Below are 54,076 nucleotides of genomic sequence, written 5' to 3' on the forward strand. Positions count from 1 at the left end.
CGGCGGCCCGGCGCTGGCCGGCCAGCTGCTGATCTATCCGGCGACCGATTTCGCCATGACCCACGGCTCCCACAGCGAGCCCGAGACCAGCGTGCTGTTGACGCATTCGGTGATCCGCTGGTTCCGCGATCACTATCTCAACGGCACCGCCGACATCCACGACTGGCGCGCTTCGCCGGCACGCGCGCAAAGCCTCGCCGGCCTGCCGCCGGCCTATTTGCTGACCGCCGGCGCCGATCCGCTGCGTGACGAAGGCGACGAATATGCCGCGCGCCTGAAGCAGGCCGGCGTGCCCGTGACATACAAGCACTATCCCGGCCAGTTCCACGGCTTCTTCACCATGGGCAAGCTGTTGCAACAGGCCAATATCGCCGTCGGCGAGATCGGTGCGTGGCTGAAGGCCTTGTAGCCCGCATGAGCGATAGCGACATGCGGGACCACTCTCGCCGCACGCCAACATTTGTCCCGGATATCGCTGCGCTCATCCGGGCTGCGCACCGCCCCTCGGTGAAATGACGTCCATCCTCACAACCGCCCTCGCCCCGCCGCTGCGCGTCCTGACCTGGCTCGGCAGCCAGGGTACGCGCGCGGTGGCCGCTGTCGTGTTCATCGCGGCCGCGGTACCGCCGCTCGGTGCATTGCTTCGGCCCTATCTGACCGAAGCCATTCTCTGCCTCCTCTGCATCTCCTTCATGCGGGTCGATCTGGCCGCCCTCTATGCTCACCTGCGCCGGCCGGCGCTGGTTGCAACGGCGACGGCCTGGACCACGATCGGCGTGCCGTTGATCGTCGGACTGATCGCGCACGCAAGCGGGCTCACCGCGCGCGCCCCCGGGCTTTCGCTTGCGCTGATGCTGCAGAGCATGGCCTCGCCGATGATGGCATCCCCGGCGCTGGCCGCACTGATGGGTCTCGATGCCACGCTCGTGCTGATCACGCTGGTGACCTCGACCGCGCTGGTGCCCTTCACGGCCTCGCTGTTCGCGGGCCTCTTCCTCGGCGACATGCTGAGCGTCACGCCAATGACGCTCGGCCTGAAACTGCTCGGCATCCTCGCGACATCGCTGCTGGCCGCCACGATCATCCGCTGGGTGTTTGGCGCGGAGGCGATCCAGCGTCACAAGGCGCCGATCGACGGGCTCAACATCGTCATCCTCTTCATCTTCGCCGCCGCGATCATAGGCGATGTCGTCAGCGACCTCCTCGCCCAGCCGCTTTTCACCCTCAGCCTCGCCGCCCTGTCCTTCGCGATCTATTTCACCCTGCTCGCCGTCACCACGCTGCTGTTCCGCCGCATCGGCACGGAGCGCGCGCTGGCGCTCGGCTTGATGGTGTCACAGCGCAATCTCGGCCTGATGCTGGCCGCGACCGCCGGCGCATTGCCGCCCACGACTTGGCTCTACTTCGCGATGACGCAGTTTCCGATTCACCTCGCGCCCTACATGATGATGCCGATCGCGCGGCGGCTGACGGGGCGGGCGAACGCGACAAGGGAAATTGCAGAAGGCCGCACAAGGGATGCCCCTTTCTGACTTCGCTGAGGATGATCGCCATAGGGTCGGATGGACACCGGGTCCAGGGTTGTGCCATACTTGTTGCACAACTAGCGAAATGGGACCTCAATGTCTCGCTTGCCCTACGTTCTGTCCATTGTCCTATGGAGTGTACCTGGGGCCATTCTGGTCATGTTCTTGATGAGCAAATCCGCTCAAGAAATTCTCTCTACAGGACTGTTCGGAATCGTCTTCAGCACAGCTGTTGGTGTCGGCATCTTGCGATGGAAAGGGCTGCCACTCGATATATCCACGGGCGAGTACAAACAGCTTCCACAAGAGGTGTACCGAGTTCCCACCAACGACGATACCTGCTCTGGCTGACGTGCGCCAACTCCACCGCACCACTTGAATACTAAACGGTATCTACAATGTCCGGCTTTGGCGCAAAGCGGACACTCCCGACTATCGTTGCCATTCCTCTCATCGTGGCGCCGCAGACCAAACCGCCCTATCCCGCCCGCGCCGCGCGACGCAGCGCCTGCGGAGGCTGGCCGAAGGCGCGGATGAAGGCGCGCCGCATGCGCTCGGGGTCGCGGAAGCCGGTCGCCTCCGCGACGAGCTCGATGCCCTCGCGCGAGGACTGTACGCGCTCGCGTGCGACTTCGAGCCGGAGCCGCTCGATCGCTTTCGACGGCGTCGTGCCGGTCTCGGCGGCGAAGGCACGGGCGAAATGCCGCGCGCTCATGCCGGCACGATCGGCGAGATCTTCCACCGTCAGCCTGGTGTCGAGATTCTCGCGCGCCCAGGACAGCAGCGCGCCGAAGCGGCCGTTCGGCGTCTTCAACTCCAGCAGCGAGGAGAACTGCGACTGGCCGCCGCTGCGGCGATGATACAGCACGAGGTGGCGCGCGGCCTCCTGCGCGATCTCCTCGCCGTGATCTTCGGTCACCATGGCGAGCGCAAGGTCGATGCCCGCGGTGATGCCGGCCGACGTCCAGACGTTGTCGTCGCGCGTGAAGATCTGGTCCGGCTCGAACTTCACCTTGGGATAGCGCGCGACGAAATCGCGCGTGCGTCCCCAATGCGTGGTGGCACGGCGGCCGTCGAGCAGGCCGGCCTCGGCCAGCACATAGGCGCCGGAGCAGACGCTGGCGATCCGCACGCCGCGCTTGGCCAGCCGCTGCACGAAGGCGCGCGTGGCCTCGCAGCGCGCTGCGTCGGTGACGCCTGCGCCGCCAGCGATGACCAATGTCGTGATCGCATTCGCCGACTTGAAATCGCGCGCCATCATCTCCACGCCGGATGAGCTGCGCACCGGCCCCGCGTTCAGAGCCAGCACGCGCAGCGCGAGCGGCTTGCGGGCACAGCGTGCGGCGACCTCGAACACGGAGATGGGACCTGCCGCATCGAGCAACTGGAAATCCGGGAAGATGAGGATGCCGATCATGGGCCATGTCCGAAATAGTGGGAATTATGCCATTTGAGACACGAAGGCAGCATGCCAGTCTTCGTCCGTCAAGCTCATCTTTGGAGGATCTGCCCATGAACGATTTGCCCGCGCCGTCCCCCCTCCAGATCGGTCTTTTGGTATTTCCGCGCGTCACCCAGCTCGACTTCACCGGCCCGCTGCAGGTGTTCGCGATGGTGCCGGGCGTGAAGCTGCATCTGATCTGGAAGCGGATCGAACCGGTGCCGAGCGACTCCGTCCTCACGCTGACGCCGACCACGACGTTTGCCGATTGCCCGCAGCTCGACGTCATCTGTGTGCCCGGCGGCGGCGGCACCAACGATCTGCTCGATGACGAGGAGGTGCTCGGCTTCCTGCGCAAGCAGGCCGTGGGTGCGAAATACGTGACCTCGGTCTGCACGGGATCGCTGGCGCTCGGCGCCGCCGGCCTGCTGAAAGGCTACCGAGCCGCCACCCATTGGAGCGCGATGGAGATGCTCAGCCAGTTCGGCGCGACGCCGACGAAAACGCGCGTCTGCGTTGACCGCAACCGCATCACCGGCGGCGGCGTCACCGCGGGCATCGATTTCGCGCTGACCCTGGTGTCGATCCTCGTCAACCGCACCACGGCCGAAGCGATCCAGCTTCAGATGGAATACAACCCCGCCCCGCCATTCAATTCAGGCTCACCCGACACCGCGTCCGCCGAGGTGCTGGCTCTTCTCAGGGAGCGCGGTGCGCAAAACCAGACGCGACGTTTGGAAGCAGTGAAGCGCGCGGCCGAGCGGATGACGTAGCGCGGACCTCGTGTCCCGGATGCGGTGCGGCACGCCGTGACGCTCAGCAGATCCGGGACCCAGGAGGCGCGGATTGCTGCGCCGTGGGCCCCGGCCGTGCAGCGCACCGTCGAAGAGACGCTGCGCTGCGTCCGGGGCGCTCGCTCCCCCCACGTCATTGCGAGCGCAGCGAAGCAATCCAGATTTGTTTCCGCGGAGACAGTCTGGATTGCTTCGCTGCGCTCGCAATGACGGAGGTTAGAGCAGCATCCGCTCCCCCGTACCGGACGCGGTGCGGCGTGCTACGCTGATCCACAGAGCAGCTGCGCGCGACATCCTCAACAGAAAAAGGCCGCCCGGTTTCCCGAGCGGCCTTTCCTGTCTTACGATGGCTGCACATTCCATCGGGCGATTTCGGAGCTTCCAGACCGGGGGCCTATCTCCCGATCGAGTCCTTACTCGGCAGCCGCTGCATTTCGGGGCAGTCGCGAACTGTTGCCCGAACCGAACGCGATGGTCTCCCATCTCCGCAAGATGGGATCATTGAGCCGCATCGCTGGCGTGGCGGCAATGTCCGCGCAGACGGAATCCCCGCTGTTCCCGTTGTCCACAGCAGAGTGAGTCGGATGCGAGTGCATCCAACCGACCGATCCGGATTCGATGGAGGACGGAGAGCCTAGCCAGGCGTCCAGGGCTGGTAGTCGCCGGTCGCCTTCGGCCGCTTACCGCTGGCGAGGGTCGACCCCGACGGACGATAGGCCATGGCTGTGCCGGTGAGATTCGGCTGGTGCGGCTTTTCCCACTCGCGCGGCTGATAATTGGCCTCGGTCGGCGGCACATCGACCATATGATGCATCCAGCCGTGCCAGGACGGCGGGATCCGGCTCGCTTCGGCGTAGCCGTTATAGACCACCCAGCGCCGCTCGAAGCCCAGGGTCGGATCAACCACCCCGCCGCGGGTGCGATAGTAGAGATTGCCCTGCTCGTCCTGACCGACCAGCTCCCCGTACCGGCTGGTCCAGAGTTGGGTGCCAAACGTCTGGCCATTCCACCAGGTGAAGAGCTTGAGGAAGAACTGTTTCATGCGGCAAGGGCCCTGCTTCGTCCGGCCCTGATGCCATCCGGGCGGCGAAATGTCCAGTTCTGCGGCGGCGGTAGAGCCCCCCACAAATGCGCATCTCGGGAATTTACCGCCGCCGCAAATCGGACGCGATCCGTTCATGCCCGGTACAGCGGCCGCGAGCGAGCCTTCCGTTTACGCGCAAACCGGCGTGATCCCAGGAACCCCGGCCCATTCCCAAGGTTGGTTTCGGGAAAGGAGTCTACTCATGAAAAGTCTGAAAGTTTTGAGTGCCGCTGCGGCGGTGGCATTGGTTCTCCCGCTGGCAACGCCGAGCTTCGCACAGGGCCACGGTGGTCGTGGTGGCGGCGGCGCGCATTTCGGCGGCGGCGGCGGCGGTGCGCATATCGGAGGTGGCGGTGGCGGCGCCCGCTTTAGTGGCGGCGGCTTCGGCGGCGGCGCACGGATGGGCGGCGGCGGTGCGGCCTTCCGCGCAGGCGGCGGCAATTTCGCGGCCGGAGCGGCGGTCCGTCCGAGCGGCGGCACGACCTTCACCGGCGGCGTAGCCCGCAACTTCGCAGCCGCCAACGGTGGCACCTGGCAAGGCCGCAGCGGCGGAAACTGGAGCGGCGGTGGTTGGCATCATCATCGGCGCGGCGGCTTCTGGCCGGGCTTCGCGGCCGGCGCAGCCGTCGGCGGCCTGGGCTCGTACGCCTATTACGGCGGCGGCTATTATGACGACCCCTCCTACTACAGCGACAGCTACTATGATGAGCCGTCAGTGGCGGTGGTCCCCGATAGCGGCGGCGATTCCTCAGCCTATTGCGCGCAGCGCTATCGATCGTACGACCCGGCCTCGGGCACTTATCTCGGCTATGATGGCGAGCGGCATCCCTGCCCGTAAGCTCGCCTGATACGTTTGAAGGAAGGCGTCGCAACGTTGCGACGCCTTTTTTCGCGCCTCACGTGCAGCTCGCAGATGGCGCCAGGACTCGGTCGAAACCTGCGATCATCCGCACAAGTCGAAGGAAACGGACCTGTATTCACCGCACCGTGCATATCTACCCTGATCCAATCCAAAATTGACCGGAGCTACGATTCGCGGATATCACCAAACGCTGTGGGGACTTCGATCTACTGGGAAGTGTCATGCCGCGTATTCTCGTGGTTGATGACGATCCGATGGTCGGCGCGACCATCGAGGTCCTCCTCCAACGTCAGGGCTTCGAGGTCACGCTTGCCGACGGTGGTGAAACAGGACTGGCTGCGCTTGAAACGCAGACCTTCGAGGTGATGCTGGTAGACATCTTCATGCCGCATATGCGCGGCTTCGAGTCCATCCGCATCTTTCATGAGCGCGCACCGGCTACTCCGCTGATCGCGATGTCCGGTTATGCCTTCGCGTCATCCGCCTCGCCCTCCCCCGACTTCCTCCGCATGGCGCTCGAGCTCGGCGCCACGCGCTGCCTGCGCAAGCCGTTCACGCCGGAAACACTGCTGACCACGATCCGGGAATGCCTCGCGGGCGAGAGCGCACAGCCGAAGGACAAGAAAGAAGCCCCTTGATTCCCACGCAGCGCATCATTCTCGGTGCTGGACTTGCCATCCTCCTGATCATCACCGCAGCCTCGATCGCCCTCGACGTGAAGTCGCGGACCGATGCGGCATGGGTCAATCAGACCGTCCAGGTGCAGAAGAAGATCTCCGACCTGCGCGTGCTGCTGCGCCGCGCCGAGAGCGCCGCGCGCGGCTACGAGCTCTACCGCAACCCGGCCTTCAGCGCCGAATTCGAGACCGTACACGGCCAGATCGCGCCTGCCCTCGCCGAGCTGAAGCGCGGCCTGCGCGACAATCCCGATCAGGTCACGCGGCTGGAGGGCGTCGAACCGCTGGCGCTGCGCCGGGTCGAGATCGCCGCGGAAGCGATGCGCCTACGCGCGGCGAACGACGCCGCCGGTATTGCCGCGCTCAACGGCAAGGCCGAGGGCCGCGGCCTCATGGACACGGTGATGAGCAACCTCGACCAGCTCGGCGCGGAGGAGGAGCGCATGCTCGCCGCGCGCTCCCAGGATTCCCGCCGCACCGGCATCGTGCTGCTGGGCATCGATGTCGCGGGCGCCGTTCTGATCCTGTTGCTGGTCGCCCTGGTGATGCGCGAGAGCCGGCGCGCCACGGGGCAGTTGCAGAGCACGCTGAGCGAGACCACGGCCCAAAAACAGGCGCTCGAAGCGGCGGTGGCCGAGCGCACCGAGCATCTGGTCACCGCGCATGACGAGCTGCGCCTCTCTGTCAACGTGCTCCAGAGCACCTTTCACAGCATGGCGGAGGCGGTGCTGGTCATCGATGCCGACGGCAACGTCCTGCTGTCCAATCCGGCCGCCGAGCGCATGCTGCTGCACCGGACCGGCATGAACCTGCGCAATCTGCGCGCGATGTCGGACGTGTTTCACGGCGACGGCGTGACGCCGCTCAAGCCCGCCGAACTGCCCTCGACGCGCGTGCTGCGCGGCGAGAAGTTCGAGGACATGGAGATGATCGTCCGCCCGCACAGCGGCAACGCTCCGCGTCATCTCATGATCAGCGGCCGGCCGATGCTGGACGGGCAAGGCGAGATTTCCGGCGCGGTGCTGGTCTATCACGATGCCACCATGTCGCGCGAAACCGAGCGGCAGCTGTACCAGTCGCAGAAGCTGGACGCGATCGGCAAGCTGACCGGCGGCGTCGCGCACGACTTCAACAACATGCTGACGGTGATCTCCGGCAACACCGAGACGCTGGTGGCGAGCCTGAAGCAGCAGCCCGAGCTGCAGCGCGTCGCGCGGCTGATCGACGATGCCGCCGAGCGCTGCGCCGAGCTGATCCAGCATTTGCTGGCGTTCGCGCGCCGGCAGCCGCTGCAGCCGCGCAATGTCGAGATCAACGCCGCGATCGCGGACATCGCGAAGCTGTTGCGCCCCACCCTCGGCGAGCAGATCCAGATCGAGACCGTGCTGGAGCCGGGGCCGATGACCGCGCATATCGATCCCTCGCGCCTCACCAATGCCGTGCTCAACATGGCGATCAACGCGCGCGATGCCATGCCGAACGGCGGCAAGCTGCTGCTGGAGACCCACCGCGTCGTGCTGGACGAGGCCTATGCGCAGGCCCATGCGGACGTGACGGCCGGCCCCTATGTCATGCTCGCGGTCAGCGACACCGGCACCGGCATGTCGATCGAGACACAGCACAAGGCGTTCGAGCCGTTCTTCACCACCAAGGAGGTCGGCAAGGGCTCTGGCCTCGGCCTCTCCATGGTCTACGGCTTCGTCAAGCAGTCCGGCGGCCACATCAAGATCTACAGCGAGGAAAGCCACGGCACCACGATCAAGCTCTATCTGCCGCCGGGCGAAGGCATGACGGAGATCGCGGCCGCGGCCACGCCGCCGGTCGAGGGCGGCGCCGAGACCATCTTCGTCGTCGAGGACGACAATCTCGTGCGCAACTTCGTCACCGCCCAGCTGCAGAGCCTCGGCTACAAGACGATCGCCGCGCCCGACGGCAAGGTCGCGCTGGAATTGATCACGGCCGGCCAGAAATTCGACCTGCTCTTCACCGACGTCGTGATCCCCGGCGGCATGAGCGGGCGCGAGCTCGCCGACGAGGTGGCGAAGCTGCGGCCGGGCGTGAAGGTGCTCTACACCTCCGGCTACACCGACAACGCCATCGTCCACCACGGCAAGCTCGACGACGGCGTGATGCTGCTGACCAAGCCCTACCGGCGCAACCAGCTCGCCGAGATGATCAGGAAGGCGCTGGGCGGCTGAGCCTCACCGCGTCGCCAGCACTACCGCCGCCAGCGTGAACACCAGCGCGGCGATCTGGCCCGGCCCGAGCGGCTCGTGAAGCGCGATCGCAGAGGCCACCACGCCGATCACGGGCACCGCCATCGTCCCGATCGCGGCGACCGAGGCCGGCAGCCGGGCGAGTGCGGCGAACCAGCTGACATAGGCGATGCAGAATTGCACCACGGTCGAATAGACCAGCAGCCACCAGCCGACCGGCGTCACCTTGGAAAGATGCGAGGTCTCGACGAGGAGGCCAATGATCGAGATCGGCAGGCAGCCGATGCCGATCTGCCAGGCCGCGGCCGTGATCGGCGGCAGATGGATCGGGTACTTCTTCGAGAAGACCGTGCCGACGGCGAAGCCGAGCGCGCCACAGAGCGCCATGATGATTCCCGGCAGCTTCTCCACGCTCGCGGCGATGCCGTTGCCGCCCATGATCGAGGCGAGGCCGACAAAGGCCATCACCAGCCCCAGGGTGCGGATCAGCGTCGGCCGCTCGCCCAGCACCGGCCAGGCGATGATCGAGGCCCAGACCGGCATCGTATAGGCGATCAGCGCCGCCTCGCTCGCCGGCAGCCAGAGCAGCGCCAGGCCCATCAGCACCATCCAGCCGGTGACGTTGAGCACGGCGGCGGTGACCAGGCGCGGCCAGGTCGCGGCGTCCACCCGCAGGCTCTGCCGGCGAACCAGCGCCAGCAGCGCAAGAAGAATGGCCCCAAGCACGCCGGTCACCCCGCGCAGGGTCAGCGGGGGCAGCTCCGAGATCAGGAATTTCGTGACCGGCCAGTTGAAACCCCAGCCGATCGAGGTGATGGCGAGGAACATCAGGCCGGCCGGGGCGATGCGCGTCCGCACCGGGCGAGTCGAATCAAGCATGAGGGAGGTCCGGCAAAATCGCGCTCAGCTTGACGCGGATTCGCGCGCCCGACCACCACCTCGGCGGGCATGCCTGCTCTCTCATTCCGTACCACTACGTGAGTCCTGCTGACGCAATCCCTCCGCCCAAAAATATACCTGCCCTGTGAACAGTGGGATGAAGCTCCCGCATCATCACGGGATGCAAATTTTTTCAGTTGGGAATCCCTGAGGACTCACTGATACTTGCCTCCACAACAGGCGCGGCCAAGACCCCTGTTATCCCCCGCAATCCACCATATTTAGTATTTGATTCAGGAACCCGCACTAGTTCTTGACGGGCGCAATGGAGAGTCCTAGTTTTCGATCCGTTCGGCGCGAGTGAGTTTGCGTCCCGCCGGCACTCCCCCAAAGGGTCTCGCAAATCTCAACTCCGCCAAGCCAGCCAAAGGCAGCGGATGAGGGCTTGTCTGCCTGCGAAGGGCTGACTCTTCGGGCGCCAGAACGGGCCGGCAACAGGCTCGGAAGGCAGATTTCACGCTGGTGCAAACCGGCACCTGCGTGAAGTGAGACACGTTGTGACAGTGGGGCGTTGAACGCATGTCGCGCACATCCCCTTGGGGGCGGATGGGTGTGGATATGCCGGCGGGACGGATCGATGCAGGCATCGAACCATCGCGTCGGGAAAAACAGGGCCGGGTCCACCGGCTGAACTGCGGAGCCTGTCCGGCCAACGGCCGAAGGGCGCCGCGAAACGAAATGTCGACCCGGCACGCCTGAACGGAGGCGGGACCGGTCAAACTTAGGACGGGGCAAGACGATGCGGATTGAGCGGCGCCACACCACTGCGGGACAGTCACCTTACGCCGGGATCGATTTCCGGCAGACCACGTCGGAGATTCGCAATCCCGACGGCTCGGTCGTGTTCAAACTGGACGGCGTCGAGGTCCCGACCGAATGGTCGCAGGTCGCCTCCGACGTGCTCGCCCAGAAGTATTTCCGGAAAGCGGGCGTCGCCGCGCGCCTGAAGAAGGTCGAGGAAGAGTCCGTCCCCTCCTTCCTGTGGCGCTCCGTGCCCGACACCGAAGCTCTTAGCCAGCTCCCCGAGAAAGAGCGCTTCGTCAGCGAGCTCAGCGCAAAACAGGTGTTCGACCGCCTCGCCGGCTGCTGGACCTATTGGGGCTGGAAGGGCAAATACTTCTCGTCCGACGAGGACGCCCAGACGTTCTACGACGAACTCCGCTACATGCTCGCCATGCAGATGGTCGCGCCGAACTCGCCGCAATGGTTCAACACCGGCCTGCACTGGGCCTATGGCATCGACGGCCCCGGCCAGGGCCACTATTACGTCGATCCCTTCACCGGCAAGCTGACCCGCTCGAAGTCGTCCTACGAGCATCCGCAGCCGCACGCCTGCTTCATCCAGGGCGTCGGTGACGACCTCGTCAACGAGGGCGGCATCATGGACCTCTGGGTCCGCGAAGCCCGCCTGTTCAAATACGGCTCCGGCACCGGCTCCAACTTCTCCCGCCTGCGCGGCGAAGGTGAGCGCCTTTCCGGCGGCGGCCGCTCGTCCGGCCTGATGAGCTTCCTGAAGATCGGCGACCGCGCCGCGGGCGCCATCAAGAGCGGCGGCACCACGCGCCGCGCCGCCAAGATGGTCGTCGTCGACGTCGATCACCCCGACATCGAGACCTATATCGACTGGAAGGTGAAGGAGGAGCAGAAGGTCGCAGCCCTCGTCACCGGCTCGAAGATCAACCAGAAGCACCTCAAGCTGGTGCTGAAGGCCTGCGTGAACTGCGAAGGCTCGGGCGACGATTGCTTCGACCCCGAGAAGAACCCTGCCCTGCGCCGCGAGATCAAGCTCGCCCGCCGCAGCCTCGTGCCTGACAATTACATCAAGCGCGTGATCCAGTTTGCGAAGCAAGGCTACAAGGACATCCAGTTCGACACCTACGACACCGATTGGGATAGCGAAGCCTATCTCACGGTCTCCGGCCAGAACTCCAACAACTCGGTCTCGCTGAAGGACGACTTTCTGCGCGCCGTCGAAACCGATGGCGACTGGAATCTCGTCGGGCGCACCACCAAGAAGATCACCAAGACGCTGAAGGCGCGCGACCTCTGGGAGAAAATCGGTTACGCCGCCTGGGCGTCGGCCGATCCCGGCCTGCACTTCAACACCACCATGAACGACTGGCACACCTGCAAGGCGTCCGGCGACATCCGCGCCTCCAATCCGTGCTCGGAATACATGTTCCTGGACGACACCGCGTGCAATTTGGCCTCGGCGAACCTGCTAACTTTCTACAACACCGAGACCAAGCACTTCGATGTCGAGAGCTATGAGCATCTCTGCCGGCTCTGGACCATCGTGCTCGAAATCTCCGTGATGATGGCGCAATTCCCGTCGCGCGCGATCGCCGAGCTCTCCTATGAGTTCCGCACGCTCGGCCTCGGCTACGCCAATATCGGCGGCCTCTTGATGACCATGGGTCTGTCCTACGACTCGAAGGAAGGCCGTGCGCTCTGCGGCGCGCTGACCGCGGTCATGACCGGCATCACCTACAAGACGTCGGCGGAAATGGCGGCCGAGCTCGGCACCTTCCCCGGCTACAAGAAGAACGCCGCGCACATGCTGCGCGTCATCCGCAACCATCGCCGCGCCGCCCACGGCGAGTCCTCAGGCTACGAGGCGCTCAGCGTCAACCCGGTGCCGATGGATCTCGTCTCCTGCCCGCAAGGAGATCTCGTCAGCCACGCCCAGGCGGCCTGGGATGCGGCGCTCGAGCTCGGCGAGAAGCACGGCTATCGCAACGCCCAGACCACGGTGATCGCGCCGACCGGCACGATCGGCCTGGTCATGGATTGCGACACCACGGGCATCGAGCCCGACTTCGCGCTGGTGAAGTTCAAGAAGCTCGCCGGCGGCGGCTACTTCAAGATCATCAACCGCGCGGTGCCCGCGGCGCTGCGCGCGCTCGGCTATCGCGAGAGCGAGATCGCCGAGATCGAGGCCTACGCCGTCGGCCACGGCTCGCTGTCCAACGCGCCGGGCATCAACGCCTCGACGCTGAAGTCCAAGGGCTTCACCGATGAAGCCATCGCCAAGGTCGAGAAGGCCCTGCCGACCGCCTTCGACATCAAGTTCGCCTTCAACAAGTGGACCTTTGGCGAAGACTTCATTCGCGACCAGCTCGGCATCGGCGCCGAAGCCATTGCGGCTCCGGGCTTCGACCTGCTCCAGGCCGTCGGCTTCACCAAGCGCGAGATCGAGGCCGCCAACGTCCACATCTGCGGCGCGATGACCGTCGAAGGGGCGCCCCATCTGAAGGCCGAGCACTACTCCGTGTTCGATTGCGCCAACCCCTGCGGCAAGATCGGCAAGCGCTATCTGTCGGTCGAGAGCCACATCCGCATGATGGCGGCTGCCCAGCCCTTCATCTCGGGTGCGATCTCCAAGACCATCAACATGCCGAACGACGCCACGGTGGAGGACTGCAAGTCCGCCTACATGCTGTCGTGGAAGCTCGCGCTGAAGGCCAACGCGCTCTATCGCGACGGCTCCAAGCTCTCCCAGCCGCTCAACTCGCAGCTCATCTCTGACGATGAGGACGAGGACGATGCGGTCGAGAGCCTCTACGAGAAGCCGATGGCGGCGCGTGCCGCCCAGGTCTCGGAGAAGATCGTCGAGAAGCTGGTCGAGCGCATCATCGTGATGCGCGAGCGCGAGAAGATGCCGGATCGCCGCAAGGGCTACACCCAGAAGGCGGTCGTCGGCGGCCACAAGGTCTATCTCCGTACCGGCGAATATGACGACGGCCGTCTCGGCGAGATCTTCATCGACATGCACAAGGAAGGCGCAGCGCTCCGCTCCTTCATCAACAACTTCGCCATCGCCGTGTCGCTCGGTCTGCAATACGGCGTGCCGCTCGACGAATATGTCGACGCCTTCACCTTCACCCGCTTCGAGCCGGCCGGCCCCGTGCAGGGCAACGACAGCATCAAGTACGCCACCTCGATCCTCGACTATGTCTTCCGCGAGCTCGCGGTGAGCTACATGTCGCGCTTCGATCTCGCCCATGTCGATCCGACCGAGTCGAACTTCGACGCGCTCGGCAAGGGCGTCGAGGAAGGCAAGGAGCCGGACGAGCCGCACCACGCCAACAAGCTGGTGTCGCGCGGCCTCACCCGCTCCCGCACTGACAACCTCGTGGTGATGCGCGGCGGCTCGGCTGCGATCGCCCAAGGCAACGACAGCGCGCCGACCGGCGGCAGCAAGGTCACGGCGATGGCGGGCCACGCCCCCAGCGCCCGCCTCAGTGACGCCCTCGAAGGCGCCGTCGCCCTGAAGCAGGAAGTCCAGCACGACCTGTCGCCGACGGAGAAGCTGGAAGCCCTGCAATGGAGCAAGGCCGGCAGCGCCGCGACCGTCGCGGCCCCCAGCAAGGCCGAGCGCCGCGCGGAAGCCAAGGCCAAGGGCTATGAGGGCGAGATGTGCTCGGAGTGCGGCAACTTCACGCTGGTGCGGAATGGGACCTGCATGAAGTGCGATACCTGCGGCAGCACGACGGGGTGTTCGTGAGGGGGGAATAGCAAGGTATCGATCCCAGAGAGGTTTCTGAGGAAGCGAACAGCTACCGCGGCTAAGAGCCGGGTTAAATTTGAGGCACAAACAGTTTCCGGCGGTCGTGATCGATCGCCGGAAACTGGTGAAAGGAACGAAACGAGAATTGAAGCAAGAGTTGTAGAGGAGCGTCGATATGAATTATTCCGATCGTCATCTTCGCCAGATCGCGAGCTACTCGACTGTTGACGTCATGCTGGCGGATGTCGCGGTTCGAATTCAACTCAGTCCAACCGACTACCAACTCGCGGTCGACCACTACCATGCCATCAACGAATGGCTTGAGCGAGACGACAGCCTCCTCAGGGGATGCGTTCGCGATTTCTACCCGCAAGGCGGTTTCGCGATCGGCGCGACCGTGGCGCGCCACTCGAGCGACGACGAATTCGACATCGATGTAATGGCAGATATTGCCTATCGTTTCGAAGTCGATCCCGAGTATGCGCTGGGCACGCTTTATGATGCGATCCGTGGCGAGCGTGGCTCGCGTTACCACACCAAGACGGACCGGAAGACCCGCTGCACCACCGTCAACTACGACGGCATGCACCTCGACGTGACACCTACCGTTCGCATCGGCGGCACCGTCGAGAAGACCGGTTTGATCTTCCATTCGAAACCAGAAGAGCCTTGGGCGAAGAAATCCCTGTTCGCCAACCCGCACGGTTTCGCGCAGTGGTTCATCGCGCAGACGCCGCCGGACCAGGACTTCGGCGCCTTTTTCGAGCGGCGGTCTCTGGACTACGACCGTGCGCGAGCAATAGTAACAAAGCGCGCGGACGCCGTACCCGTACCCGAACAATGCCCGGCCTACCGGAAATCGCGTGCGGTCATCGCGCTGCAGTTGATCAAGCGGTGGCGCAACCTAGCCTATGACAAACGGCACGCCGGCCGCCGTCTGCCGCCGTCGGTGCTGCTGGCCTACTACGTAGCCACCCATGCTAACCGCACCAAGACGCTTGCGGAGGAACTGAGCTTCCAGGTGGAGAGCATACTAGCGATCGTCAGGGAAGCGCACGACCGCGGCGAGAAGATCTCCGCCCGCAATCCGATGTGTCACGAAGATATCCTGACGGATCGCTGGCCCGAAGACTTGAGCGACCAGACAGTCTTCATCCGTGAACTTACAAACTTTGCCATGAAGCTTCGGCGTCTGCAGGGTGAGATTTCCCTCTCGGAGATGCAGCAAATCCTCGAAGACTTGTTCGGCGAAAAGCCAGCGCGGTCGGCGATCAAGGACTACGTCCAGGGCGTAGGCAAGGACGTTGGCTCGACCGGCAGCCGCTTCTTGCCGGGCAAGGCCGCTATCCCGGCAGCCGTGGCCGGCGCCGCGGCAACGTCGAGCGCGGTCCGGTCGGCACCATCTCATAAATTCTTCGGCGACCGCCCCGATGAAGTACAGAAGCGTCGGTGAGCAGGATGCGGAGATTCGTCGGCTGTTCCCCGACTTCCACCTGACAGCACACGCCGACTGGATCGCTGTCTGGGAAGGGCCGCTGAAGCCTGCGTCTAAGACCTATCGCGTTCGGATCGTCCACTTCCGGCGCACGCTCTTCGACGGTTGGACGCTTGCGAACGACTACGTCACCGTTCACGTCGTCGATCCGCTCGTCGGCGAGGAGATGCTGACGAGCGAGACGTTGCTGCCGCATATCTACTGGAACAAGCGCAACCCGGCTTGGCCGGCCCTGTGCCTTTGGGATCCGGCCGAGATGTTCTGGACGCCGGAGATGTCGATCGCGACCACGATCATTCCGTGGGCGTCGGAGTGGCTGCTGTTTTTCGAATACTGGCAGATGTCCGGTGAGTTTCTCGGGCCAGGCCGTCATCCGCCCAGGAGGCGCAACGAATGTCCGAATCTACCCGAGATTTCAAACCCAGCGATCTGCGCTCGAAGGGATCGATTTCGCAGCGACGAGTTCCACAGGCTTGGCCGAAGGACCGGCGTTTTCGGATCCTATCTCTGGATGGGGGCGGCATTAAGGGTCTTTTCCCAGCGACCGTTCTTGCCGAGCTCGAACGCCGATTTTTGGATGGCGGTCCCGTCACCAAATATTTCGATCTAGTCACGGGGACCTCAACTGGAGGGATCATCGCGCTCGGACTTGGAGCCGGCCTTAAAGCGCTAGACCTTGCCGAGCTCTATTCCCGACGCGGTGGAGACATCTTTCCTGAGCGAGGGCGCCTCCGCAAAGGCTGGCAAACTGCGCGGAACCTCCTGCACTACAATTATGAGAGAACCGTCTTGGAGGGCATCTTGTTAGATGCTTTGGGCGCGAAGCTTCTTGGAGATTCGATTGTCCGCCTGTGCATCCCAGCCTTCGAAGGCAAATACAGCGAAGTCTTCCTATTCAAGACACCGCATCATGACGACTACAAGCTGGATCGCTTGGAGCCAATGGTGAAGGTCGCTTTGGCGACCTCCGCAGCTCCAACCTATTTTCGTCCCCTAGAACACAACGGCTACACGCTTGTTGATGGCGGCGTTTGGGCCAACAACCCAATTATGCTTGCGGTCGTAGAAGCCATGATTTGCTTTGACCTTCAACGTGATCAGATCGACGTTCTAAGCATAGGTTGCGGCGAAGATCCGTACGTTATTTCAGAAGACCAAATTAGCTTGGGCGGCAAAATACCTTGGAAGGATGTAATTTTTGCGGCCATGCGTCTGCAGTCATTATCTGCTACCAATCAGGCACGTCTCCTCCTTGGCCCGACCGCCATTTGGCGGATTGATCCGCCACCAACCTCCAAGCCAATCGCTCTTGACGACTTTCGTCGATCCCTTACAGAGCTCGCTCCCGCAGCGAGAGCGGCCGTTGATCAGAACGGAGACCAACTCGCGGAGATCTTTCTCTCAACACCTGCGTCTCGTTACAGACCACAGCCAACAATCTGAATTCGCCAAGCCCCCGAAATTCCCTTTGCGGTCGAGCCCTTCCCTCCTAAACTCCAGACTCCACCGTCGTGCGTTCCGACGGGCCCGGTAGAAGCGGAGTAAACTTATGCCCAAACCGGAAACCCTCCCGATCGAGACCATCTTCGTTCCCACGAAGCTGAAGAAGACCCTCAATCCCGAGACCGTGGCGGAGATCGCAGAAAGCATGCTGGACATCGGGCAACAGGAGCCCATTTCCGTCAGGCTCGACGGAGACCGCCTCGTTCTGGTCGAGGGACTGCATCGGTTAGAGGCCTGCAAGGCGCTCGGCGAGACGACCATTCTTGGTGTCCTGGTCCCGGCCGAGCTTGCTCAGCCCAAGCCGCTGCTCGCCGAGCGGCCTGAAGTCGAGGCGGAGCGCATCAAGATGGCGCGATTGAAGCAGTTGCGCCTGGAGAAGGAAGCCGCGGAGGCGGCGACGGCGGCCTCGAGGGGCGTCAGGCAGGCGGAAGCGCCGCGCATCCGTTCGGCGAAAGGCGACCGCGACAATGCGAAGGCATCACCGGACCGGGCTGCGAAATCGAGATCATTGTCGGACTGGATTACGCAGCAAAAGGGAAGTGGCAACCGCTATTGATCGGGATCACTTCGTAGGATGGGGTGAGCCCTTGCGAGACCCATCTTTCCGCGACGGCTATGATGGGTTTCGCTTCGCTCTACCCATCCTACGGGCTGCCGTTCCGGCGAAGACACCCTCCGCGCCGTCATTCCGGGGCGCGCGAAGCGCGAGCCCGGAATGACAGTGTGGTTGCCAGCGCATGACGGCCGCGACCTCTTCGATCGCGGCCATCTCCCTCACCGATCAACCGGCCCGTCTCACGCCGCCTTCGCCTGCTCGGGCGAGGCCGTCTCCATCGCGCGCATGTAGAGGTCGAGCAGGCTTTCGCGCTCGTCGCGCTCGTTTTTGTCTTCCTTGCGCAGCTTGATGATCTCCTTGAGGATTTTCACATCGAAGCCGTCGCCCTTGGCTTCCGCGAAGACTTCCTTCTTCTGCTCGCTCAACTCCTGCATCTCCGTGTCGAGGTTCTCGATGCGCTCGACGAAGGAACGGATCTTGCCGCCGGGAATGGTGATGTCGGACATGGTGTCTCCTCGCTGACTGAGGTCGCGAAAATGACCGCAAAGACATCACCAATGTGTTAACCTCACGGTCCCGCGCATTGCCCCTGTGGAAACATTGAGGGAGCCGTTCCATGGCCGAGCTTCGCTTCGATGACGGTGCCGCTTACGAGCAGATGATGGGCGTCTGGAGCCGATCGGTCGGCGAGGTCTTTCTCGACTGGTTGAAGCCGGGACAAGGCCTGCGCTGGATCGATGTCGGCTGCGGCAGCGGCGCCTTCACCGAGCTCATCGTGGCGCGCTGCGCGCCGCTCGAGGTGCAGGGCATCGATCCCTCCGAGGGGCAGCTCGCCTTTGCCCGCGCGCGCCCCGGTGCGCGCGGCGCCATGTTTCAGACCGGCGATGCCATGGCACTGCCATTTCCCGCGGCAAGTTTCGATGTCGCGGTGATGGCGCTGGTGCTCGTGTTCGTGCCGGATGCATCGAAGAGCGTCGCGGAATTGGCGCGGGTCGTTCGTCCCGGCGGCCTCGTTGCCACCTACATGTGGGACATGCTGGGCGGCGGGTTTCCGCTCGATCCGATCCTCATCGAGATGCGCGCGATGGGGCTGTCGCTGACGCGCCCGCCGCATATGGAAGTGTCCAGCCTTAGCGCGCTTCAGGGCTTCTGGAGCGCAGCCGGCTTGCTGGAGATCGAGACCCGCGAGATCACGGTGCAGCGGACCTTTGCCGATTTCGACGAATTCTGGAACGTGGAGACGCAGGCCCCCTCCACCGCGCCCGTGATCGCGGCCATGCCGGCGGCCGATGTCGCCGCACTCATCCAGCGCGTGAGAGAGCGGCTGCCCGCCGATGCGGACGGCCGCATCACCTACAGCGCCCGCGCGCACGCGATCAGCGGACGCAAGCCGGGGTGACGAGGTGATGACCGGTCGTAGCCCGGATGAGCGAAGCGACATCCGGGGAATGTGTCTGCAGCAAAAGTCCCGGATATCGCTTCGCTCATCCGGGCTACGAATTAGCACGTAGGAGCCCTTGCGAAACCCATCATTCCGCGAGGGCTACTGATGGGTTTCGCTTCGCTCTACCCATCCTACGAATGAACGGCCGCTACCACCAATACGGCCAGCGCCAGCCTTCGTAGCGGACATAGGACGGCACGATCGGCGGGCCATAGGGATCGACCTTGTCGTCCTCGGGCCGATAGCGATAGCGCGGCACGATGTTGTAATCCCACGGCGTCGGCCTCAGCACGGGCGCGGTGACGATGAGGCGCTCCTGCGGTGCGCGAACCACGACGGCCTTGCGCGTCCGGGCCTCGGCGCCGGAGGTGGCAAGGCTGCACAGCACAAGGGCGGTTCCGAGCGCGAAGGCGGCGGGTGTTCTTGTCATGCGGCGGTCTCCTTCGCACCAAGAGTGCAAAAGGATGTCGGGCAAGGCAAGCAAATTTCGCGCGAGCTTGCGGGGATGGTACGGACGACTTTGGCCCGCCACCGTTCTCTCCACGTCATTGCGAGCGCAGCGAAGCAATCCAGAACTATGTCCGCGGAGGCAGTCCTGGATTGCTTCGCTGCGCTCGCAATGACGGCGGTTGTAGCCCGGATGAGCGCAGCGACATCCGGGGAATCACTCGGCAACGGAAGTCCCGGATATCGCTGCGCTCATCCGGGCTACGAAACCCTACGCCGCATCCACCTCGTCGGGCACCGGTCCCGCCACCAGCCCGTCGAGGCCGACCATCAAGAGATCGGCGATGCGCATCAGCTGGTACAGCGGAATGTCCACCCCGCCCTGCTCGGCCTCGGCCACGAATGCGGCCGTGACGCTGAGGCGCTCGGCGAGCTGGGCTTGCGTGTAGCCGCGGCTCTCGCGTGCGGACCTGACGCGCGCGCCGATGCCGAGGCGGTGCCGGGCCTGCTCGTCCGCGGTCATCATCGCGGCCTGCTCGGTCAGGCTGGCATAACCGTCCGCGAACGCAGCTCCGAACAGCCTCTCCTTGCGCCAGGCGACGCGGCAGGACTTGCGCAGGCCGTTCGAGAACACCAGCGTGAATTCATCGGCGACCCATGCCGAGCTGTTGAGCTCGAGCCGCGCGCCGGTGCCGGAGACGTCGCGGATCGTGCAGGGCACGCTGACGGTGGAGCCGGCGCCGTTGTCGAATTCGACGATGCCGGTGCGCAAGGTCTGATGCCTGGCGGCGGCGCGATGATCGCTCATGACAGCTCCGTAAAAAGCTTGCAGCGACGTCGAATGACAGGGATCGACGCCCGCAGTGTTGGGAGCACGCTAGCGCAGAATTTTTCCGCGACTTCTAAACATGTCGCGGTGGGCTCAGGACCTCGCTGCTATGGTAAAGGAAATGTCACCTGCTCCGGGCGGCGTACACCTCGCCCCGTACCCCCGGATGGAGCGTCAGCGAAATCCGGGTCCGCCCCTGCGGGCATCATCCCCGACGGAAACTCAGCTGCCTTCTTCGCCGCTCAACAACGCCAGCGCCCGCGGCACCTGCTCGCCATCCGCAACCAGCACATATTCCTGCCGCGCCAGGCTGGCGCCGCTGGCGACCACGATCGATCGCTTCGGGCAAAGGCCGAAGCATCCGATCATAACCAGCTTGGCCGGCTTGGTGTCGTCGCCCTTCCGCGCCTTCAATTCGGACTTCAGCGCACGCCTGACCTCGCGCCCCTCGTCGCTGCGCTTGAGGCACTTCCGGCACACCAGCACCGGCGCCGAGCGGCGCGGTCGCACGATCATCGCGCTTGCAGACTTCGAAGGCTTGTCGGACATGGAAAACCCTATGGGAGCATCACGCTCACATAGGGATGGAACCACGCTTCTGCCTTTGCGCGAGACGAATGGCTCCGGCGCATTCGCGGCCCTACTCCCGCGCGCGGCGCAGCGCGTCCTGCAGCTTCTTGCGCTGCTTGTCCCAACGGTCCTGTTCCGTCTCGATGCGCACATCCAGCGCGGCACGGGCGGCCTCGATCTCCTCGCTGCGCGCCTCGTGTTCCCGCCTCGCTCTGTCCAGCGCCGCCTCGGCGCTAGCGACCGCCTTGTCGCGGCGCGCGCGCTCTTTGGCGCGGGCAGCCTCCTCCTTGCGCCGCGCGGCCTCCCGCCGCCGCTCCTCCTTCTCGAACGCCGCGGCAGCCTTGCGCGCGGCTTCAGCGTCGACCTTGGCGTCCTTACGCGCCGTCTTGGCAGGAGGCTGCTCCGATCGCGCCTTGGTCTTGGATTTGGCGTTGGGTTTGGTCTTGGGTTTAACCTTGGTCTTCGCCTTGCGCCTGGGCCTCTCCTCGCCTTCGCCGAGATCCGTCGGCAGCGCGGCGCTCTCCGTGAACGGGCCGTCCGAGCCGACCGGACGCCTGAGCACGACGCCTGGCTTTGCCAGCGTCGCCTTGACGATCGCGGGGTCGTCGGTCTCCGTCGCGGCGCCCTGGTGGAACAGATTGGAGCTCGCGCCCCACGCCTCGAGCGCCGCCTTCATCGAGGGCGCCGCCACCGCCTGGTCGTAGAAGCCGAGCGAGGTCTGGTAGGTCTTCAGTTTTCGTGTCGGCTTCGCTGGCATGTCGTCCCGTGATCCCGGCTGCTTACGCAGCGTAGCCCGGATGCAGCGTAGCGCAATCCGGGGTCCTGTGCCCGAGGGCCGTAGCCCGGATGAGCGAAGCGATATCCGGGGCTCATCCCGCCAGAGGATTCCCGGATGTCGCTCCGCTCATCCGGGCTACGAACCGTCCTGCCCGTTACGAACCTCCGAGCAATGCATCATAGCCCTGCGCGCTGAACGCCAGCAGACAAAAGCCGTGCCCGAACGGATCGGCCAGCATCGCGATCCGGCCATAGGGCGCATCGCGCGCTGGCGCCTCCAGGATCGCGCCGGCGCGAAGCGCGCGTTCCACGGCCGCATCGACATCGTCCACGACGACGTCGATATGCACAGGCGTCCAGTGCCGCTCGTAGCGGCGGCGATCACCGCCGGCACCGATCGTGCCCGCCTGCTTGGTCAGCAGATAGACCGGCGCCGGCCAGCCGAGCAGCTCGACGAAATCGCTGCCGAAGCGGCGGCCGACAGTGAGGCCGAAGGCGGCGGTGTAGAAGCGCGTGGCTTGCGCCACATCAGGGACGTCGATGTTGAGGAGGAAGGACATGGCGGCTCGTCGCGAATTGCGATGCGAGCGTAGCCCGGATGGAGCGCAGCGCAATCCGGGATGATGCCGCATCCGCGCGCTGTTTTGCCCGACGCCGCAAGCGCTGTTCAGTCGAATCCGAAAATGCAAGCCTTATCAAAGCCCCGTCTACTGTGCATGGGGTTGTTTTCGCAAAATTGAGTTGGGCGCCCTCACTTGCCTCTGAGGCTCAGGATATAGGCCGACAGCACGTCCGCCTGCTCCGGCGAGATCACGAGGTTCGGCATGTTCTGGTGGTTGGTCCGCCAAAACACCTTGAGCGACAACGCGGTGGTGCCGTTGCGGTCGGCGATCGCCTGGAAGCTCGGGGCCTCGTCGAAGAAGCCGGCCATGCGCGGCTCGACGGCGTGACAGGTCTGGCACCACGCCTGCGCCAGGCGATGCCCTTCGGCGACCGCGCTGCGTGCGCCGGATCGCGGCGCTCCGGCGGCGGTGTGGACGACGCTGAGCAGAAACAGCACCGACAGCGCAACGAGGGCGAGAAGGCCGAAAGAGATTCGAACGCTGTGCGACATCGCGATTCCCCGCCGTGGCTTGCCGACCCGCGAAGCGTAGGACGGACCGGCCGGCCGAGGTTGATTTGCATCAACAGCGCGCCTCGCGAGAGCTTCCCTGCATCGTTTCGGTGATATCGCACCTTCCACCGATCACCCGGCCTAGCATCTGCCAGCTTTCCCTTGCTTTCCCGGTCACGGACCCTACGGTCGCGCCGCCAACGAAGCCCTTGACGAGACCAGCCATGACCGATGCGATGAAATGCCCTTCCTGCAACTCCGAGCACGCCTATCAGGACCGCGATCTCTGGATCTGCCCGGAATGCGGCCATGAATGGAGCGGTACGGCGGAAGCCGCCGCCGCGGATAGCGCGCAGGATGCCGGCGTGCGCGATGCCAACGGCAACGTGCTCAGCGATGGCGACAGCGTCATCGTGATCAAGGATCTCAAGATCAAGGGCTCGTCCTCCGTCGTCAAGGGCGGCACCAAGGTACGCAACATCCGCCTCCAGGACGCCACCGACGGTCACAACATCGCCTGCAAGATCGACGGCATCGGCGCGATGAATTTGAAGTCGGAGTTCGTGAAGAAGGCTTAGCGGCAAGCGCCTGCGCAGAAACTAGCGCTGCCGCTGCGCCAGATAAAATCCGCACAGCACCGTCACGAGGCCCGCGGCCTGCAGCATCGTCGGCGGCTCGCCGAGCAGCAGCCAGCCCGTGATCAGCGTCAGCGCCGGCACGCAGGCCGGAAACACGGCGGCGCGGGCAACGCCGAGACGCTGCACCGAGACGGCGAACAGATAGAGCGCGGCGGGGCCGGCGAGCACGCCCTGCGCCACTGCCTGGATCGCGTTCTCCGTCACGCCGATCGCGGCGATGTGGGCAAGGCCGACGGTTGCGAGATAGATCGGCAGCAGCAACAGCGACAGCACGTTGATGACGAGCGCGGCCGGAACGGCGGAGACGCGCCAGCGCCGCAGCGCCGCGCCGAAGCCGGCGAACATGAATCCCGTCAGCACGAAGATCAGATCGCCCTGCACGCCGTCGATGCCGATATGGCCGATCGATTCCGCCCCGATCACGCCGAGCCCGGCGACGATGACGAGCGCGCCGATGAGCCGCGAGGCGGAGATGTGCTCTTTCAGGATAATCGCGGCGAGCAACAGCCCGCCGAGCGTCGCGCAGGACGGCTGGATCACGCTGCCATGGCCGAGCGGCACGAACAGGAAACCAGTGTAGGAGATCAGCGACATCACGGGGCCGCCAAGCACCAGCAGCGCAAGGCCCCGGCCCCAGCCGATGCCACAGAGATCGGAGATGCCGGCGCGCAGCACCAACGGCAGGAACACGATCCCCGACCAGACGTAGCGATGCACGAGCAGATCGACCGGCGTAAAGCCGACCTTCAGCCCATGCCGCGTGCCGGCAAAGCCGAGCGCCCAGAACAGCGCCGCAGCCAGGCCGCAGGCCACGCCGAGCAATGCCGGCGCCGTATCGTTCTTTTGGGTGAGAGCGTCAGCGCCGCTCGTTCGCTGATCCATGGATCAAGCCTTATGTCAGTGCGCCAGCCGGCTCAACCCACGCCGCTGCAGAGCTGGCACGCGGCGAATTTGCGTAGGCTGGACGGCCCTGCCCGTCACGCCTCCTCCGCCTCGAAGACCATCCGCCATCCCTTGCGCGTATCCATGTATTCGCGCACCTCGCGGATCTTGTCGCCCGCCACCGTGAACACGAAGCAATAGTCGATCTCGTAAGGCTTGCCGCCGGGCAGCGTGGCGCGCATCCGCTCCTCCACGATCACGACATCGCCGTCGGCGTACACGCCGCGGAATGCGATATCGACGTTCGAGAACAATTTGTGCATTTCCACCGCGATGAAGCGCGCGATCTGCTGCGCGCCGACCATATGATCGGTGTGATCGAGCGCGATTGCGGTGGCGTTGCCCTTCGGCGCGATCCATTCGGCATCGTCTGTGAACAATGCGGCGATGCGCAGCGCATCGCGCGACGAAAAGGTCTTCCAGGCATTTACGACGATTTCTTTCGGACTGGACACGATGCGCTCCCGGCTTGCATTGAGGGCCCACCTTCTAGGCCGCGATGCGCGTTGCGCGCTCGCCACAATCGGACTCGGTCATCCCGCCGCCCTTCCGGCCCCGCCGCCATGCGCTATGATTGGGCCATGCTGAGCTTTCGGACCTGCACCGCCGCCCGCCTGCGCCGCGATCCCCGCTACGACGGCCGCTTCTTCACGGCGGTGAGAACCACCGGCATCTATTGCCGCCCGGTCTGTCCGGCCAAGCAGCCGCTGGCGCGCAACGTGAGCTATTATCCGACGGCGGCGGCGGCAGAGGCCGCCGGCTTCAGGCCATGCCTGCGCTGCCGCCCCGAAACGGCTCCGTTCTGCCCGGCCTGGAACGGCACGCGCTCCACGGTGACGCGCGCCATGAAGCTGATCGATGGCGGCGCGCTTGATGAAGGCTCGGTGGTCGATCTGGCGATGCGGCTCGGCATCTCGTCGCGCCATCTGTCGCGTCTGTTCGAGCGCCACGTCGGCGCCACGCCACAGCAGCTCGCCAAGACGCTGCGCGTCCAGCGCGCCAAGCGCCTGCTCGATGCCGGCGACGACAACATGACGGACATCGCATTCCAGGCCGGCTTCGGCAGCCTGCGCAGGTTCAACGCCGCCTTCGCCGAGCTCTACGGCCGCTCGCCGTCAAGCCTGCGCGCGGTGCGCGCGCGGAGAGCTTAGCGCGCCGCGCAAGACCGATCAGAAAAATCCCGGGCTGAGATCGAGGCCGTAGGTCAGGCTGAGCACGAAGACGAACAGCGCGGCGGCGGCGAACAGAGCGATGTGCTTGAGAATGAACGCACGCGGCGAAACGGTAGCAACGACGGCTTTCTGCGCAACGGGCATGATGGCCTCCATTATGATTTCAAACATTGGCCGCGATGATGCGACTGCCGCATCAAGCAATGCGTTCTGCAAAACAACTGTTAAAAGGATCACGCCCGTTATGAACGGGGATACACAACCGGCACATTCACGCGAACTTGTTCGCGGCCGAAGTCTCAATCAGCGCATCGACTTCAATTCATCGCGCCGAGAGCTTGCACGATGCGCGCTGGCGCAAGATCGCACAGTAGAGAGTTCCGACGTCGACGCGACAGGCAGGTCGCGTCGACGTTGGAAGTCAATCGAGGCCGTGGATCCCGCCTCTCCGCGGAATCCAACTGCCTTCACACATCGTCAGCTTAGCGGGCGGCGCCCGTGGTGACGCCCGCGGTCTTCACCTTGCGGGGGCTGAGCACGCTCGCCTGGTGGACCGAGACGACCGTGGCCGGCGCAGCGGCCTGCTGCTCGACATGAGCGGCGCCGAGGACGCGAACCTGCAAGGGCGAGACCGCAAATCCATTGGTCTCGTAAGTCGGCAGTTCAGCGGCGAAAGCCGCGGTGCTGCCCGCGATCGTCAGGATGGTGGCGGCGATCGACAGAGTCTTCTTGTTCATTGGTGATGCTCCTGAGTGGAAGAGTCGGAGCCAATCTAGGACTGATTTGCTGCAATGCGACATACTTTGTTGCATCGCAACAGCGCGTGAAACGCATGGCGATATGTTTAATGGGTACAAGGCCTTGGCCGAATCACGCCAGCAACGACACGAGACTTTCACAGATGGTGTTTAACTGCTGAGCGCGCGGCTGCAGCAATCGGGAAGGCTCGTCTTCCAGCCCGCTCACGTAACAAAGTTGCGCAGCAGGCGACCGGCCCAGCCTGATGGAACCCGCGTTGCGCCTCGGCAACACCCCTTTCGAAAAGGCGGTCGCCACCGATCTGCGCCATTGCGCTGCCACATGGTCCTCCGAACAATCGACGCGTTGCGTGCCTTTCCGTGCAAGACTGTTCGTCAGACTGTTTGCATCATGACTGTCCGGGCAAGACGGGTTCGGGCAGAACCGTTTGGAGGCAGGGATCATGAACGATCGGCGGTCTCTTCTGGTGGCGATCACGTGCCCCTCGGCGGTGCTCGCTGGATGGCTGGCGCTTTCGCTCTCGGCCTATGCCCCTGCCCTCATCGAGAACAGCGGCGCCAATGCGTCTGCCGTCTCGCGCGCCAAAGATCACGCCAAGGATCACGCTAAGGATCTCAGCCGCCTCGATCTCGCCGACATTCCGCGCGCCGCGACCATCGATGACGGCATCGCCTTGACCGCCGACATCGCCGCCGCCGTCGCGGCAACGCCGGCCTCGACGATCGCTGAAGCCGCGCCCGAGCCTGCCGCTCCCGCCATCAAGCTCGCTTCGGCGGACCCTGTGCTGATCCTGCCGGTTGAAGCCCCGCCCGCGCCGCAGATATCCCCCGAACCGGAGCCCATCACAACCAGCGAGGTCGCTCCCGCTGCGACGCCAGAGCCCGTCAAGCTTGCATCCGCCGATCCCACCGAGATCGTGACGACCGACGCCTTGTCCCCCGCGGCCATCGCGAGCGGCCCGGTCGCACCAGCGAGCAAGGCATCGCCGCCGGCCGACACCGTCGCCGTGCTCGACGAATGCTTCGTCATGGACAGCTGCGTCGATCGCTATCTCTGGGCGCTCTATCAGCGCACCGCGAAGGAAGATTCGATCAAGGTCCAGGAGCGCCGCGCGGTCACCGTCAAGCGCAAGGGCAAGACCGTCACGGTGATGCGCAGCTTCACCAAGCTCGTGGACGAAGATTTTGGCTGGAAGGATCCGAAGGCCGCCGAGCATGTCAACATGTCGATGATGGATTACGTCATCGGCGGCATGGACAAGGGATTCAAGCTGAAGCTGTTCCGCACACTGCTCGCTGCGGAAGCCGCCGGCCTTTCGCCCGGCATCACCAGCGCCTTCCGCGACGACTATCGCCAGTCGATCGCAAGCGGGCTGAAGGCGGCCTCCGACCGGTCCTATCACGGCGGCAGCTCGCGTGGCGGCTACGGCCACGGCATGGCGGCCGACATCGTCAGCACACAAGGGAACAACCGCGCGCAGCGCTGGGTCTCGACCGAAATCCTGTGGAAGTGGGTCGATGCCAACGGCAAGGCCTACGGCATCGGCCGGCCCTATCTCGGCCGCGATCCCCCGCATGTCGGCCCGGTCGATGGCCCGGAATACGTCTCGCGCCGAGGCACCGGCGACGGCAAGCAAGTCGCCAGCGTGAAGTCCAAGAAGGTGGTGCGCGCCGCGGCCCACGCCAAGCCGCCAAAGGCACAGGCCGCGCGCGAGCAGAAGAGCCCGGCCAAGCCGCAGAAGTCGGCACAATCGACCGGCAAGCGCGCGACCTGACGCCGTTACGGCTGACGTCCTGGTGTCGGGAGCGGCACCAGCCGCATCTCGGCCGTGCCGGCGTCCTGCGTGCGCACCAGCACTGCAAAGACAGTCTCGACCGCAAGCCGCACCGCGGCCTCCGTCGTCTCGCCCTTGGCGAGATGAGCCGCGATCAGGCCGGTGAGGAGATCGCCGGTGCCGTAGGGGCGGATCGGCAGGCGCGGCGTCGCAAAGCGCGACAATTGTCCGGCCGCGCACAGGATCGTCTCCACCTGCCCAGCCGCCGTGTCGGCGAGCGCACAGCCGGTGGCGACCACGTCGATGCGGCGGGTCCCCGCCAGCGCCGCACACGCAGCGCGCAGGCCTGGCACATCGGCGATCGCGACGCCCGAAAGCAGCTCGAGTTCGAACTGGTTCGGGGTCGTCAAATGCGCGGCCGGCAGCAGCCGGTGCCGGACCGCGTCCAGAATGCCGTCGGCGACATAGACGCGGCCGTCATCGCCGATCACGGGATCGCAGAGATAGATCAGCTTCGCATTCCGCGTGAGCGCCCGCTCGACGAAATCGGCGATCACGGCGGCATTGCCGGGCGAGCCGAGATAGCCGGTCACCAGCACGGCGGCCTCGTCGACGAGGCCGCGCTCCTCGACGCCCTTCAGGAGATCGGCAACGAGCTCGGTCTCGAGCACGCGACCGCGCAGGCTCGGATAGCGCGGATGATTGGACAGCAGCGTCGTCGGCACCGCGGCAACGTTCACGCCCTCCGCCTGCATGGCATAGGCGGCGGCGCTGTTGCCGACATGACCGTGGACCACCTGGCTTTGAATGGAGATGACGAGCATGACAGAGGTCCGTAAGGATAAACGTCGAGCGACGCAAGAGTAGCCGGGATGGCCCGCACGCGCACGCTTCAGCGTCGCGCCAGCTCCGCAAGATAAGCGCAGAACATGTCGGCCAGCCCATCCGCATGACGCACGATCTCGGCATCTTTGCGCGGCACTTCCGAAAACCGCTTGCCGATCTCGCTCAGCGTCGTCTTGATCAGCTCGCCGGCAAGTGCGCGTGTCGCATTTGCCGCCTTGGGCAACGCTTCCCGCATGAACACCGCGATGATCTCCTCACCGGCGGCCCGCGCGTCGTGCGCCTCGGGCGCGTCGCGATAGAGCGGCGCGGCGTCGTTGAGCGCGACGCGGATGGCCGCTTCCTCGCACTCCGAGCGGATGAAGGCGTGGACCAGCGCACGCAGCCGCGCCGGTGGCGGTTTCGTCCTATCCGCGAGGATGCCACGCAAGAGTTCGCTGGTGCGCTGCCACTCGTCGCTCTGCAGACGAAACAGGATCGCGGCCTTGTTGGGAAAATATTGATAGAGCGACCCGACACTCACCCCGGCCCGCTCCGCCACCCGCGCCGCGGTGAAACGCTGCGCGCCTTCCTTCGCCAAAACCTGAACAGCAGCATCGAGAATGGCCGCGACGAGCTCGCTGGAGCGAACCTGTTGGGGCTGCTTTCGCGAGGAAATTGAACGGCTTCGACGGTCGGCCATCGCGCTCTCCGGCAATGCGAATAGGAAATGCGACGAATTAGTCGTATTTCCATCGGCACGCAAGGAGGCCCTTCTTGCCGCCCTTTGGAGACCTCGAATGACCACCTCAACCATCACAACGATTGCGCCGCTGCTCGATCGCCTGTTCGGCGAAGCCGAGGCGGCAGGCGGCGCAACGCGCGCCGCGATCGCCGATCTGTCCGACACCGACCAGGCGCGGATGATGCGGAGCAAGACCGATTACCGCGACCTCTACGGGCGCCTGAAGGACGTCCCGCTCGCGGTCTCGCGCGAGACCGGCGCGCTGCTCTACATGCTGACGCGCAGCTCCCGCGCCCGGACGATCGTCGAATTCGGCACGTCGTTCGGCATCTCGACGCTGCACCTTGCCGCGGGCTTGCGGGACAATGGCGGCGGCCGCCTCATCACCAGCGAATTCGAGCCGTCCAAGGCCGCGCGGGCGCGAAAGAATCTCGCAGCCGGCGGCCTGATCGATCTCGTGGACATTCGCGAAGGTGACGCGCTGAAGACGCTGAGCGCCGATCTGCCCGAGACGATCGATCTCGTGCTGCTCGATGGTGCCAAGGCGCTCTATCCGGATATCCTGGACCTGCTCGAAAGCCGGCTCGGACCGGGCGCAATCATCGTCGCCGACAATGCCGACGACAGCCCGGACTATCTGGCACGCGTCCGCAAGGCCGGAAGCGGCTACATGTCGACGCCCTTCGCCGAGGACGTCGAGCTGTCCGTGCGGATCAACTGAGACGGATCCAGCCGCAGGAACCTGGAGCCGCTCGCGCCCTCAGCGCGGGCGGCTTCACGGCGCGTCCAGCCATCGTCGCAGGCGCGTCACTCACATGTGATACTTGCTCCCGGCCAAAGCCAGACGCCCGCGTGCTAAACATACCTTCCGCGCGGTATCTTTATTCATCCCGCGGAGGAGCAGACCATGACTTCCGCCTTCCAGGCCTATGCCGCGCTCGCCCTCGCCATCATTCTCGAGGTCACGGCGTCCGCCTTTCTGCAGCAATCCGCACAGTTCACCCGCCCGTGGCCGACGCTGGCGATGGTGCTGTTCTACATCGCCTCGTTCTACGCGCTGTCGGTCGCGATCCGCGTCATCCCCTTGAGCATCGCTTATGCGATCTGGGGCGGGGTCGGCATCATCCTGACGGCCACCGTCTCGTTCGTGATGTTCCGCCAGATGCTGGACGCCGCGGCCTTCGTCGGAATCGGGCTGATCGTGTCGGGGGTCGTGGTCATCAACCTGTTCTCCCAGACCACGGCGCATTGATGCCGGAAAGCCCCTATACCCGCGCCAAGCAGCCCGAGCAGGTCCGCCGCGCCCTGCTCGACCACGCCGCGACGATCGCGATGGACCATGGTGTCGCCGGCGTCACGGTGCAGGCGGTCGCCGCCGCGGCCGGCGTCACCAAGGGCGGGCTGTTTCATCATTTCGGCAGCAAGCAGGCGCTGATCGAGGGGCTGTTCGCCGATCTCCTCGCCCGCGTCGACGCCGAGATCGACGCGGCCATCGAGGCCGATCCGAAGCCGCGCGGCCGCTTCACGCGCGCCTATGTCAATGCCGTGTTCACCGGCAGAGCCTTCGGCTTTGCGAGCCCGTGGGCGACGCTGAGCATGGTCGTCGTCACCGATCCGTCGCTGCGCCGGCTCTGGAACGACTGGATCAAGGCGCGCCTGAAGCGTCACCGCGCAACCGACGGCGCGCCCGAACTGCACATCGTGCGTCTCGCCGCCGACGGCGCCTGGCTTTCCTATGTCACGACAGGACAGACGCGGATGAGCGCCGAGCTGCGCGCCGTGCACACGCGCCTGCTCGCGCAGACCCACCGGCGCGGATAGCGGCAGATCACGTCGCACGTAGCCCGGATGGAGCGCAGCGCAATCCGGGAACGCTGCATCGGGTGGCAACACCCGGATTACGCTTGCGCTCCATCCGGGCTACGGGCCGGCATTGCGCGGCCTACTGGCTCTGCACCGGCTTGGCCGGACGGGGAGCGGATCGCGCCGGCTTCTTGGCCGGCTTCGCCGCTGCGCGCGGCGGCTCGTCGACCGACTGCAGATAGTCGGCAAGCACCTTGGCCGAGTCCGAGCTCGTCGCGTAATGGTCCTTCAGGAACCAGGACAGCGTCAGGCTGAAGCGACCCTTGGCAAGGCCGCGCGGGCTGCGATGGCAGGTTGCACAGCCGTCTGCGAAGAGCTTGGCGGGCGGCTTGCCGGCATCGAGATTTTGGGCGGCCGCAACCGTCGCCGTCAAAACCGCGGCGGCTGCAAGGCCCATCAGAGGCGCGATCCGGTCACGCCCCGGTCGAAACAGCCATGTCAAATGTCGTTCCCTCGCCCCTTCAGGCGGTCAGGCCGCGGACAGCTGATCGAACTCGGGCGGCGCGTAGGCCTTGCCGTCCTGATCGGTGATGACGACCTGCCACCCCTCGCTCGCCCACACCCTCGCCTTCGCCACGATGAGCAGCCGGCTCTCGCGGGCGAAACTGTACTTCTCGTTGTCGCGTTCTGCGATCATCTTGTAGGCCAATTCGCATCCCCTTGCGTCGCCCTGCACCCGGCCTCGTCGTGGCAGCGGGCTTTGGCGGCAATTCGCCGGGAGCGTGGCAATTTGGTGCCATCCGCAGGCATGACGTCAGCAGGCTTGGCGTCGGCGGCCCGCATCGCGCGTTCCCCGCCGGAACGGATGTCCACCCGCAGCGGGCTCAATCCACGGGAATGGCAGGGACCGTCTCGTCATGCTGGATCGGCCGCGGGGATCCGGCCCGTCACCTCGGCGACGGAACCGATCGCCCCTCTCCGAGCTCCGCTAATGTACGCGGATGACATGGGGGCGGCCGAGGTCAATCAGCCCCTGCACCGCCGAGAGGCGGTCGTCGAGGGCTGCGATCGTGAGCAGCAGATTATTGCGGCGCTCGTCCAGCAGACCCATCTCGGCGCCGGTGAGCTTTGCGCTCGTCCGTTCCTTGAGGATCCCGTCGAGGGATTCACGCAATCCGGCAAGCAGCCCGCTCAGCTGCTTGGCTTCCTTGGTCATCGAACGCTTCGCGACATTTTGGCGACGCGTTTCCGTCTGGCTCTGTCTCATCATCATCCTCCCGTGCCCCGCTGCCCCGAGTGGATGCTTACAGCTTTGGGTAGAGATGTTACGATCGATGAAATCTGCCCGCGAAGAATTGACTTGAATTGTCGCAACCTCGACAGGGCCAAGAAAAGCCCGGCGCGTGGGCCGGGCTTTCCTGACGACGTTCGTGCTCTGTTGGCCTCAGTGCTTCTGACCGGGACCACCGGCCGGAGCACCGCCGCCACGCGGCGCCGCGTTGATGTGGGGCGCGCCGCCGCCGGGGTGCGGCATGGCCGGTGCCGTCGCACGCGGCGCCGGCATCTGGGCATGGGCATTCATCGGCGAACCGTGGCTCACATTCGGCTGCGCAACATGCGGCATCGCGGGCCGCGCGGCGGGAGCCGCGGAAACGCGCGGTGCTTCATGCGCGCGCGCCATCGGCTGGGCTCGCATCGCTGCGGGACTCGCGGTCCGTTCGTGCATCATGCGCGCCTGCGCATCGCGCGGATTGCGCGTCTGCACATTCATCCGCTCATGCGCGATACGCTCGCTCCGCCCGGCATGCGCGCGATCGACGGCAACGGCAGCATCGCGCTTCGCGGCCACAGCGTCGCGCCTCGCAATCGCCGCATCGGGCCGCGCAGTCGCGGCGTTGCGTCCGGAGATCGCGGCGGCGTCCTTGCCCCGCACGCCATCCCGCTGCAATGCCGCCGCCGCATCACGTGTCGCGGCGCGACCGATGCGGGCCGCGCGCGGATCGATCGTCATCCGCATCGCGACATTCTGGTGCGAGGTCCAGTACGTATTCCAATGGGCGTGGCGGTGGTACCAGGGACGTCCGGAGTAATAGCTCGACCAGTACGATGTCAGCACGAACGGGACGACGGGCACGTCGATCTCGTCGACGTAGTCGGGCAGATAGACGTAGTGGTTGCGATAGAGGTATTCGAGATATTGCGACGACACCCAGCCGCGATCATCAGAGAAGCTGACATCGCACCAGGCATTGCCGCGCAGGCAACCATGGATGTTGACGCGGGCGCCCTCGGGGATGCGATCGACCAGGGGAAAGCCGGCGCCCGGCCCGGCGCGCATGCCGGTCGAGACGGTGACGATGCCTGGCGCGGCCAATGCGGCCGTTGGTGCGAGCAGCAATGCGGCAGTCAGAACACTCTTGAATTTCATGACGTGATCCTCCTCGTTCGAGTCGGAACGCGCCAGCAGAACGGCCGTTCCTTGCAAGAGGGTCTCATCCGTCGAAAGACTGAGCCGCGTGGCGCGCGCGGTTCAATATTCATGCGCCGTTCATCGGCTGCGCGCCGGCAGCCCCAAGGGCCGTCAGTCGGCTCGCAACATGAACGCGTCGAAGTACGAGGCAAGCCCGGCGAAGTCGTCGAGCTTCAGCACGCTTGCGACATACTGGTCGGGACGCACCACCACCATGCAACCGGCTTTCCGATCGATGCCGCGCATAGCGAAAACGTCGTGGCCGCTCTTGATATCCGGGCAGAACATCTTTTCGTAGTCGATCAGGCCATAGCGACCCTTGCGCGGGAGCAGCAGCGACGGCATCGCCTCGACCGCCAGCTCGCGATGATCCCGCTGAAACACCGCGCGCAGATCGATCATGCCGTCGATGTCGGCTCCTGCAGGCGTATAGCGCCGGATCGGCGAGCCCCGGTCCTCCGTGAGGAAACTGCACAGTGCGCGAACGGCCGACCCCGAGGCTGCGGGATCCTCAGCCGGAGAGAACGCGTAGATACGGAAGCGACCGTCGGCCTGTGCGGCATGGCCGAGATGTACCGGCTTTGCGTCCGCAAGTCGGATCACCGGGGCAGAATGAAAGCGCTTGCCGATGACGAGGCCTTGCGCGAGGTGTTGGTGCGAGCCTGCGCCGGTGAGGATCGACGGCGTGTAATGCGTCGCGGTGCCCGCCGTGTAGCGGCCGTGGCGGACGAAATAGTCCTGCGTCCTGGCGGCATCGGCGCCGCCGGCCTTGGCGGCGGAGGCGAGAATGCCCGCCCATTCGCGGTCGAAATCGATCAGCTCCTTGGCCACCGCCTGGCGCTCGGCCGAATAGGAGTGCAGCAGCTGCGGGGGGCACTGCCTGCGCAGCACCGCGGCGAGCTTCCAGCCGAGATTGAAGGCGTCCTGCATCGAGACGTTCATGCCCTGCCCAGCCTTGGGGCTGTGGGTGTGGCAGGCATCGCCGGCGATGAAGATTCGCGGCAGCCGCGTCGCGATCTCCGCATCCGGCACGTCGTCGAACTTGTCGGTCAGACGCTGACCGATCTCGTAGACCGACCACCAGGCGATCTCCTTCACGTCGAGCGTATGCGGCTTCAGGATCCGCTGCGCCTTCGCAATCACATCATCGGCGGTGATGTTGCGGCTCGCGACGCGCTCACCGACCTCGAGCTTGGCCAGCTCGACATAGATGCGGACCATGTAGCCGCCTTCGCGCGGGATGATCAGCAGGCTGCCGTCCTTCGCCGACTGGATCAGGGACTTGAAGCGGATGTCCGGAAAGTCCGTCACCGCCAGCACGTCCATCACGCCCCAGGCGTGATTGGCGGAATCGCCGTGCAGCTCGCGGCCGATCGATTTGCGCACCGTGCTGCGGGCGCCGTCGCAGCCGACCACGTAGCGCGCCTTGACCGTCTCGACCTTCCCCTCGTTGCCGGCATCGACGCGCTCGAGGCGGACGGTCACGGCGTGATCGGCAGGCCCCGCGGCGGGGTTGACCTCGAGATCGAGCAGGTGGCGGCTGTAATGCGGTTCGAGCCTGGCCGGTGATTTGCGCATGACATCGAGAAAGCCGTCATGGATGCGGGCCTGGTTGAGGATGACATGCGGGAATTCCGACAGCCCGTCTTCGACGTCCTGCACCCGGCCGCTGCGCATGATCGTCTCGGGCTTCCGGTCGTCCGGCTTCCAGAACGTCGTCTCGTTGACCCAGTAAGCCTCCTTCAGCACCCGCTCGCTGAAGCCATAGGCGTGGAACATCTCCATGGTGCGGCAGGCGATGCCGTCGGCCTGCCCGACCAGCAGGCGCTCCCCCTTCTGTTCGACGATGCAGGTCTTGATATCAGGGAATTGCGCAAGCTGCGCCGCGAGCGTGAGGCCGGCCGGGCCGCAGCCGACGATGAGGACATCGACCTCCGAAGGCACGGCGCCCGTTGCGCCCGAGGCCTGAACGCGCTCCGCGGGATCGGCAATCTCGGGATCGCCCGGCTGAAATCCATTCAGATGGAATTGCATGACCACCTCTCCCGTCAACGTCTTCTTCGATATTGATCAGTATGCTGACTATCAGTATACTTGTCAATGATCCGCAGCGCCCTCGTCGAAACGGAGAATTCGGTGAAAGACAACAACGACATGCCCGGACATCTGGCGCGCCGCTTCCAGCAGATCGCGGTCGCGGTGTTCCTGGCCGAGGTCGAAGACGCCGGCTTCGACCTGACGCCGGTGCAATACGCCGCGCTCGCGACCATCAAGGCCAATCCGGGGCTCGACCAGGTGACGCTCGCAGGCCTGATCGCCTATGACCGCACCACCATCACCGGCGTGATTGATCGCCTCGTGCAGAAGGGGCTTGCCGAACGCCGCGCCTCGAGCCGCGACCGCCGCGCTCGCGAGCTCGAAATCACCGACGAGGGCCGCCGCACGCTGCGCAAGATCACGCCCGCCGTGGAATCGGCCCAGCGCATCATGCTGCGCGGTCTCAGCGCCAAGGAAGGCGAAGAGTTGATGCGGCTGCTGAGCAAGGCGATCGCCGCCGGCAACGATCTCAGCCGCGCGCCGCTGCGCAACGTCCAGGCCTGAGCCGGTATTTTTGTCCGTAATTGTCGCAAGCCAGCGAAACCCGGAGCTAACCTTCGGCTGCTACGGTCCGCAACATTCTGCGCTTAACGCGCGATTAACTTTGCGGCTCGGGGGTTTCCGATGTTCAGGTGTCTCATTGCGGCCGCGGCCATCGCGCTCTCGATTGCGCCTGCGCTTGCCAACGGTCATGGCGGCGGCGATGCCCCTCCTCCGCCGAAACCCGAGGCAACGACGGCGCCGGCAAAGGTGGTCGTCACCAAGCACGGTCCCAAGCTCGTCGATCTCAAGGGCATGACGCTCTATTACTACGAGCGTGACACCACCGGAAAGACGTCGAGCTGCAACGGCAAGTGCACCGAGAGCTGGGTGCCGCTGGCCGCGACGGCCGACGCAAAGGCCATCGGCGACTTCACCGTGATCAGCCGCGACGACGGCAGCAGGATGTGGGCGTACCGCTATCGCCCGCTCTACACCTCGCCCGCCGACAAGGCCCCGGGCGAAGCCAACGGCAACGCCACGACCTTGCAGTGGCGCATCGCCCGGCCGGAGAACTAGGGCGAGATCATCTCGGCACAATCAGTTGCTGAGGATGACGCCGTGCTGGTGCCGCGAGGGATGATCAGCATCGACCAGCGCGTTGGGATCGGTTGCGATCACGGCTTCCGGTAGCGGAACTGGCTCGAGGCCGGCGAAGCGGCGGTAGATCGCGCCCATCACAGCCCCGCAGAACGCCGCCGGCACCACGAGAACAGCGAGCAGCGGCACCGCAAGCGCGAGCAGCAGCGCACAGGCGAACGACGCGACGCCGCCGATCGCCGCATATTCCCACGCGTTACGTCGGCTCATGGCGCGCGCGAGGTGGTGAACGCAGAGCATGAAGATGCTCGAAGGAACGACCGAGATCACCATCATGACCATGAAGGTCTGTGCCGGGATCACCGACGCGAGGATATGCGCGGTGCTCTTGTCCGCGAAACCGTGCATCAGCAGTGGCACCAACGTATAGGGCAACAGAGTTGCAAGCACCGTCGGCAGCAGCGCAGCAATCACGATCCCTGCAAACGACGTGCGGACGCGGACCGGCCCGTTGAACACCAGCTGCGGCCTCCCGTCGGCGACAGAAGCCTGCCCCGCTGCGCGCGCAACCGGGCTCAGTCCGGCGAACTGGCCGTAAAGGAATCCACCGATCATGCCCGCGATTGACGGCAACAGGCCGATCGTCATCACCGTGCCGTCGCCGGGCGCTGCCAGCTGAATGTGGTTACGGATCGCGATGGCGTAGCTCACCGCCGCCATGACGCCGCCCATCAGGCCGTAAGCGAGGCGGCTTGAGACAGTCCACTGCCGCAGCACGGTATGTCCGGCGAACAGCAAGGCCGCGTTCATCGCCATGCGTCCGGCATACATCATCAGGATCTGATCCGGCGCCGGCACACCGACAGGATCGGTCACCTGTCCTCCCGCGAGGGCGAAGACCAGCAACACGGCTTCGACGATGGCCAGCGGAATCAGCGCAGCGAACAGCGCGCGCGGCGAATTCTTCACGAGATACATGCGAGCAACCCCTTGCTCGCTGCACGCTAGGCGCGAGACGTTAGGGACCGCGCAAAACAAAGGCTAAAATTGTCGCAAAGCGGGGCGCCGGGCGGCGCCCGCGCCGCTTTCACCCGCGCCCGCTTCCGCCCGCCTCGGCCTGCGCGCTCTGTCCGGGCGGCAGCACCACGACCATCGAATTGAGCTTCACGCGGTCGTAGAGATCGATCACGTCCTCGTTGCGCATCCGGATGCAGCCGGACGAGATCGCCTGCCCGATATATTCGGGCTGGTTGGTGCCGTGGATGCGATACAGCGTGTCCTTGTTGCCGGCGTAGAGATAGATGCCCCGCGCGCCCAGCGGATTGGCGGGACCGCCGCGGACGCGCGCCGGATATGGTCCGAGCCGCGCCTGGATATCCGCCGTCGGAACCCAGTCCGGCCATTCGGCCAGCCTGCCGACGCGCGCGACGCCGGAGAACGCCATGGCCTCCTCGCCGACCGCAACGCCGTAGCGGATCGCCTTGCCGTCAGGCAGCACGTAATAGAGGTAGCGGGCGTCGGTATCGACCAGGATGGTACCCGGCTGCTCCTTGCGCTGGTAATCGACGATGTGTCGCAGATATTGCTCGGGCACGTTCGCCTGCGCATAAGGCGTATGCGCGAGCAATTGCTTGTCGCGCGGCGTCATGCTCGCATCGGTCGATGGCGACAGCGTCGTCTGCATGCAGCCGCCCAGCGACAGCGAGGCAACCGCGAATAGAGCGATAAAAGATCTTGGCACCGCCGGCCCCCGATAGCGGATAGCAGCACCCCCAGCATCGCCAAATGCTGCCAAAATCGTGCTGAAAGCAAGGCAGCGCGGAACACGTGACCGTGTTCACAAAGTCAGGTTCCATCACCACAAACGGCGTAAGAGCGTCGCATCATCTCCATCCCCTCGCCTTGCTTTGGTCAAACCCGGCTGGACTCGTGCGTCATCGGATCGGGCTCGTTCGTTTGGTGGGCTCGCCGCAACAGATCGGCTCGCGCCAATGCGGACGACCAGGACCTAACACCCGGGCATCGAACACCCGGGCCTTAAAGGAGCTGCGATGCTCGCGACGCTGAACCCCAAGCAAATCGTCGATGAGATCGTGAAGGACACGGTCAAGGACAACGATCCGCACGACGCGATTCAGATTTCGTCCGACATTGTGCTGGCCTCGCGCCCGATCAGCGTTGCGCCTGCGCTGGCGCCCGACGTCGCGCCTCGCCCGGAGCCGAAATTCGCGCCGGAGCCCAGGATCTCTCTTGAGACCAAGCTCGCTCGCGAGACCAAGCCTTCGCGGGAGCCAAAATTCAGTCCTGTCGCAGAGCCTCAGCCAGCGACGCCGCCCTCGGTCGACACGGCCATACGCGTCGCGGCGAATGATGGGCTTGGCCCGAAGAAGCGATCGGCCGTCGGCAGGTGGATGCGCGGCGCGTTCGTCACGTTCCTGTTTGCCGGCACGAGTGCGGCGGCCACCATCGCCTGGGACAAGCATGGTGATACGGCCAAGCAGATGCTTGCGGAGTGGACCCCGGTTGTGACCTCGCTGCTGCCTTCGGCATCACCGACCGCGCCGGTCGCCGCCGCGCAGGCCACAGCCCCTGCGGAGCAAGCGCCGCCGCCTGTCGCTCAAGCTGCCGTCGACCAAGCGACCGATCAACCGGCAGCGCCGCCGGCGGTTCAGCTTGCAGCCGCCACGCCTGCGACCACGCCGTCCGATGCAGCACAGTCGGTGCAATCGATGACGCGCGATCTCGCCGCGATGGCGCAGCAGATCGAGCAGCTCAAGGCCAACATCGCCGAGCTGAAAGCCGGACAGGAGCAGATGGCGCGCGAGATGGCGAAACCGCCCGCGCCGAAACCGGTTGTCGATGCAAGGCCGATCGATCCGCGCGCCCGCGCTGCTGCGCTGCCGCCGAAGCCTCCGGCGCCGCCGGCGGTGCACAAGCCGAAGCCGGTGGTATCGCGCACCTACATGCCGTCCTATTCGCCCGTGCCGCTCGCACCTCCGCCTTCGCAGGCCGCAGCAGTCCCGCCGCCACCGGTCACCACGACGCAAGCCGTCGCCGATGACGACGGCCCGGTCGTACGTCCGCCGATGCCGTTGCGGTAGAGGCGCGTCATCGCGCGCGCGGCGACAATTTCGCCGCGTCGTACGAACTGATGTGATGCGCTTAAGTCCGGGCAATTACGGAGAGCGTAATTTTCTGCTCATGAGAAAAGGCCGTCGGGATCTATGCCGGCGGCCTTCTCTTGCAGCTGCCGGTTCCCGGAGCCCGGTTCTGCTGCAATTCCATGCCTTATGATCGCGCCAACATATTTAATTAAATGTTAAGGCCGTCACACGCTGCTTATCATTTCTGCGCCATAAGCACAGAGATTGCGCGGCCTGTTCATCCCCTGGATATCGACTCAGTGATAGCATTCGGCATGTGTTGAGACTTCCAGCGAAGCTCAGCTCCTCACATCGGGGAATTCGGATGCCTTACTACTCTTTCGATCTCGTGGTTGGTGAAGAGTTCAGGAACCAGGGCGGAATCATTCTCGAAGACATCGAGGTTGCCTCCGATCGGGCCGATCAGCTCGCATGCGAGCTGTCGCAGGTGAAGCCGGAGCTGCAGCAGAAGGGTTGCGCGGTGCGCGTCACCGATCGCGATCACAAGGAGCTGTATCGCACGCCGCTCGATCCGGTGCCGGCCTGGCGCCGCTGACTATTCGTCGAGCGCCGGCGGCTCGAACCAGTTGGTCAGCGACAAGCCGCCGTCGACAACGAACGAAGCGCCGGTGACGTAGCCGGACAGCTCGTTCGACAGCACCGTGAGCGCCATCGGCGCGAGGTCGCGGGCCTCGCCGAGACGCCCAAGCGGAATGTGTTTCGCCAGCGAAGCATCCGCAACGAACCCGCCCGCGGCGATCGCGCCGGGCACCAGCGCATTGACCCGGATGCCGTAACGGCCAAACGTCTTGGCCAGCTCCTTCACCAGCATCGCCATTCCCGCCTTCGCCGTCGAATAATGCGGCAGGTTGCGCGGCGTGCCCGCGTGCAGCGAGGTGAGGAACAGGAACGAGCCCGGCCGCTTCGTCGCGATCAGTCGTTTCGCGATCTCGCGCGCAAGGTGAAAGCCGGCATCGAGATTGACCGCATGCATCTGCTGCCAGGTCTTGCGATCGACCGCGAGCGCATGATCGGCCTCGCGCCGCGGCGGCGATGCGCTGTGGACGAAATGCGTGATCTCGCCCAAGGCTGAGTTGGCGGCACCAAGCAGCGCGTCGCAGGCCTCCAGCTCGGCGAGATCGCCGACCCATGGCACCGCCAGCTCGGGCTTGGCGCTGGCGCTGATCGCGGCATTCACCCGCTCGGCGCTCACGTCGGCGAACACGGTCCGGACGTCCTCGCCCACCAGGGCCTGCGCGATCGCGCGGCCAATGCCGTTGCCGGCACCAGTCACGAGCGCCGTGTCGCGGATGGGATCGAACGGCGTGCTGAACAGGCTCATGTGGCTCTCCGAGGCCGGGATGCGTCCACGATAGCGTGCCTCCGGGGCAAGCGACAAATTCGGCCGCGGCACCATTGCGGAGCCGCCCGGCGGACGCTAGCCTCGCCAAAAATCGGAGGAGATACCAAGGATGCGCTACGGTTTCCTGATGGCAGGCCTGTTGCTGATCGCCGTTCCGGCCAAGGCCGAGGACCACCCACGATCGACCTATGTGACACTGGTCTTGCAGGCTTTCGCCGCCAAGGTCGAATGCCCAGGCACCGACGTCGTCTATCAGGACCTGGTGCAGAAGGCCGAGCAGATGCACCTGCCCGAGGGCACCACCGAGAAGGTGCGCAAGGCGATCGCCTGGATGCACACCGGCGGCAAGATGGGCGAGAAGCAGGATGACGACCTGATGGCCGAAGTCGCCGTGGCTACCCAGGCGACCGATCTGAACCAGCGCCGCCTCGGCATGCCGACCTGGTGCGAGACCCAGAAGACCAACCTCGCCGGCCTGATCCGCGCCAAGGGTGGCTAGCAAGGGTGGCTAGCAAGGGCAGCGTGCGCGACGTCAAGCACGCCCAAGGGATAATCTGCCCCGGCCAATAATCGTCACATTCCTCGCGAGCATGCGGGCGTCTTCGAACAGGAGAAGCCCCATGCGGATTGCAAACCTCGTCTTCGCCGCCGCGCTCGCCGCGAGTGCGGCGCTGGCTCCCCCGGCGCTGGCGAAGAACTCCACGGCCCAGAAGGCCGAGGACAAATCGGCCCCCTCGTCCACATGCAGCGCATATCAGCAGGCACCTGACGGGTCCTGGGAGCCGCTTCCCTGCCGGGAGTCCGGTGAGCGCGCCCCGCCGCAGACGCAGCACAAATCCGGCCCGCACGGCACTGATCAGGGCGAGCGCTGACCGGGTCGGGAACTCCAAAGTTCCATTTGCGTTGACCCCACGGCTTGCCACGGTGCGTCTGCCCGTTCCATATCGTGGCAGGGCCGAGGAGCGGCCCTTGGAAGAGCCAACCCCGCGAGCGCTTGTGGATTCGATCGAGTTTGAGGACCTGCAACGCCGTCTACAGGCGCTGGAGGAGGAAAACGCCCGCCTGAAGGCCCTCGGGGCAGCCGACCAGTCGCTGCGCCGCCGGGCGGAATCCGCGCTGGCCGAGAGCGAGGAACGCTATCGAACGCTGTTCAATTCGATCGACGAAGGCTTTTGCATCATCGAGTTCTTCGATGGGCCACACGGACCGCTCAGCGACTACGTCCACGTCGAGGCCAACCCCGCCTATACCCAGCACGCCGGCATTCCCAATGTGGTCGGCCAGAAGGTCCGGGAGATGGTCCCGGACGAGGCCGGCGGCTGGGTGGAGCTCTATCGTGGTGTGCTGCTGACGGGCCAACCGATCCGCTTCGAGCGAGAGCTGGTCGCCACCGGCCGCCACCTCGAGCTCGCCGCCTTTCGCGTCGAGCCCGCCAGCCGCAAGCAGGTCGCCGTGCTGTTTCAGGACATCACGCCGCGCAAGCGCGCCGAGCGGGCCCTGCAGCAGCTCAACGAGACGCTCGAAGCGCGCGTCGTGGCGGCACTGGCCGAGCGCAAGCTGATGGCCGACCTCGTCGAGGGCACCGATGCCTTCGTCCAGGTCGTCGATCCCGACTTTCGCTGGCTTGCGATCAACGGCGCCGCGGCGCGCGAATTCCACCGCATCTACGGCATCTTGCCGAAGGTCGGTGACAACATGCTTGAGCTGCTTGAGGATCAACCCGAGCACCGCGATGCCGTCCGCGCTCTCTGGTCGCGGGCGCTCGCCGGCGAAGCCTTCGTCGAGGTCGCCGAGTTCGGCGCGGCCGGACGGGCCCGCCGCTTCTACGAGATGCGCTTCAACTGCCTGCGCGACAGCAACGGCCGGCCGCTCGGCGCCTACCAGTTCAGCTACGACGTGACGGACCGTCTGAAGGAGCAGGAGCGGCTGCGCGAGGCCGAGGAAGCGCTGCGGCAGTCGCAGAAGATGGAGGCGGTCGGTCAACTCACCGGCGGGCTCGCGCACGATTTCAACAATCTGCTCACCGGCATCATCGGCTCGCTGGAACTGCTGCAGATCCGGCTCGGCCAAGGCCGCATCAAGGACATCGACCGCTATGTGACGGCCGCGCAGGGCGCCGCCAAGCGCGCCGCTGCCCTGACGCACCGTCTGCTGGCCTTCTCGCGGCGGCAGACGCTCGATCCCAGGCCGACCGACCTGAACCGTCTCGTAATGGGCATGGAGGAGCTGGTCCGGCGGACAGTCGGCCCGGAGATCGCGGTTGAGGTCGTCACCGCCGGCGGAATGTGGGCGACGCTGATCGATGCCTCGCAGCTCGAGAATGCCCTGCTCAACCTCTGCATCAACGCCCGCGACGCGATGCCGGGAGGCGGCCGGCTCACGATCGAGACCGCCAACCGCTGGCTCGACGAGCATGCCGCCGCCGAGCGCGACTTGAGCCCCGGCCAATACGTCTCGCTCTGCGTCACCGACACCGGCGTCGGCATGACGCCCGAGGTGATCGCGCGCGCCTTCGATCCCTTCTTCACGACCAAGCCGATAGGCCAGGGCACCGGCCTCGGGCTCTCGATGGTCTACGGCTTCGTCCGCCAGTCCGGCGGCCAGGTCCGGATCTATTCCGAGGTTGGCCAGGGCACGACCATGTGCCTGTATCTGCCGCGCCATTACGGCAAGGAGGCCGACAAGCCGTCACTACCTTCCACCCGGCAGACGGTGCGCTCGCAGGCGAGCCACACCATCCTGATCGTGGACGACGAGCCTTCAATCCGCATGCTGGTCGCGGACGCACTGGAGGATATCGGCTTCAACGTGCTGGAAGCGCATGACGGGCCGACCGGCCTCGGCATCCTGCAAACGGATGCGAAGATCGACCTGCTCGTGACCGATGTCGGCCTGCCCGGCGGCATGAACGGCCGCCAGCTCGCGGATGCCGCACGCACGACGCGGCCGGCGCTGAACGTGCTGTTCATCACCGGCTATGCCGAGAATGCCATCATCGGCAACGGCCAGCTCGCCCCGGGCATGCAGGTGCTGACAAAGCCGTTCGTGGTCGAGGCGCTGGCCACCCGAATCCTCGACATGATCAAGGATGGAACTGGCCGGGCTTGAGCCGCTCAACTATGGGCCGGCCCCCGCATGATCTTCATGGCGTCGGCGATGTGACGCCATTCCTTGGCCTCGTCGGCCTCGCCGCGGCCCTCGCAGGCCTGGGCCTGCTCCGCAGCCTTCGCGATCGCAGCAAAACCGTGCTGTTCGAGCATCTGCCGCGCGACGGTGTGGACCTGGACCTCGGACATCATTGCGCTTCTCCCGTTATGAGGAAACCGCGGGCGCCCGGCTCGGCGCCCCGGGGATTCCTGACAACGATCTCGCCGCACGGCCCGTTCCGGCCGGGGCCGATCACATCGACAGTCCGAGGAACCTGAACGGCCCGCAAAAAACAAAGGCGGCCCGCCATGCCCGGCGGACCGCCTTCTCACCCACCCCAAAGCAGGTTGTCGTCAGTCGCGTTTAGTCCCCTACGCGACCGCCACTTTCTTGCGCTCGAAATCGTTGGGCACCTCGATATCGACCTCGAGGGTCGAGACCTCGTCGCCGCGATCGAGCCGTACGATGACCTTGGTCGGATCCAGCGTGACGTGCTTGGAGACCACGGCGAGAATTTCCTCACGCAGCACACCGAGCAGATCGGGCTGGCCGCGCATTCCGCGTTCATGGGCAAGCAGAATCTGCAGCCGTTCGCGCGCGACCGGTGCAGATGCCTTGTTGCCGCGGAGAAGCCGAAGCAGACCCATGCTCATGCAGCCCTCCGTCGCAGCAGACGATCCATGAAGCCCTTGCGCTCGGTCGGCACCTGCATCGGCACGGTGTCGCCGCAGAGACGGCGTGCCGCGTCGATATAGGCCCGTGCAGGGGCGCCGTCGGCGTTCGACAGCGTCACCGGCGTGCCGACGTTGGAGGCGCGCAGCACGTCCTGGCTCTCGGGGATGATGCCGAGCAAGGGCGTTGCGAGGATCTCGAGGATATCCTCGATGGTCAGCATCTCGCCGCGCGCGGCGCGGGAGGGATCGTAACGCGTGATGAGAATGTGCTTCTCGACGCGTTCGCCCTTCTCGGCCCGCACGGTCTTGGAATCGAGCATGCCGATGATGCGGTCGGAATCGCGCACCGAAGAGACTTCCGGATTGGTGACGATCACGGCTTCATCCGCAAAGCGCATCGCCATGGAAGCGCCGCGCTCGATGCCGGCCGGGCTGTCGCAGATCACCCAGTCGAAGCGGGCGCGCAGCTCGTCGATGACCTTGCCGACGCCCTCTTCCGTCAGCGCGTCCTTGTCGCGGGTTTGCGAGGCCGGCAGCAGCCAGAGGTTTTCCAGGCGCTTGTCCTTGATCAGCGCTTGCGGGAGTTTCGCAACGCCCTGCACCACGTTAATGAGGTCGAACACGACGCGTCGCTCGGCGCCCATGACGAGGTCGAGGTTGCGCAGGCCGACGTCGAAATCGACGACGACGACCTTCTCGCCGCGCTGCGCCAGCGCCGCTCCCAGGGCGGCGGTCGTCGTGGTCTTTCCGACCCCGCCCTTGCCTGATGTCACGACCAGTACCTTGGCCATTTCTGAAATCTCCTTCTGGTCAGTTCAGCGCGGTAATTCGCATGGTGTTGCCCTGCAGAAAGGCCTGCGCGGGCCGGCCGCGAAGCGCGGCGTCGATATCGTCGGCGGTCTGGTAAAATCCATCGATCGCAAGCAGTTCGGCCTCGATCTTCTGGCAGTAGATGCGCGCGCTGGTGTGCCCGTTCACGCCCGCCATGGCGCGGCCGCGCAGCGCGCCATAGACGTGGATCGAACCGCCGGCGACGACTTCCGCGCCGGATCCGACCGAGCCGAGAATGGTGACGTCGCCGTCCGGAAAGATCACGGTCTGCCCCGAGCGCACCGGCGCCTCCAGCAGCAGCGAGCCCGGCTTGGTCTCGGACTTCGCCTCGGGCTTCTTCGGCGCGGTCGGCTCGACCACGCAGCTCCGCCCGCCCGACAGCAGCGGCGGCATCATCGCCGTCAGCCGCGCCTCCTCCACGCCCTCGATTCCGAGCACGCGGATATTGCGGTCCTGCAGGCTGGTGAGCAGATGGCCGATGCCGGCCTGGCTGAGATCGACGGAGGACAGGTCAATCACCACGGGCCGTCCGGCGAAGAACCCCGGCGAGCGCGCAATGGTGGCGTCGATCTCGTGCAGCCAATCCTGCACTGGAACCGTCGGCGTAAACACGAAGGCCACATAGGAGCGCCCGCGCAGGCGCACCATTTGGCGTTGAGGTTTGACTGCAGCCTCCATAGCGGCCGACTCGTTCCCTGTTATTGAATGGTTAACGATGCGGCGGATATGGTTAACGGCTGGTTAATTCTCCGTGGGATTACGTGGGGGGATGGAGGCGCCGGGGCAGTCTCGTGTCCCGGACGCGCTGCAGCGTGCAACGCTGCTGCGCAGAGCCGGGACCCAAACCGCCCGGACCATGCTCACGGCACAATGGGCCCCGGCTCTGCAGCGCACCGTCAAGGGACGCTGCGCGGCGTCCGGGGCACGAGAAGCAGAGCGCTCCTCTCACAACGTCATTGCGAGGAGCTCTGGCGACGAAGCAATCCAGACCGTCTCCGCGGAAAGATTCTGGATTGCTTCGCTACGCTCGCAATGACGAGCAGAGAGTCCCTACTTCTTCACCTTGCTCGCATCCATCTTGATGCTCGGATCCAGCATCTTCGTCGTGAACGCGGTGGTGACGTCGAACGGCTTCTCCATGCCGAGATAGGTCTGGACCAGATCATAGTCCTTCTTCATCCGCTCGCCGTCGATCCAGCCGAGGCCCTTGGTCGTGGTGAACTCGTCCGTCATCAGGAATTTGATGCGCTCCCACTGGCGCTCCTGGTTCTCCTTGTCGAGGCCGGAGACGTTATCCAGCAGCGCCTTCAGGCACGGCGTGACGTCGGCGACGCAGGCCGCAAAGGCCTTTTGCGTGACGCGCACGAAGTCCTCGACGACCTTCGGATTCTTCTGCAGATAGGCGCCGTTGACGATCAGCGAATTGCCGTAAGGATTGAGCCCGATGTCCTTCCAGTTGACGTAGCCGAGGTCCTGGCCGAACTCGATCACCTTCAGATCGTGCTCGTTGTAGAAGTCGCTGATGATGTCGACGGTGTGGCTCTTCAGCGCCGCGATCTTCGCGGTCGGTCCGACATTGACGAAGCCGACGGAGTCCGGGGCAAGTCCTGCGGCCTTGGCGAAGGCCGGCCACATCACGCGCGAGGCGTCCCCGGGCGGATTGCCGATCTTGTGGCCGGCAAAGTCCTTCACGCCGTTCACGCCATAGCTCTTCAGCCAGTAGAAGGTCTGGCCGGTATTGGCATAGACGCTCATCACCGCGACGGTATCGGCGCCCTTGCTCTTGGCCACCAGCATCGTGGCGAGATCGGCGACGCCGAAGGGCGAGCCGCCGGAGCCGACCTTGGCGGCGGAGACGCCGGAGCCCTTGCCGATCTCGATGGTGAGGTCGATGCCTGCCTTCTCGTACCAGCCTTGCGCCTTGGCGTAATAATATGGCGAGTGATCGGCCGTCGGCGTCCAGTTCAGGATCAGATTGACCGCCTCGCCCGCCTGCGCGGGCACGGCGGCCACACCGAGCATCAGAGACAAGACCAGGGCCGAGCCCGCCGCCTGCAAACGCTTCATCGCATCTCTCCTCATTGCCAGCGACCCGGCTTGTCGCTCTCCCCCTGTGAGGATACCAATGCAACAAGCCCGTCCTCAACTTGTCAACTGTTTGGTTGGAAATGTCCGCAAAACGATCTGGCGACACCGTGCCGCAGCGGCGCGATCCCGTCGCCACCCGCAAGAAGCTGCTCACCGCGGCCCGCCAGGAGTTCGCCCGGCACGGCTTTGCCGGCGCCCGGGTCGACGAGATCGCGATGCGCGCCGGCGTCAACAAGCAGCTGGTCTACCACTATTTCGGCGATAAGGACGCGCTCTACCTCGCGGTGCTCGAATGGGTCTATGAGGACATCCGCGAGCAGGAACGGAAGCTCAATCTCGAAGGCCTGCCGCCGGAGAAGGCGATCCGCCGGCTGATCGAGGCCTCGTTCGATCACCTCGCCGCAAATCCTGATTTTATCGTGCTTTTGAACGACGAGAACCGCGGCGGCGCCCGCCACGTCCGCGGCTCGACGCGGCTGGAAGCGATGCATTCCCCGCTGGTCAGGAGCGTCTCTCACATCCTCCACGAAGGCGTGCGGGCGGGCGTGTTCCGCAAGGGGATCGATCCGGTCCAGCTCTATATCTCCATTGCGGGCCTCAGCTATTTCTTCTTCTCCAACACCCCGACGCTGTCGGCGATCTTCGGCAAGGACTTGTCGAGCCGACCCCAGCGGCAGGCCCGCCGCCGGCACGTCGCCGACCTCGTGCTGCAGTCGCTCCGGCCCTAATCAACCAACTGGTTGAAACTTGCTCCGAGGCCGGCTAGGCTTGCGATTGCTGAAACTGAAGATTTGCGGCATCGCGGCCGCGCCAACAGGGAGCAACCGGTGGCAGGAGACGGGGCACGCAGCTGGCGCAGCTTTGCGATCATCCTGGTCGTGCACCTCGCCGTGCTCGTGCTGTGGCAAGTCGCGGTCGATGCCTTCCACGTACCGAAATTCATCCTGCCCTCCCCGCTGGCGACCGTGCAGACCCTGGGGACCGCGAGCTACGCCTGGGGCGCCAACACGCTGGTGACGGCGATCGAGATCCTCGGCGGCTTCGCGCTCGGCGCCTTCGTCGGGGTCGCGCTCGCGGTGATCTTCAGCTGGGCACCGCTGCTCAGCATGGTGCTGCTGCCGCTGTTCGTGACGCTGAACATGATCCCGAAGGTCGCGCTCGGACCGCTCCTGATCGTCTGGTTCTCCTACGGCATCGTCCCGAACATCCTGATCGCCTTCAGCATCTGCTTCTTCCCGATCCTGCTCACCACCGCGCGGGGCCTGCGCGAGGTCGAGCCTGACCTGCTCGATCTCGTCAAATCGCTGCGCGGCTCGCGCTGGACGCTGTTCCGCAAGATCCAGTTGCCGGGATCGCTGCCTTACGTGTTCTCCGGCATGAAGGTCGGCGCCATCCTCGCCGTCGCCGGCGCCATCGTCGGCGAGTTCATCGCCTCCGAGCGCGGGCTCGGCTACCTCATGATCCAGGTGCAGTCCTCGCTCGACACGCCCGCGATGGTGATGGCGGTCGTGCTGCTGACGCTGCTCGGGGTCGCTCTCTACGGCCTGGTGCTCGCCCTCGAACGCATGTTCGTGGTCGGCGACGCCAGACAAAGCTAACGAAGGATCGCTCCATGCTGCTCACCCGCGAGACCCTGCCGAAGACCATCCCCGATATCGCGGCGCTCGACGAGCTGCTGTGCCGGCCGACCCAGGCGCTGATCGACGACCTCGCCAAGGTCGAAGGCGACATCATGATCCTCGGCGTCGGCGGCAAGATGGGCCCGACGCTGGCGGGCCTTGCGAAGGCCGCCGTGCCCGATCGCCGCGTCATCGGTGTCGCCCGTTTCAGCGAGGCCGGCGTGAAGGACTGGCTGCACGCGCGCGGCGTCGAAACCATCAATTGCGATTTGATGGACGAGGCGGCGATCGCGGGATTGCCGAAGGCTCCGAACATCGTCTTCATGGCCGGCCGCAAGTTCGGTGCCGAGGGTGATCTGTCGCTGACCTGGGCGATGAACGCGCATGTGCCGGCGCTGGTCGCGCAGGGCTTTCCGTCCTCGCGCATCGTGGCGTTCTCGACCGGCTGCGTCTATCCGTTCGTGTCCGTCAGCGGCAAAGGCTCGACCGAGGAGATGGCGCCGAACCCGCCCGGCGAGTACGCCCAGTCCTGCGTCGGCCGCGAGCGCATGTTCGAATATTTTTCGCGCAAGTTCGAAACGCCCGGCCGCCTGTTCCGCCTCAATTACGCGATCGACATGCGCTACGGCGTGCTGCACGACATCGCGACCAAGGTGCTGATGGGCACACCGATCGACGTCAGCCTCGGCCATGTCAACTTCATCTGGCAGGGCGATGCGTCCGCGCAGGCGCTGCGGTGCCTCGCGCATTGCACCGCGCCGACCTCGCCGATCAATGTCAGCGGCCACGAGATCCTGTCGGTGCGCGATCTCGCCCAGAAATTCGGCGCCGGCTTCGGCCGCGCGCCGGTTCTTGTCGGCGAAGAGCAGCCGACAGCGTGGCTCACTGACACGTCGAAAGCAGTGGACTTGTTCGGCCTTCCGGTCGTCGATACCGAGCAGTTGATCGCCTGGACCGCCGACTGGGTCGCGCGCGCCATGCCGAGCCTCGGCAAGCCCACCAAATACGAGGTGCGCGATGGCCGTTACTGACGCTCCGCTTATCCTCAAGCTTAGCGTCGACGATGCAATCGCCGGGCTGGCGCTGTCGTCGGAAGCGCATTGGAACCAGACCGAGGAGGATTGGCGCATCTTCCTGCGCGACGGAATCGTGTTCGGCATTCGCGACGGTATGCGGCTGGTCGCAACCGCAGCGCTGCTGCCCTATTCCGGCAACAACGCCTGGATCAGCATGGTGCTGGTGTCGGGCACGCACCGCCGCCGCGGCCTCGCGACGCGCCTTGTCGATGCCTGCCTCGAAACCGCACGCAAGAACGGCCTGACCAGCTGGCTCGACGCCACGCCTGACGGCGCCGCCGTCTATGGCCCCCTCGGCTTCACGCCGACGCTGCAATTGCGCCGCCTGAAGCTGACGCGGCCTGGGCGAGCCGAACTGCCGCCATCATCGTCCGCGACGCTCGAAGAGCTGGCCGAGCGGGACCGGCGCGCCACCGGGTTCGACCGGACCGCGCTCCTCTCGGCCTTCGCCCAACGCGCAGGCTCCCTCATCGTCGCTGCGAACGGCGCCATTGCGCTGGTACGCGATGGCCGCACCGCCCGCCATATCGGCCCCCTTTTGGCCGACAATGCCGCGGCAGCTCTGGTGCTGGTCGACCAGATCACGCGCTCCGAGACGAGCCCACTGCTGCTCGACGCCGTCGCCTCGCAGGCCGCGTTCATGGACGGATTGACCGCCTCCGGCTGGACCATCGAGCGGCCGTTCCAGCGCATGCGGTTCGGCCCCGCCACTGCCGCAGGTGAAGACATGCCATTCGCCGTCGCCGGCCCCGAATTCGGATAGGACCTCATGCACCACAGCCAGATCAACAGCGACGTCCGCAAGCTGATTGCCGAGGGCACCGTTATGCCCGCCCATCCGCTGGCGCTCACCGCCGAGCGCCAGCTCGACAAGACGCATCAGCGCGCGCTGACGCGCTATTACGTCGACGCGGGCTCCGGCGGCCTTGCCGTCGGCGTGCACACCACGCAATTCGCGATCCGCGATGTCGGCCTCTATCGCCCCGTGCTGGAGCTCGCCGCCGAAACGGCCGCGAGCTGGACCAAGCGTCCTCTCGCAATGGTCGCGGGCCTTGCCGGCCCGACCGCGCAAGCGACCGCCGAGGCCCGTACCGCGCGCGACATCGGCTATCACGCCGGCCTGCTCAGCCTCGCCGCGATGAAGAGCGGCTCCGAGGACGAAATCATCGCGCACTGCACGGCGGTGGCTGCCGAGATCCCGCTGGTCGGCTTCTATCTCCAGCCGGCCGTCGGCGGCGTGGTGCTGTCGAGCCGGTTCTGGCAGCGCTTCGCCTCGATCGACAACGTCATCGCCATCAAGATCGCCCCCTTCAACCGCTACCGCACGCTCGATGTGCTGCGCGGCGTCGCGGCCGCGGGCGCGCTCGACCGCGTCGCACTCTACACCGGCAATGACGATCACATCCTGCTCGACCTGATGCTGCCCTTCGACCTCCGCGACAAGGGCGTCACCACGCGCACCTACTTCAAGGGTGGCCTGCTCGGTCACTGGTCGGTGTGGACCGCGAGCGCCATCAAACACTTCGAGCGCTGCAAGGCGGCACGGCACAAGGACAGCGTTCCCGCCGATCTCCTCGCGCTCGATGCCCGCGTCACCGATTGCAACAGCGCCTTCTTCGACGTCGCCAACAATTTTCACGGCTGCATCGCCGGCTGCCACGAGATCCTGCGGCGCCAGGGGTTGATGAAGGGCCTGTGGTGCCTCGATCCGAACGAGGGCCTCAGCCCCGGCCAGCAGGACGAGATCGACCGCGTCTGCAGCGAGCATGCCGACCTCAGCGACGACGCCTTCGTCGCGGGCAACCTAAGCAAATGGCTGGCATGAGCTCCAAACCCTTCATCAGCCTGCAAGGCGTCCGTAAGGTCTACCGCAGCGGCGGCGCTGAATTCCTCGCCGTGTCCGACGTCACGATGGACGTGCAGGAAGGCGAGCTGGTCTCACTGGTCGGCCCGTCCGGCTGCGGCAAGACCACGGTGATGAAGATTTTGGCCGGCCTGCACGGCGCCGACGGCGGCACGGTGAGGATCGGCAACGACACGAGCCCGTTCGATCCGAGCCGCGACATCGGCATGGTGTTCCAGCAGGCTCTGCTGCTGAAATGGCGGACCATCCTCGACAACGTGCTGCTGCCGGCCGAGATCGTCGGCCTGCCGATGAAGGCCGCGCGCGAGCGGGCGCGCGATTTGCTCAACCTGGTCGGCCTCGCCGGTCATGAACAGAAATATCCGCAGCAGCTCTCGGGCGGCATGCAGCAGCGCACCGCCATTGCGCGCGCCTTCATCCACGATCCCAGGCTGATCCTGATGGACGAGCCGTTCGGCGCGCTGGATGCGCTGACGCGCGAGCAGATGAACCTGGAGATGCTGCGGATCTGGCGCGAGAGCGGCAAGACCATCATCTTCGTGACGCATTCGATCCAGGAAGCGGTGTTCCTGTCGTCGCATTGCGCCGTGCTCACCGCGGGGCCGGCCAGGATGGCCGACTACTTTCCGATCGACCTGCCCTTCCCGCGCGACCTTCCGCTCAAGACGACCGATGCGTTCGGTGTCTATGCACGAAGGATCTATGCGAAGCTGGGTTTGGGCGCCGCCTGAGGCGCCTCCTCAAAACTCCCCGCCGACGCCGACATAGGCCGTGTGCTCGGTGCCGCCGCCATTGCCGTAACCGCCGACGATGTTGAGCGGCATCGCGGTTCGGAGCCGATGCGCGAAGCCGAAACCAAAGCCTCCTTCGCCGCGGAAGGCCGAGCCGCGCACCTGCCAGGTGGTCTTGCCCGGCGCGGACGGCATCGGCGCGCTTGCGGCGGCGACCGCGGCGGCGATGCCGCGACGCGCCTCGGTCTGGTTGTTGCCGATCTGCGCCTGGAGCGAACCGAGCTGCGATTGAAATCCTGATGTCACGCCGGCGAGCTGGCTCATGTTGACGCCGTCGGTCGGGGCAACGCCGGCCGCGACATTGGTGAGACGCCGCTCGTTGCCGGCCGAACCGAACGACACGGTGTTGGCAGCGGTCGCGATCGATCCGGCGCCGATCGCGACGGAATTGGTT

At 65.3% G+C, this 54,076-nt stretch carries 61 protein-coding genes (2 of these 61 running past the window's edge); 31 read left to right on the forward strand and 30 right to left on the reverse strand.

All coding sequences use genetic code 11. The annotated features are described in order from the left end of the window. Together QRQ56_RS07935 and QRQ56_RS07940 are read left to right on the forward strand one after the other, a co-directional pair. Positions 1–409 carry the 3' portion of an alpha/beta hydrolase gene (locus QRQ56_RS07935; RefSeq protein ID WP_438738945.1) on the forward strand. The gene continues 536 nt to the left of window position 1, outside the view, so only the last 409 of its 945 coding nucleotides appear in the window; the start codon falls outside the window, past its left edge; the stop codon is at positions 407–409. A gap of 103 nt (positions 410–512) precedes the next feature. After that, positions 513–1,532 (forward strand): Na+-dependent transporter, encoded by a 1,020-nt coding sequence (locus QRQ56_RS07940; protein ID WP_438738947.1) that lies wholly within the window; start codon positions 513–515, stop codon positions 1,530–1,532. A gap of 472 nt (positions 1,533–2,004) precedes the next feature. Here QRQ56_RS07940 and QRQ56_RS07945 read toward each other — a convergent pair whose 3' ends face one another. Continuing rightward, positions 2,005–2,943 (reverse strand): GlxA family transcriptional regulator, encoded by a 939-nt coding sequence (locus tag QRQ56_RS07945; RefSeq protein ID WP_438738949.1) that lies wholly within the window; start codon positions 2,941–2,943, stop codon positions 2,005–2,007. 95 nt (positions 2,944–3,038) lie between these two features. Between QRQ56_RS07945 and QRQ56_RS07950 the strand changes: the two genes are divergently transcribed. Further along, positions 3,039–3,740 (forward strand): DJ-1/PfpI family protein, encoded by a 702-nt coding sequence (locus tag QRQ56_RS07950; RefSeq protein ID WP_438738951.1) that lies wholly within the window; start codon positions 3,039–3,041, stop codon positions 3,738–3,740. A gap of 655 nt (positions 3,741–4,395) precedes the next feature. Here QRQ56_RS07950 and QRQ56_RS07955 read toward each other — a convergent pair. After that, positions 4,396–4,803 carry an NADH:ubiquinone oxidoreductase subunit NDUFA12 gene (locus tag QRQ56_RS07955; RefSeq protein ID WP_438738954.1) on the reverse strand — a complete coding sequence of 136 codons (408 nt, stop codon included), beginning with the start codon at positions 4,801–4,803 and terminating at the stop codon, positions 4,396–4,398. Positions 4,804–5,047: 244 nt separating this feature from the next. Here QRQ56_RS07955 and QRQ56_RS07960 point away from each other — a divergent pair, with 244 nt between their 5' ends. The 3 genes from QRQ56_RS07960 to QRQ56_RS07970 all read left to right on the forward strand — a co-directional run bounded on the left by QRQ56_RS07960 (position 5,048) and on the right by QRQ56_RS07970 (position 8,582). Then, complete coding sequence (locus QRQ56_RS07960; RefSeq protein ID WP_438738956.1) at positions 5,048–5,683, forward strand: BA14K family protein; 636 nt, start codon at positions 5,048–5,050, stop codon at positions 5,681–5,683. Positions 5,684–5,928: 245 nt separating this feature from the next. After that, positions 5,929–6,345: a response regulator gene (locus QRQ56_RS07965; protein ID WP_438738958.1), complete on the forward strand. Its 417-nt coding sequence runs from the start codon at positions 5,929–5,931 to the stop codon at positions 6,343–6,345. Next, positions 6,342–8,582 (forward strand): CHASE3 domain-containing protein, encoded by a 2,241-nt coding sequence (locus QRQ56_RS07970; RefSeq protein WP_438738960.1) that lies wholly within the window; start codon positions 6,342–6,344, stop codon positions 8,580–8,582. The genes QRQ56_RS07965 and QRQ56_RS07970 overlap by 4 nt, the downstream gene beginning before the upstream one ends. 3 nt (positions 8,583–8,585) lie before the next feature. Here QRQ56_RS07970 and QRQ56_RS07975 read toward each other — a convergent pair whose 3' ends face one another. Further along, a complete protein-coding gene (locus QRQ56_RS07975; protein WP_438738961.1) occupies positions 8,586–9,479 on the reverse strand; it encodes a DMT family transporter in 894 nt (297 codons plus the stop codon). Positions 9,480–10,278: 799 nt separating this feature from the next. Here QRQ56_RS07975 and QRQ56_RS07980 point away from each other — a divergent pair. From QRQ56_RS07980 to QRQ56_RS08000, 5 genes are all read left to right on the forward strand, one after another. Further along, positions 10,279–14,046, forward strand: coding sequence for a vitamin B12-dependent ribonucleotide reductase (locus tag QRQ56_RS07980; protein WP_438738963.1), 3,768 nt, complete (start codon positions 10,279–10,281; stop codon positions 14,044–14,046). A 178-nt stretch (positions 14,047–14,224) separates the two neighbouring features. After that, positions 14,225–15,502 (forward strand): nucleotidyltransferase domain-containing protein, encoded by a 1,278-nt coding sequence (locus QRQ56_RS07985; protein WP_438738964.1) that lies wholly within the window; start codon positions 14,225–14,227, stop codon positions 15,500–15,502. Continuing rightward, positions 15,480–16,154 (forward strand): hypothetical protein, encoded by a 675-nt coding sequence (locus QRQ56_RS07990; protein ID WP_438738965.1) that lies wholly within the window; start codon positions 15,480–15,482, stop codon positions 16,152–16,154. Before QRQ56_RS07985 ends, QRQ56_RS07990 begins: the two co-directional genes overlap by 23 nt. Then, positions 16,067–16,987, forward strand: coding sequence for a CBASS cGAMP-activated phospholipase (locus QRQ56_RS07995; RefSeq protein ID WP_438740111.1), 921 nt, complete (start codon positions 16,067–16,069; stop codon positions 16,985–16,987). The genes QRQ56_RS07990 and QRQ56_RS07995 overlap by 88 nt, the downstream gene beginning before the upstream one ends. Before the next feature lie 106 nt (positions 16,988–17,093). Next, complete coding sequence (locus QRQ56_RS08000; RefSeq protein WP_438738966.1) at positions 17,094–17,603, forward strand: ParB N-terminal domain-containing protein; 510 nt, start codon at positions 17,094–17,096, stop codon at positions 17,601–17,603. Between the two features lie 239 nt (positions 17,604–17,842). Here QRQ56_RS08000 and QRQ56_RS08005 read toward each other — a convergent pair whose 3' ends face one another. Next, positions 17,843–18,109 (reverse strand): DUF2312 domain-containing protein, encoded by a 267-nt coding sequence (locus QRQ56_RS08005; protein WP_097660861.1) that lies wholly within the window; start codon positions 18,107–18,109, stop codon positions 17,843–17,845. 110 nt (positions 18,110–18,219) lie between these two features. Between QRQ56_RS08005 and QRQ56_RS08010 the strand changes: the two genes are divergently transcribed. Further along, positions 18,220–19,002 carry a class I SAM-dependent methyltransferase gene (locus QRQ56_RS08010; protein WP_438738967.1) on the forward strand — a complete coding sequence of 261 codons (783 nt, stop codon included), beginning with the start codon at positions 18,220–18,222 and terminating at the stop codon, positions 19,000–19,002. A gap of 193 nt (positions 19,003–19,195) precedes the next feature. Here QRQ56_RS08010 and QRQ56_RS08015 read toward each other — a convergent pair whose 3' ends face one another. The 6 genes from QRQ56_RS08015 to QRQ56_RS08040 all read right to left on the reverse strand — a co-directional run bounded on the left by QRQ56_RS08015 (position 19,196) and on the right by QRQ56_RS08040 (position 22,784). Continuing rightward, a complete protein-coding gene (locus QRQ56_RS08015) occupies positions 19,196–19,477 on the reverse strand; it encodes a hypothetical protein (RefSeq protein WP_438738968.1) in 282 nt (93 codons plus the stop codon). Between the two features lie 288 nt (positions 19,478–19,765). Then, on the reverse strand, positions 19,766–20,302 hold the full coding sequence (locus QRQ56_RS08020; RefSeq protein ID WP_438738970.1) for a helix-turn-helix domain-containing protein: 537 nt from the start codon (positions 20,300–20,302) through the stop codon (positions 19,766–19,768). A 243-nt stretch (positions 20,303–20,545) separates the two neighbouring features. Beyond that, positions 20,546–20,872, reverse strand: a complete 327-nt coding sequence (locus QRQ56_RS08025) for a hypothetical protein (RefSeq protein WP_438738971.1) — start codon at positions 20,870–20,872, stop codon at positions 20,546–20,548. A 91-nt stretch (positions 20,873–20,963) separates the two neighbouring features. Then, positions 20,964–21,650, reverse strand: a complete 687-nt coding sequence (locus QRQ56_RS08030) for a cell envelope biogenesis protein TolA (RefSeq protein ID WP_438738972.1) — start codon at positions 21,648–21,650, stop codon at positions 20,964–20,966. A gap of 175 nt (positions 21,651–21,825) precedes the next feature. After that, positions 21,826–22,230: a VOC family protein gene (locus QRQ56_RS08035; RefSeq protein WP_438738973.1), complete on the reverse strand. Its 405-nt coding sequence runs from the start codon at positions 22,228–22,230 to the stop codon at positions 21,826–21,828. A 191-nt stretch (positions 22,231–22,421) separates the two neighbouring features. Then, positions 22,422–22,784: a c-type cytochrome gene (locus QRQ56_RS08040; RefSeq protein ID WP_438738974.1), complete on the reverse strand. Its 363-nt coding sequence runs from the start codon at positions 22,782–22,784 to the stop codon at positions 22,422–22,424. A gap of 224 nt (positions 22,785–23,008) precedes the next feature. On the opposite strand from QRQ56_RS08040, the gene QRQ56_RS08045 reads away from it, so the two are divergent. After that, positions 23,009–23,362 carry a zinc ribbon domain-containing protein YjdM gene (locus QRQ56_RS08045; RefSeq protein WP_438738975.1) on the forward strand — a complete coding sequence of 118 codons (354 nt, stop codon included), beginning with the start codon at positions 23,009–23,011 and terminating at the stop codon, positions 23,360–23,362. A 21-nt stretch (positions 23,363–23,383) separates the two neighbouring features. Here QRQ56_RS08045 and QRQ56_RS08050 read toward each other — a convergent pair whose 3' ends face one another. Together QRQ56_RS08050 and QRQ56_RS08055 are read right to left on the reverse strand one after the other, a co-directional pair. Next, positions 23,384–24,304, reverse strand: a complete 921-nt coding sequence (locus QRQ56_RS08050) for a DMT family transporter (protein WP_438738976.1) — start codon at positions 24,302–24,304, stop codon at positions 23,384–23,386. A 95-nt stretch (positions 24,305–24,399) separates the two neighbouring features. Beyond that, positions 24,400–24,819 carry a nuclear transport factor 2 family protein gene (locus tag QRQ56_RS08055; RefSeq protein WP_438738977.1) on the reverse strand — a complete coding sequence of 140 codons (420 nt, stop codon included), beginning with the start codon at positions 24,817–24,819 and terminating at the stop codon, positions 24,400–24,402. Between the two features lie 126 nt (positions 24,820–24,945). On the opposite strand from QRQ56_RS08055, the gene QRQ56_RS08060 reads away from it, so the two are divergent. Beyond that, on the forward strand, positions 24,946–25,515 hold the full coding sequence (locus QRQ56_RS08060; RefSeq protein ID WP_438738978.1) for a bifunctional transcriptional activator/DNA repair enzyme AdaA: 570 nt from the start codon (positions 24,946–24,948) through the stop codon (positions 25,513–25,515). A gap of 18 nt (positions 25,516–25,533) precedes the next feature. Here the strand turns inward: QRQ56_RS08060 and QRQ56_RS08065 are convergent, their stop codons facing one another. Then, positions 25,534–25,680 (reverse strand): hypothetical protein, encoded by a 147-nt coding sequence (locus tag QRQ56_RS08065; protein ID WP_438738979.1) that lies wholly within the window; start codon positions 25,678–25,680, stop codon positions 25,534–25,536. A gap of 338 nt (positions 25,681–26,018) precedes the next feature. Next, positions 26,019–26,273 (reverse strand): hypothetical protein, encoded by a 255-nt coding sequence (locus QRQ56_RS08070; protein ID WP_438738981.1) that lies wholly within the window; start codon positions 26,271–26,273, stop codon positions 26,019–26,021. A 464-nt stretch (positions 26,274–26,737) separates the two neighbouring features. Between QRQ56_RS08070 and QRQ56_RS08075 the strand changes: the two genes are divergently transcribed. Next, positions 26,738–28,069, forward strand: coding sequence for a hypothetical protein (locus QRQ56_RS08075; protein WP_438738982.1), 1,332 nt, complete (start codon positions 26,738–26,740; stop codon positions 28,067–28,069). A gap of 5 nt (positions 28,070–28,074) precedes the next feature. On the opposite strand, the gene pdxY is transcribed toward QRQ56_RS08075, so the two are convergent. Both pdxY and QRQ56_RS08085 read right to left on the reverse strand, forming a co-directional pair. Then, entirely contained in the window at positions 28,075–28,893 is an 819-nt protein-coding gene (gene pdxY / locus QRQ56_RS08080) for a pyridoxal kinase (RefSeq protein ID WP_438738983.1), read from the reverse strand. 68 nt (positions 28,894–28,961) lie between these two features. Continuing rightward, the gene (locus QRQ56_RS08085; protein WP_438738985.1) at positions 28,962–29,594 is read right to left on the reverse strand and encodes a TetR family transcriptional regulator; all 633 of its coding nucleotides are present in this window, start codon (positions 29,592–29,594) and stop codon (positions 28,962–28,964) included. Between the two features lie 97 nt (positions 29,595–29,691). Between QRQ56_RS08085 and QRQ56_RS08090 the strand changes: the two genes are divergently transcribed. The 3 genes from QRQ56_RS08090 to QRQ56_RS08100 all read left to right on the forward strand — a co-directional run bounded on the left by QRQ56_RS08090 (position 29,692) and on the right by QRQ56_RS08100 (position 31,457). Continuing rightward, complete coding sequence (locus tag QRQ56_RS08090; protein WP_438738986.1) at positions 29,692–30,357, forward strand: O-methyltransferase; 666 nt, start codon at positions 29,692–29,694, stop codon at positions 30,355–30,357. Between the two features lie 186 nt (positions 30,358–30,543). Continuing rightward, the gene (locus QRQ56_RS08095) at positions 30,544–30,888 is read left to right on the forward strand and encodes a DMT family transporter (RefSeq protein ID WP_438738987.1); all 345 of its coding nucleotides are present in this window, start codon (positions 30,544–30,546) and stop codon (positions 30,886–30,888) included. After that, entirely contained in the window at positions 30,888–31,457 is a 570-nt protein-coding gene (locus QRQ56_RS08100; protein WP_438738988.1) for a TetR family transcriptional regulator, read from the forward strand. The genes QRQ56_RS08095 and QRQ56_RS08100 overlap by 1 nt, the downstream gene beginning before the upstream one ends. A gap of 121 nt (positions 31,458–31,578) precedes the next feature. Here QRQ56_RS08100 and QRQ56_RS08105 read toward each other — a convergent pair whose 3' ends face one another. The 5 genes from QRQ56_RS08105 to QRQ56_RS08125 all read right to left on the reverse strand — a co-directional run bounded on the left by QRQ56_RS08105 (position 31,579) and on the right by QRQ56_RS08125 (position 35,943). Continuing rightward, the gene (locus QRQ56_RS08105) at positions 31,579–31,896 is read right to left on the reverse strand and encodes a hypothetical protein (protein ID WP_438738989.1); all 318 of its coding nucleotides are present in this window, start codon (positions 31,894–31,896) and stop codon (positions 31,579–31,581) included. 72 nt (positions 31,897–31,968) lie between these two features. After that, positions 31,969–32,175, reverse strand: coding sequence for a hypothetical protein (locus QRQ56_RS08110; protein ID WP_438738990.1), 207 nt, complete (start codon positions 32,173–32,175; stop codon positions 31,969–31,971). Positions 32,176–32,427: 252 nt separating this feature from the next. Continuing rightward, complete coding sequence (locus QRQ56_RS08115) at positions 32,428–32,706, reverse strand: hypothetical protein (RefSeq protein WP_438738992.1); 279 nt, start codon at positions 32,704–32,706, stop codon at positions 32,428–32,430. Between the two features lie 177 nt (positions 32,707–32,883). Beyond that, positions 32,884–33,867, reverse strand: coding sequence for an SH3 domain-containing protein (locus tag QRQ56_RS08120; protein WP_438738993.1), 984 nt, complete (start codon positions 33,865–33,867; stop codon positions 32,884–32,886). Positions 33,868–34,020: 153 nt separating this feature from the next. Further along, on the reverse strand, positions 34,021–35,943 hold the full coding sequence (locus QRQ56_RS08125; protein WP_438738994.1) for an FAD-binding monooxygenase: 1,923 nt from the start codon (positions 35,941–35,943) through the stop codon (positions 34,021–34,023). Positions 35,944–36,045: 102 nt separating this feature from the next. Here QRQ56_RS08125 and QRQ56_RS08130 point away from each other — a divergent pair, with 102 nt between their 5' ends. Together QRQ56_RS08130 and QRQ56_RS08135 are read left to right on the forward strand one after the other, a co-directional pair. Continuing rightward, complete coding sequence (locus QRQ56_RS08130; RefSeq protein WP_438738995.1) at positions 36,046–36,510, forward strand: MarR family winged helix-turn-helix transcriptional regulator; 465 nt, start codon at positions 36,046–36,048, stop codon at positions 36,508–36,510. A 120-nt stretch (positions 36,511–36,630) separates the two neighbouring features. Continuing rightward, positions 36,631–37,065: a COG4315 family predicted lipoprotein gene (locus QRQ56_RS08135; protein ID WP_438738997.1), complete on the forward strand. Its 435-nt coding sequence runs from the start codon at positions 36,631–36,633 to the stop codon at positions 37,063–37,065. Positions 37,066–37,086: 21 nt separating this feature from the next. Here the strand turns inward: QRQ56_RS08135 and QRQ56_RS08140 are convergent, their stop codons facing one another. Beyond that, positions 37,087–38,064: a hypothetical protein gene (locus QRQ56_RS08140; protein WP_438738999.1), complete on the reverse strand. Its 978-nt coding sequence runs from the start codon at positions 38,062–38,064 to the stop codon at positions 37,087–37,089. Positions 38,065–38,173: 109 nt separating this feature from the next. Beyond that, positions 38,174–38,770, reverse strand: a complete 597-nt coding sequence (locus QRQ56_RS08145) for a L,D-transpeptidase (protein WP_438740113.1) — start codon at positions 38,768–38,770, stop codon at positions 38,174–38,176. Positions 38,771–39,137: 367 nt separating this feature from the next. Here QRQ56_RS08145 and QRQ56_RS08150 point away from each other — a divergent pair, with 367 nt between their 5' ends. Continuing rightward, entirely contained in the window at positions 39,138–40,187 is a 1,050-nt protein-coding gene (locus QRQ56_RS08150; RefSeq protein WP_438739000.1) for a hypothetical protein, read from the forward strand. Between the two features lie 367 nt (positions 40,188–40,554). Beyond that, positions 40,555–40,785, forward strand: a complete 231-nt coding sequence (locus QRQ56_RS08155) for a DUF6894 family protein (RefSeq protein ID WP_438739001.1) — start codon at positions 40,555–40,557, stop codon at positions 40,783–40,785. Here QRQ56_RS08155 and QRQ56_RS08160 read toward each other — a convergent pair whose 3' ends face one another. Further along, a complete protein-coding gene (locus QRQ56_RS08160) occupies positions 40,786–41,571 on the reverse strand; it encodes an SDR family NAD(P)-dependent oxidoreductase (protein WP_438739002.1) in 786 nt (261 codons plus the stop codon). It lies immediately after the preceding gene. A gap of 130 nt (positions 41,572–41,701) precedes the next feature. On the opposite strand from QRQ56_RS08160, the gene QRQ56_RS08165 reads away from it, so the two are divergent. The 3 genes from QRQ56_RS08165 (at position 41,702) to QRQ56_RS08175 (ending at position 44,700) form a co-directional block, all read left to right on the forward strand. Next, a complete protein-coding gene (locus QRQ56_RS08165; RefSeq protein WP_438739003.1) occupies positions 41,702–42,091 on the forward strand; it encodes a hypothetical protein in 390 nt (129 codons plus the stop codon). Between the two features lie 121 nt (positions 42,092–42,212). After that, positions 42,213–42,464: a hypothetical protein gene (locus QRQ56_RS08170; RefSeq protein ID WP_438739004.1), complete on the forward strand. Its 252-nt coding sequence runs from the start codon at positions 42,213–42,215 to the stop codon at positions 42,462–42,464. 124 nt (positions 42,465–42,588) lie between these two features. After that, on the forward strand, positions 42,589–44,700 hold the full coding sequence (locus QRQ56_RS08175) for a PAS domain-containing protein (protein WP_438740114.1): 2,112 nt from the start codon (positions 42,589–42,591) through the stop codon (positions 44,698–44,700). A gap of 5 nt (positions 44,701–44,705) precedes the next feature. Here the strand turns inward: QRQ56_RS08175 and QRQ56_RS08180 are convergent, their stop codons facing one another. From QRQ56_RS08180 to QRQ56_RS08200, 5 genes are all read right to left on the reverse strand, one after another. Continuing rightward, positions 44,706–44,891: a hypothetical protein gene (locus tag QRQ56_RS08180; protein WP_094974415.1), complete on the reverse strand. Its 186-nt coding sequence runs from the start codon at positions 44,889–44,891 to the stop codon at positions 44,706–44,708. Positions 44,892–45,110: 219 nt separating this feature from the next. Further along, the gene (gene minE, locus QRQ56_RS08185; RefSeq protein WP_438739005.1) at positions 45,111–45,392 is read right to left on the reverse strand and encodes a cell division topological specificity factor MinE; all 282 of its coding nucleotides are present in this window, start codon (positions 45,390–45,392) and stop codon (positions 45,111–45,113) included. Continuing rightward, positions 45,389–46,204: a septum site-determining protein MinD gene (gene minD / locus QRQ56_RS08190; RefSeq protein WP_438739006.1), complete on the reverse strand. Its 816-nt coding sequence runs from the start codon at positions 46,202–46,204 to the stop codon at positions 45,389–45,391. The genes minE and minD overlap by 4 nt, the downstream gene beginning before the upstream one ends. 19 nt (positions 46,205–46,223) lie before the next feature. Then, positions 46,224–46,922, reverse strand: a complete 699-nt coding sequence (gene minC / locus QRQ56_RS08195) for a septum site-determining protein MinC (protein WP_438739007.1) — start codon at positions 46,920–46,922, stop codon at positions 46,224–46,226. Positions 46,923–47,294: 372 nt separating this feature from the next. Next, positions 47,295–48,311 (reverse strand): ABC transporter substrate-binding protein, encoded by a 1,017-nt coding sequence (locus tag QRQ56_RS08200; protein WP_438739008.1) that lies wholly within the window; start codon positions 48,309–48,311, stop codon positions 47,295–47,297. A gap of 101 nt (positions 48,312–48,412) precedes the next feature. Here QRQ56_RS08200 and QRQ56_RS08205 point away from each other — a divergent pair, with 101 nt between their 5' ends. The 6 genes from QRQ56_RS08205 to QRQ56_RS08230 all read left to right on the forward strand — a co-directional run bounded on the left by QRQ56_RS08205 (position 48,413) and on the right by QRQ56_RS08230 (position 53,622). Continuing rightward, positions 48,413–49,060: a TetR/AcrR family transcriptional regulator gene (locus tag QRQ56_RS08205; RefSeq protein ID WP_438739009.1), complete on the forward strand. Its 648-nt coding sequence runs from the start codon at positions 48,413–48,415 to the stop codon at positions 49,058–49,060. Between the two features lie 99 nt (positions 49,061–49,159). Further along, positions 49,160–49,930, forward strand: coding sequence for an ABC transporter permease (locus tag QRQ56_RS08210; protein WP_438739011.1), 771 nt, complete (start codon positions 49,160–49,162; stop codon positions 49,928–49,930). Between the two features lie 14 nt (positions 49,931–49,944). Then, positions 49,945–50,982 carry an NAD-dependent epimerase/dehydratase family protein gene (locus QRQ56_RS08215; RefSeq protein WP_438739012.1) on the forward strand — a complete coding sequence of 346 codons (1,038 nt, stop codon included), beginning with the start codon at positions 49,945–49,947 and terminating at the stop codon, positions 50,980–50,982. Continuing rightward, complete coding sequence (locus QRQ56_RS08220) at positions 50,969–51,790, forward strand: GNAT family N-acetyltransferase (RefSeq protein WP_438739013.1); 822 nt, start codon at positions 50,969–50,971, stop codon at positions 51,788–51,790. The genes QRQ56_RS08215 and QRQ56_RS08220 overlap by 14 nt, the downstream gene beginning before the upstream one ends. A gap of 6 nt (positions 51,791–51,796) precedes the next feature. Continuing rightward, entirely contained in the window at positions 51,797–52,852 is a 1,056-nt protein-coding gene (locus QRQ56_RS08225; protein WP_438739014.1) for a dihydrodipicolinate synthase family protein, read from the forward strand. Then, on the forward strand, positions 52,840–53,622 hold the full coding sequence (locus QRQ56_RS08230; protein WP_438739015.1) for an ABC transporter ATP-binding protein: 783 nt from the start codon (positions 52,840–52,842) through the stop codon (positions 53,620–53,622). The genes QRQ56_RS08225 and QRQ56_RS08230 overlap by 13 nt, the downstream gene beginning before the upstream one ends. A gap of 9 nt (positions 53,623–53,631) precedes the next feature. On the opposite strand, the gene QRQ56_RS08235 is transcribed toward QRQ56_RS08230, so the two are convergent. Continuing rightward, positions 53,632–54,076: the final stretch of a YadA family autotransporter adhesin gene (locus QRQ56_RS08235; RefSeq protein ID WP_438739016.1), read on the reverse strand. The gene runs 914 nt beyond the window's last position; 445 of the gene's 1,359 nt are visible here — the last part of the coding sequence; the start codon falls outside the window, past its right edge — the gene reads right to left on this strand; it ends in the stop codon at positions 53,632–53,634.

Source organism: Bradyrhizobium sp. U531, from assembly GCF_051710265.1.
GTDB lineage: Bacteria > Pseudomonadota > Alphaproteobacteria > Rhizobiales > Xanthobacteraceae > Bradyrhizobium.

Excerpts from the sequence above, each read along its gene's own strand:
- QRQ56_RS07940 (WP_438738947.1), top strand. The coding sequence starts at position 513 with ATGACGTCCATCCTCACAACCGCCCTCGCCCCGCCGCTGCGCGTCCTG.
- QRQ56_RS07945 (WP_438738949.1), bottom strand. The coding sequence starts at position 2,943 with ATGATCGGCATCCTCATCTTCCCGGATTTCCAGTTGCTCGATGCGGCA.
- QRQ56_RS07950 (WP_438738951.1), top strand. The coding sequence starts at position 3,039 with ATGAACGATTTGCCCGCGCCGTCCCCCCTCCAGATCGGTCTTTTGGTA.
- QRQ56_RS07955 (WP_438738954.1), bottom strand. The coding sequence starts at position 4,803 with ATGAAACAGTTCTTCCTCAAGCTCTTCACCTGGTGGAATGGCCAGACG.
- QRQ56_RS07960 (WP_438738956.1), top strand. The coding sequence starts at position 5,048 with ATGAAAAGTCTGAAAGTTTTGAGTGCCGCTGCGGCGGTGGCATTGGTT.
- QRQ56_RS07965 (WP_438738958.1), top strand. The coding sequence starts at position 5,929 with ATGCCGCGTATTCTCGTGGTTGATGACGATCCGATGGTCGGCGCGACC.
- QRQ56_RS07975 (WP_438738961.1), bottom strand. The coding sequence starts at position 9,479 with ATGCTTGATTCGACTCGCCCGGTGCGGACGCGCATCGCCCCGGCCGGC.
- QRQ56_RS07980 (WP_438738963.1), top strand. The coding sequence starts at position 10,279 with ATGCGGATTGAGCGGCGCCACACCACTGCGGGACAGTCACCTTACGCC.
- QRQ56_RS07985 (WP_438738964.1), top strand. The coding sequence starts at position 14,225 with ATGAATTATTCCGATCGTCATCTTCGCCAGATCGCGAGCTACTCGACT.
- QRQ56_RS07990 (WP_438738965.1), top strand. The coding sequence starts at position 15,480 with ATGAAGTACAGAAGCGTCGGTGAGCAGGATGCGGAGATTCGTCGGCTG.
- QRQ56_RS08000 (WP_438738966.1), top strand. The coding sequence starts at position 17,094 with ATGCCCAAACCGGAAACCCTCCCGATCGAGACCATCTTCGTTCCCACG.
- QRQ56_RS08005 (WP_097660861.1), bottom strand. The coding sequence starts at position 18,109 with ATGTCCGACATCACCATTCCCGGCGGCAAGATCCGTTCCTTCGTCGAG.
- QRQ56_RS08010 (WP_438738967.1), top strand. The coding sequence starts at position 18,220 with ATGGCCGAGCTTCGCTTCGATGACGGTGCCGCTTACGAGCAGATGATG.
- QRQ56_RS08015 (WP_438738968.1), bottom strand. The coding sequence starts at position 19,477 with ATGACAAGAACACCCGCCGCCTTCGCGCTCGGAACCGCCCTTGTGCTG.
- QRQ56_RS08020 (WP_438738970.1), bottom strand. The coding sequence starts at position 20,302 with ATGAGCGATCATCGCGCCGCCGCCAGGCATCAGACCTTGCGCACCGGC.
- QRQ56_RS08025 (WP_438738971.1), bottom strand. The coding sequence starts at position 20,872 with ATGTCCGACAAGCCTTCGAAGTCTGCAAGCGCGATGATCGTGCGACCG.
- QRQ56_RS08030 (WP_438738972.1), bottom strand. The coding sequence starts at position 21,650 with ATGCCAGCGAAGCCGACACGAAAACTGAAGACCTACCAGACCTCGCTC.
- QRQ56_RS08035 (WP_438738973.1), bottom strand. The coding sequence starts at position 22,230 with ATGTCCTTCCTCCTCAACATCGACGTCCCTGATGTGGCGCAAGCCACG.
- QRQ56_RS08040 (WP_438738974.1), bottom strand. The coding sequence starts at position 22,784 with ATGTCGCACAGCGTTCGAATCTCTTTCGGCCTTCTCGCCCTCGTTGCG.
- QRQ56_RS08045 (WP_438738975.1), top strand. The coding sequence starts at position 23,009 with ATGACCGATGCGATGAAATGCCCTTCCTGCAACTCCGAGCACGCCTAT.
- QRQ56_RS08050 (WP_438738976.1), bottom strand. The coding sequence starts at position 24,304 with ATGGATCAGCGAACGAGCGGCGCTGACGCTCTCACCCAAAAGAACGAT.
- QRQ56_RS08060 (WP_438738978.1), top strand. The coding sequence starts at position 24,946 with ATGCTGAGCTTTCGGACCTGCACCGCCGCCCGCCTGCGCCGCGATCCC.
- QRQ56_RS08065 (WP_438738979.1), bottom strand. The coding sequence starts at position 25,680 with ATGCCCGTTGCGCAGAAAGCCGTCGTTGCTACCGTTTCGCCGCGTGCG.
- QRQ56_RS08070 (WP_438738981.1), bottom strand. The coding sequence starts at position 26,273 with ATGAACAAGAAGACTCTGTCGATCGCCGCCACCATCCTGACGATCGCG.
- QRQ56_RS08075 (WP_438738982.1), top strand. The coding sequence starts at position 26,738 with ATGAACGATCGGCGGTCTCTTCTGGTGGCGATCACGTGCCCCTCGGCG.
- pdxY (WP_438738983.1), bottom strand. The coding sequence starts at position 28,893 with ATGCTCGTCATCTCCATTCAAAGCCAGGTGGTCCACGGTCATGTCGGC.
- QRQ56_RS08085 (WP_438738985.1), bottom strand. The coding sequence starts at position 29,594 with ATGGCCGACCGTCGAAGCCGTTCAATTTCCTCGCGAAAGCAGCCCCAA.
- QRQ56_RS08090 (WP_438738986.1), top strand. The coding sequence starts at position 29,692 with ATGACCACCTCAACCATCACAACGATTGCGCCGCTGCTCGATCGCCTG.
- QRQ56_RS08095 (WP_438738987.1), top strand. The coding sequence starts at position 30,544 with ATGACTTCCGCCTTCCAGGCCTATGCCGCGCTCGCCCTCGCCATCATT.
- QRQ56_RS08100 (WP_438738988.1), top strand. The coding sequence starts at position 30,888 with ATGCCGGAAAGCCCCTATACCCGCGCCAAGCAGCCCGAGCAGGTCCGC.
- QRQ56_RS08105 (WP_438738989.1), bottom strand. The coding sequence starts at position 31,896 with ATGGGCCTTGCAGCCGCCGCGGTTTTGACGGCGACGGTTGCGGCCGCC.
- QRQ56_RS08115 (WP_438738992.1), bottom strand. The coding sequence starts at position 32,706 with ATGAGACAGAGCCAGACGGAAACGCGTCGCCAAAATGTCGCGAAGCGT.
- QRQ56_RS08120 (WP_438738993.1), bottom strand. The coding sequence starts at position 33,867 with ATGAAATTCAAGAGTGTTCTGACTGCCGCATTGCTGCTCGCACCAACG.
- QRQ56_RS08125 (WP_438738994.1), bottom strand. The coding sequence starts at position 35,943 with ATGCAATTCCATCTGAATGGATTTCAGCCGGGCGATCCCGAGATTGCC.
- QRQ56_RS08135 (WP_438738997.1), top strand. The coding sequence starts at position 36,631 with ATGTTCAGGTGTCTCATTGCGGCCGCGGCCATCGCGCTCTCGATTGCG.
- QRQ56_RS08140 (WP_438738999.1), bottom strand. The coding sequence starts at position 38,064 with ATGTATCTCGTGAAGAATTCGCCGCGCGCGCTGTTCGCTGCGCTGATT.
- QRQ56_RS08145 (WP_438740113.1), bottom strand. The coding sequence starts at position 38,770 with ATGCAGACGACGCTGTCGCCATCGACCGATGCGAGCATGACGCCGCGC.
- QRQ56_RS08150 (WP_438739000.1), top strand. The coding sequence starts at position 39,138 with ATGCTCGCGACGCTGAACCCCAAGCAAATCGTCGATGAGATCGTGAAG.
- QRQ56_RS08155 (WP_438739001.1), top strand. The coding sequence starts at position 40,555 with ATGCCTTACTACTCTTTCGATCTCGTGGTTGGTGAAGAGTTCAGGAAC.
- QRQ56_RS08160 (WP_438739002.1), bottom strand. The coding sequence starts at position 41,571 with ATGAGCCTGTTCAGCACGCCGTTCGATCCCATCCGCGACACGGCGCTC.
- QRQ56_RS08165 (WP_438739003.1), top strand. The coding sequence starts at position 41,702 with ATGCGCTACGGTTTCCTGATGGCAGGCCTGTTGCTGATCGCCGTTCCG.
- QRQ56_RS08170 (WP_438739004.1), top strand. The coding sequence starts at position 42,213 with ATGCGGATTGCAAACCTCGTCTTCGCCGCCGCGCTCGCCGCGAGTGCG.
- QRQ56_RS08180 (WP_094974415.1), bottom strand. The coding sequence starts at position 44,891 with ATGATGTCCGAGGTCCAGGTCCACACCGTCGCGCGGCAGATGCTCGAA.
- minE (WP_438739005.1), bottom strand. The coding sequence starts at position 45,392 with ATGAGCATGGGTCTGCTTCGGCTTCTCCGCGGCAACAAGGCATCTGCA.
- minD (WP_438739006.1), bottom strand. The coding sequence starts at position 46,204 with ATGGCCAAGGTACTGGTCGTGACATCAGGCAAGGGCGGGGTCGGAAAG.
- minC (WP_438739007.1), bottom strand. The coding sequence starts at position 46,922 with ATGGAGGCTGCAGTCAAACCTCAACGCCAAATGGTGCGCCTGCGCGGG.
- QRQ56_RS08200 (WP_438739008.1), bottom strand. The coding sequence starts at position 48,311 with ATGAAGCGTTTGCAGGCGGCGGGCTCGGCCCTGGTCTTGTCTCTGATG.
- QRQ56_RS08205 (WP_438739009.1), top strand. The coding sequence starts at position 48,413 with ATGTCCGCAAAACGATCTGGCGACACCGTGCCGCAGCGGCGCGATCCC.
- QRQ56_RS08215 (WP_438739012.1), top strand. The coding sequence starts at position 49,945 with ATGCTGCTCACCCGCGAGACCCTGCCGAAGACCATCCCCGATATCGCG.
- QRQ56_RS08220 (WP_438739013.1), top strand. The coding sequence starts at position 50,969 with ATGGCCGTTACTGACGCTCCGCTTATCCTCAAGCTTAGCGTCGACGAT.
- QRQ56_RS08225 (WP_438739014.1), top strand. The coding sequence starts at position 51,797 with ATGCACCACAGCCAGATCAACAGCGACGTCCGCAAGCTGATTGCCGAG.
- QRQ56_RS08230 (WP_438739015.1), top strand. The coding sequence starts at position 52,840 with ATGGCTGGCATGAGCTCCAAACCCTTCATCAGCCTGCAAGGCGTCCGT.